The organism is Streptomyces sp. NPDC096339 (assembly GCF_044762985.1).
In the GTDB taxonomy this organism is placed as follows: domain Bacteria; phylum Actinomycetota; class Actinomycetes; order Streptomycetales; family Streptomycetaceae; genus Streptomyces.
Genome location: NZ_JBIWFI010000034.1, coordinates 54365 through 100741, shown reverse-complemented (window position 1 = coordinate 100741; position 46377 = coordinate 54365). Strand labels below are relative to the sequence as shown.

Genomic DNA, 46377 nt, shown 5'->3' with positions numbered 1-46377 from the left:
ATCCACACCGAGCCAGAAGGCCCTCACCCATTTCAAGATCCCTCAGTCGAGACCTGCATCACCCGTCCACAACCTCCCGGGACAGAACAACTAGGCATCCCGGCGACCGCTGGATGACCGCCACCTCGGGTGCGCGTCACGGCGATGCGGCCCGAGCACACCGAGCGGGTCCCGGTCCGGGCCATCGGGGCCCGCGAGCCCCTCGCCCTTCCGCGGGGCGGCGGCGGTGACCTGGTGCCGAGTTGATCGTTTCCGGGGTGGGAACGGTGCCCGCCGCTCCTTCGGCTTCGCGCAGGAACGAGGGTCTCGGTGGACACCATCACCGCCAAGCGGCACATCTTCTCGATGCTGGACGTCGACGGCGACGGGGTCATCTCCCGTCAGGAGTACCTGGCCCGGCCCGAACGCGCGGCCGAGGCACTGGGCCGGACCGGCGACGACCCGCTCCTGATCGTGGCGCGCGCCGCACACGACCAGGTGTTCGCCTCGATGGACGCCGACCAGGACGGGCGGGTGACCTTCCCGGAGTACGAGGCGTGGGCGGGCGAGGAGGCCTTCGACGAGGTGTGCAGGCCGGCTCTGGGATCGCTGTTCGACCTGGCCGACGGCGACGGCGACGGACACCTCGACCGGGCGGAGTTCACCCGGCTGCGCCATGCCCTCGGCAACCCCGCAGACAACGCCGGTGCGGCCTTCGACGCGCTGGACGAGGACGGCGACGGCCGTGTCGACCGGGACGCCTATCTGGCGGAGATCCGTTCCTTCGTGACCGACGGGTCCTCTGCGATGGCCCGCGCTCTGCACGCGCGGGCCCACGGCTGAGCGGGCAGCACACGCGGAGAGGGCCGTGTCAGCGCGGGTGTTCGTCGGAGAAGGTGCCCGACCAGACGGGCACGAACGGCTCGGATTCGCGTTGCCGAAGGAGTGCCAAGGCCTCCTTGACCCGGCCGAGTTCGATGAGGTGACCCCCCAGAGCGTCACGGTTGACCGGGGCGTGCGGTTCCAGGACGGCGACGGCCTCTTCGGTCCGACCGGCCTCGGCGAGGAGCTCGGAGATGGTCCAGGCCACGTACGGGCCGTCGCCCTCGGGGTGCAGCCGCGCTTGCCCGATCGCTTCGTCGAGCAGGCCGCAGCCGGCCATGAGCCGCAGTCGCACCCTGAACAAGTCCCACTCGTCCCCGCCGTCGCGGCGTGCCCCGCGGCTGTCGAGGTAGGCCAGTGCGTCCCGGGCGCGCCCCTGATCGGCGTACAAGGTGCACAGCATGTCCACGATCCAGTCCTGGCCGGCGCCCTGTGCGTCCGCGAGCGTGCGCATCACCTCGATCGCCTCCTCGCCCCGGCCCTGCCGGGCCAGGAGCTGCGCCAGCTCGACCGCGGCACGGCACGGATCGGCCGCCGAGTCGCCCGGCTCCCGGTACACGGCGATCGCGGCTTCCACCTCGCCGCGCCGCTCCAGCAACTCGGCCAGGCGGCGCGCCGCGTGCCCGTGGTGCTCGGACGCCGCGTACGCACGCAGCTCCTCGATCCGGTCGTGACGTGCCAGCAGGTCGGCCAGCTGGTCGTGGTTGTTCACGGAGGTGATGTGCCGGGTGTGCAGCAGGGCGATCGCTTCGTCGACGCGGCCCTGGCGTTCGCGGATCGCGGCCAGCAGACCGATGGCCGTGTCGGGGTCGAGACCGCGGCAGCACCACGGACCTTCGCATCGGTGCCCGGCCGGGATCCGAGCGGCCAACAGCGCGGCGATCTCCTCGTCCCGGCCCGCCCCCTCGGCAACCTCGACCAGAGCAGTGGCAAGGAGCCAGTCCTCGATTCCGGCACTCAGCCGCACGATCGCCTCGTCCTGGCGGTCGTGCCGGGCCAGCAGGCGCGCGTAGAACTCCAGCGCGGGCCCACCGACCTTGGCGTACGACCCGACCAGCGCGATCGCCTCCTCGGCCCGCCCCCAGCCCTCGAGCAGTTCGGCCTGGGCCCGGGCGGCCGGCCACCAGCCGGTGGCGACGTACGGAGCGAGCACCTCCAACGCCTCTGCCTGCCGTCCTCGGGCGCCCAGCAGCCGCGTCCACTCGCGTGCGCAGAACCAGTCACCCCGGCCGGCCTGGAACTCCACCTCTTTCTCGTAGCCGAGTTCGAGAAGCCGGGAGACCAGGGGCGGAGGAATACAGCCGGACGAGGTCCGGGCCTGGCGGTCGAGATCAGCAGCGTCCATGACTTCGCACCCTAACCACCACCGGTCGGTTCGGGTTCGGGGAGGGGAGCCCGTCGGCGCCGGTCGACAGCTCCTCGTGCCGTTGCTCCGTCGGACGACCGGATGAGCCCTGACGGCACGGAGCCCGGCAGCCGGTGCGCGACCTGAGGTCAGGGTGCGGCGGACCGGAGGCGGACCCGGAACAGGGCTCCGGCACCCGGTGCGGTCTCCAGTTCCAGTTCTCCCCCGTGGGCCTGGACGAGCGCGGAGGCGATCGCCAGGCCCAGGCCCGCTCCGCCGCCCGTCTGCCGGCTCCGTGAGGCGTCCACCCGGTAGAACCTCTCGAAGACCCGGGCCGCCTGCTCCGGGGTCAGGCCCGGCCCGCAGTCGGCGACCTCGATCACCCCGCGGCCGTCGGTGCTGCCCACCCCGATCCGCACCGCGGAACCCGCGGGCGTGTGGGCGACGGCGTTGCCGACCAGGTTGGCGACCACCTGGCGCAGCCGCGCCTCGTCGCCGTTGACCGGCGCCGGCCCGGGCAGGCCCACGCCTCCCGGGCCGGTCAGCGCCACCTCGCGCGTCGGGTCCAGGGCCCGGGTGTCGTGCAGGGCGTCCACCGCGAGGGTGCGCAGGTCCATCGGTTCGAGTTCCAGCGGGCGCTGCTCGTCCATGCGGACCAGGGTCAGCAGGTCCTCCACCAGGGCGCCGAGCCGCACCGCCTCGCTCTCGATGCGGGCCATGGTGCGCCGTACGTCGGCCTCGTCGGGCAGGGCTCCCATCCGGTACAGCTCGGCGAAGCCGCGGATGCCGGCCAGCGGCGTCCGCAGTTCGTGGCCGGCGTCGGCGACGAAGCGCCGCATCCGGTCTTCCGACGCGCCACGGGCCGCGAACGCCGACTCGATCTGCGCGAGCATTCCGTTGAGCGCGCTGCTCAGCCGCCCGGTCTCGGTACGCGGCGAGGCGTCCGGCATGCGGTGCGACAGCGGCTGCCCGGCGGAGATCTCCGCCGCGGTCTCCTCGATCCGCCGCAGCGGACGCAGTCCCGCCCGTACGGCGAACCAGCCGGCCACGGCGAGCAGCAGCGACACCGCGACGCCGATGAGTTCGAAAGCGGTGGCCAGGTGGTCGAGGGTGGACGACACCTCGACCAGCGGAGCCGCGACCAGGACTGCCGCGGGCAGTTGCGGGTCGTCGCTGCCCACCGGCACGATCCGCACCCGCCAGGTGCCGCCGCCGTGGTCGCCGGCCACCTCGAACGGCCGCCCGAACCCGGTCCGCAGTCGCGCGCCGTCCATCGCAGGCCACAGCGGGCCCGGATCCCCGGCGGCGACGGGCTGCCGGAACTGGTCCGACACCCGCCCGTCGGCGTCGGCGAACGCCACCACGTACTGGCTCGGCAGCCAGGACCGGCCGCTGCCCGTCCGCCCGAGGTGCGACGGCTGCGGGGTGCCCTCGGCCCGGACCCGGTACGCCACCGAGTCCCCGAACCGTTCGAGTTGCCGGTCGACCCGCCCCACCAACTGGGCGCGCACCGATCCGAGGACGACCGTGTCACTGACGGTCAGCCCGAGGGCGACCAGCGCCATCGAGAGCAGCACGAGCCGCGAGCGCAGGGACAGACCCGCGATCCGGTGCGCGACCCGGCGTGCGCGTCGCTTCGTCCGTCCGACCATGTCAGGTCTGCGGGCGGCGCAGGACGTACCCGATCCCGCGCACGGTGTGGATGAGCTTGGCGGCGCCGTCCGCGCCCGAGTCCACCTTGCGGCGCACGTAGGAGATGTACGACTCGACGATGCTGAGATCGCCGCCGAAGTCGTACGCCCACACGTGCTCGAGGATCTGCGCCTTGGAGACGACGCGGTCGGCGTGGGCCATCAGGTACGCCAGCAGTTTGAACTCGGTGGGGGACAGCGACACGGGCCGGCCGCCGCGCAGCACCTGGTGACCCACCGGATCCAGTTCGAGGTCGCCCGCGATCAGGCGGCCCTCGCCCGTCGGGGCGCCGGTGCGGCGCAGGATCGCGCGGATCCGGGCGATCAGTTCCTCCAGGCTGAACGGCTTGGTGACGTAGTCGTCGCCGCCGGCCGTGAGCCCGCTGATCTTGTCGTCGACGCCGTCCTTCGCGGTGAGGAACAGGACCGGCAGGTGATCGGCCCCGGACCCGCCGCCGGCCGCCTCGCGCAGGCGGCGCACGACGGCGAACCCGCTGAGGTCGGGCAGCATCACGTCGAGCACCACCAGGTCGGGCCGCTCCTCGGCGACCGCCGCCAGCGCGTCGGCGCCGTTCGCCGCGGAGGTGACCCGGAAGCCGACGAACCGCAGCGAGGCGGACAGCAGCTCCCTGATGTTCGGCTCGTCGTCGACGACGAGCAGGCTCGCCTCGGGCGCGACCGTGTCCCTGTCCAAGGGGGGTTTCCTCCCTCTCGCGTTCAGCCCCGGCCGCCGCCGCTGAACCCTCCCGCGCCGCCCTGGGCGACGGTCGTCGCGGCGACGTCACCGGAAGGGGTCTGGCTGCCGCGCACGGTCACGGTCTGACCCGGCTGGAGGTCGGACACCTTGCCGCTCTTGGCCTCGGTGATCTGGGTGTTGGTGTCGGTGGTGACTTTGACGACGTTGCCCTGGGCGTCGGTGACGTAGAGGGTGGTGCCGTCGACGAGTTTCACCGTACCGGTGGTCACGCCGGCCCCGGCGCCCGGGCTGCCGCTCGCACCTCCGAAGCCCTGGCGTTGGCCGTTCTGCCCGGCCCCGGAACGGCCCTGCCCGGTGCTGCTCTGGCCGTTGCCCTGGCCGTTGCCCTGGCCGTTGCGCTGGCCGTTGCTCTGGCCGTTGCCCGTGCGTCCTTGCCCGGCGCCGGCTCCGGCGGCGAAGCTGCGGCCCGTCGTCGAGCCGCCGGCTGCGGACCCGGCTCCGGCCGGGCCCTGGAGATGGCTCTTCTCGACCAGGACGCCCCCGGTGAACGCGAGACCGGCCACCACCCCACCCGAGAGCAGCAACGTCAGCCAGGGCAGCCGCGGCCGGGGTGGGGCCGCGAGTTCGGCCGATATGTCCCGGGTGTCCGGGGGTTCGGAAAGGATCCTCTCGGGGTCGGACACGGGATCCGCCGCGGGCCCTTCCTCCAGGAGGCCCGGGCCGGTGGAGTCCGCGGCGAGGTCCTCGGTGGGGTCCTCCGCGAGGTCCTCGGTGGGGTCCTCGGCGGCCGAAGCGGTGAACACCTCGGCGAACGGCGTGAACCGGTCTCCGCCCGCCTCGGGCCGCTTCTCCGGTTCGGTGCGGCGTCGTGCCATGTCAGCTTCTCCCTGTTCCCGCGTGTGCCGGCTCATTCGTGCCGCAGCGCTTCGATGGGCCGCAGGCTCGCGGCCCGGTTGGCCGGGTAGCCGCCGAAGAACAGCCCGATCGCCACGGCGATGGCGAAGGCGCCGACGACCGACTCCGGTATGACGACCGGCTTGATGCCGACGATGGTGAAGTGCGAACCGATCAGCCCGGCCGCGACGCCGAGCCCGCCGCCGATCAGCGAGAGCAGCGTCGACTCGGCGAGGAACTGGCCGAGGATGGCGCCCCGCGGCGCCCCGATCGCCTTGCGGATGCCGATCTCACGGGTCCGCTCGGTAACGGTGACCAGCATGATGTTGGTGATCCCGATCCCTCCGACCAGCAGGGAGATCGCGGCGACGGCGCCCAGCAGCACGGTGAACGTCTTGTTCGTCGAGGCCTGCGCGGTCAGCAGGGACGCCTGGCCGGCCACCCTGAAGTCGAGGGCGGCCGGGTCCTTGATCCCGTGCCGGGCCATCAGCACCGTGGTGATCTCGCTCTGCGCCCCGGCCGTCGCGTCCGCGGACTTGGCCTCCACCAGGATCTGGCTGACCGAGCCGAAGCCGGTGAACGCGTTCTGCACGGTGGGCAGCGGTGCGACCACCACGTCGTCCGGGTCCTGGAAGCCGGTGCCGCCCTTCGTGGCGAGCACGCCGACCACGGTGAACGGCGTACCGCCGAGGACCATCTTGCGGCCTACGGGGTCGGCCGTGCCGAACAGGTCGGCGGCGGTGGTGGAGCCGATGACGGCGACCTTCCGGGAGGCCAGCACGTCGTCACCGCTGAAGTAGTCGCCCTTGTCCACCTTGCTGTTGGAGGCCTTGAAGTACGCCGGGTACGTGCCGACGACCTGGCCGACGCTGTGCGAGGCGCCCTCGTACAACGCGGTCTGCGAGGTGGTGACCTCCGGCGCCACCGATTCGACGTGCGGCGCCGCCGAGGGGTCGGCGAGCGCCCGCGCGTCCTCGACCGTCAGCGGCTTCGTACCGGTGGCGGAGCCGGAGCGCCCGCCGCCGAAACCACTGCCGGAGGAAACGGTCAGGGCGTTGGTGCCGAGCTTCTCGATGGAGTCCTTCACCGCCTGGGAGGATCCGTTGCCGACGGCGAGCAGCAGGATCACCGCCGCGACGCCGATCAGTACGCCCAGCATGGTCAGCGCGGAGCGCACCTTGTTCGCCGCGAGGCCGCCGAAGGCGAAGCGCAGCGTCTGGAACGGATTCACCGAACGCCCCCGGCCGTGACGCGGGTCCGGGCCCCGGGGTGCGTACCGGCCGAGGCCGGCGGGGGGCCGGTGACGGGCGCCTGCCGTACGTCCTCGACGATCTGCCCGTCGACCAGGCGCAGGACCCGTTTGGCGTGCCGGGCCACCTCGTCCTCGTGGGTGATCAGGACGACGGTGCGCCCGGTGGCGTTGAGCCGGTCCACGAGGGCCAGGACCTCCTCCGTGCTGTGGCTGTCCAGGTTTCCGGTCGGTTCGTCGGCGAGGAGCATCGCGGGCGCGGTGACGAGCGCGCGGGCCACCGCGACGCGCTGCTGCTGACCGCCGGAGAGTTCGTTCGGCCGGTGGTCCAGGCGTTCGGCCAGGCCGACCAGGGTGAGTGCGGCCACCGCGCGCCGGCGCCGCTCGGCGGCCTTCACGCCCGCGTACGCCAGCGGCAGCTCGACCTGGGCCACGGCGGTGGTGCGGGGCACCAGGTTGAACGACTGGAAGACGAAGCCGATCTTGCGGTTGCGGACCAGCGAGAGCTGGTGCTCGTCCAGGCCTCCCACGTCGATCCCGTCGAGCAGGTAGCGGCCCGAGGTGGGGACGTCCAGACAGCCGAGGATGTTCATCAGGGTCGACTTTCCCGAGCCCGAACTGCCCATGACCGCGACGAAGTCGCCCTGTTCCACGAGCAGTTCGACACCGGGGCGACGGCCCGTGACCGGATCGGGCGGCCCGCCGAGCGCGCGGACGGCGGCGTCGCCGTGCCCGTACGTCTTGAGCAGCGAGCGGACCTCGATCACCGGCGGGGGCTCCGGCAGCGCGCCGGCCGGCATGTCGGGAAGCGCCCGGCGCGGCCACAGCGGCGGAGTCATCCGCGGCCACCCCCGCCCCCGCCGGTACGGAAGCCGGAGCCCCCGCCGCGGTTGCGGGTGCCGGAGGCCCCGCCGGCCCCCGCGCCGCCGGGGAAGGCGCCACCGGGGAAGCCTCCGTTGCCGGCCGAGGAGACCGCGGCCACCTGCACCTGCTCGCCCTCGGTCAGCCCGCTGACGATCTGGTCGGTGCCGTCGCCTTCGAGGCCGACCGTGACCGGCGTCCGTACGGTGGTGCCGTCCGGCTTGACGACGGTGACGGTACGGTTCGCGCCGGTCCCGGACACGGCGGCGGTCGGCACCGAGAGGGCACCGGACGCTTCGCCCACGACGACCTGGATGGCGGCGCTGAGACCGCTGCGCAGGTCGTCGGTGGGGCTTGTGATGGTGAGGGCGGCCGCGTACTGCACGGCGCTCCCACCCCCCGAGTTGCCGCCTCCGGAGGACGAGCCGCTGCTGACGGGCAACGAACCGACCGACAGAACCTGCGCGTTGAGGACCTTGCCTGACATGGCGTTCAGCGTGACCGTGGCGGCTTGTCCGGGCTTCAGCCTGAGCGCGTCGGCCTCCGAGAAGTTCGCCGTCACCTGCATGCCGGACGGGTTCGTGAGCACCACGAAGCCCGACAGGGCAGCCGAGGAACCGGCATTGGACGAGCCGGAGTTTCCATTCGAACCGCCACTGCCGCCCCCCGCGCCTCCGTTGCCGCCGCCGGTACCGGTGCCGCTCGCGCCGGACACGGTGTCGCCCACCTTCGCCGAGACGGAGGCGACCGTCCCGGCGGCCGGGGCCTTCAGCACGGTTCCGTCGACGGCGCGCTGCGCGGCGTCGACGGCGTTCTGGGCCTGCGTGAGCTGGGAACGGGCCTGTGCCACCTGCGCCGGGTCCACGGTCGGCGTGGGCGCCGGCGCGGGAGCGGCCGCGGAACCGCCCCTCGACGAGGAGGAGGACGAGGATCCGGTGTTGGCCGCCGAACTCACCTGTCCGGCCTCGGCCTTGGTGACGTTGGCCTGGGCCGCGGTCAGCGCGGCGCGGGCCTGGGTGAGCGTCTCCGTCGCGGCGGTCGGGTCGATCTTCCCGAGCAACTGCCCCTTGGTCACCTTGTCCCCCGGCTTGACGGCGACTTCGGTGAGCCGGCCGCCGGTGGTGAAGTTCACCCCGGCGTCGCTCGGCGAGCTCAGTGACCCAGAGCCGGACACCGTCGCGAGGACGGTGCCCTTGGTGACGGCCACGGTCCGCGCGCCACCGCGCGCCGGCCCGTCGTCGCCACCGGTCACCGCCGCGTACGCACCGCCGGCGCCCGCGAGGACCGCCACTCCGAGCACCGAGTTGATCAGGACGGCCCTGCGCCGCCGTGGGAGCACCTTCATGGAGCGTGATCCTGGCCGCCCGCACTTTGGAGCTCCTGGGAGGTTCCTGGGAGTTCCCTGGGAGCGCCCCTCCACCGCGAAACGGGCACGGCAGGCGGAACGGAGCATATCGCTCGGCGTTCCGGGTGCGGGGGCACGTCTGGGCACGCCCACTGTCAGGGAACTCCCAGCCGATGCCCCGGTCGCCCCCATGTCGGTGGGGTTCGGTCTTCGTCACCGACGCGCACGCCGCCGGCGGCTCGACGCACGACACCCGACGCCTACACGCCTGACGCCCGAGGAGACAACGGACATGCCCTGGACCACGACCCGGCAGGCCACCCCGCGCGCTGACACCGCGTCCTGGGCGGCCGTGTGCGCCCTGGTGATCGCGGCCTGCGGGCTGGTGCTCGCGGGCTGTTCCCCCGGCGCCGGCGGTTCCGGTGGCTCCGGCCACTCCGGCGCGGCGTCGGCCTCGCCGGATGCCGGGACGATGGATGCGTACCGCCAGTGCCTGGCCCGGCACGGCATCACGATGGCGCCGCGCCCGAGCGGCAGCGGCCGCCCGTCCGACGGCAAGCGGGTGCCCGGCGGCGCCGGGGGCGGCCCCGGCGGCTGGGGCGGTGGGGCGTCGGCCGACCCGCAGCGCAGGGAGGCCGCGCAGGCGTGCGCGGATCTGCGCCCGCAGTTCAACGGCCGCGGCGGCGGCCCCGGCGGCGAAGGCGGCGCAATGAAGGCGTTCACCAGCTGTCTCAAGGATCACGGCGTGGTACTCCCGACAGCCTCCCCGAACGCACCCGGCCCGCGGGGGATCCCCACCCCGGATGCGCGGTCCGCGCAGGCCTTCGAGACCTGCAAGGCCCTGATGCCGCAGCGCGGCGGTGGAAGCAGCCCGCAGCCGAGCGCGAGCCCGACCGCCTGAGCCCAGACGCGGGACCCGTCCCGATTCGACGAACGAGAGGAATCGTCGGACAAACGCCATGCATATCTTCGCGGGTTGTTTTGCCTAAACGAGACATTCCCCTGCCGTGTCTGACACCTGCAAGCGCCGACCCTTCGGGCAAAAATGGGCGGTCGTCGGGAGCCATTACGCAGTCACCGAGAACAGCCACCATCAAGGCCCTGTTCCTGTATCTGAATGCGGAGGTATCGCGATTGCCCAAAATAAAACAGAGCCGCGAGAAGCACTTCTGTCCCGCGCTGATCCTCGCGATCACCGTGACCGTCTTGTTCGTACCCACCGGCCAGGCCCAGGCCGCTTCTCCTTACGGCATAAAGGCCGTCGCGATCGCGGCCTCCAAGAAAGGCGCCCCTTACGTCTACGGCGCCACCGGGCCCAGTGAATTCGACTGTTCGGGCCTCACTCTCTACGCCTTCGGGAAGGCCGGCCGACCCCTTCCCCGTACGGCCGACGCGCAGTTCGACGACACGCTCCACATCTCGCGCGCCCAGCGCGTCCCCGGCGACCTGGTCTTCTTTCCCAAGGGAGGCACCATGGGCCACGTCGGCATCTATGCGGGACACGACAAGATCTGGCACGCTCCGAAACCCGGAACGCGCGTGCGGCTCGAACGCATCTGGACCCGCGCGGTTCACTACTCCCGCGCCAATTGAGCGACCGACTCGATCACACTCCCGGCGCACTTCGTCCGCTCCCCCTCTCGACTCGCGCGAGGAAGCGGGGCTCGGGACCAGGATAAAGAAGGGAGCTTGTTCATCGACCTCCGAAGAATCATGTTTGCACGACCCGAGATCAGGGCGGCCGGCACCGGCGTACCCCCACCCGGGCGGCCCTCCTTCGGGCCACCACTGAATTCTCCGGGACCCCGGGGATGGACGGATATACGCCGCAGGCAATTGCGTCACCTCCGCCGCTTTCGGGCACCGCGCCTGCGCGGAGCGCGGACGCCGGTTCACCGAAGGGTCCCCACAGCTCCCGGGCCCCGTGATCTGTGACTCCGGCCACCCTCCCTTGACCCGGAAAAGAAGGGTTGCCTAACTTCGATGACATGGCCCCCCACCACCCCACCCCTTCCCCGGACGAGCCCGACGCCTCCGGCGCGTCCCCGCTGGTCGACTTCGCGGTGGACCTCACCTCGCAGGAGGTCCTCCGCCGCGCCCAGGTGATGGAGGCCCTCGGCCCGGACTGGGACCCGGTCGAGGTGCTGCTCGGCGAGGAAGCCGCGTACGACCTGCTGTACTCCGGACTCGACCCGCAGCAGCAGCGGCTCTACGACGAGCTCGTCGCGGCCGGTGTGCTGCCCGCGAGGGGCGACGGCCGTGCTGCCGCTTGATCCGCAGGCCGATCCCGGGCGCCGCGCCTGGGTGACCTGCCCGAAGTGCGATGACGCCCAGGGCTGTGCGCCCTGCGAGCAGCGGCGGACCTGCTCCGCGCACTGGCGCTACCTGCTCACCAACACGGGGAGCCTGCTCCACCTCCAGTGCCCCGCGTGTACCCACGTCTGGGTGCACGAGAGCGGTTTCGGCGCCACCCGCTCCGTGTGGGACCGTCTCGTCGGCGCTCTGCCCCGCTTCTCGGCGTAGCCCGCGGCGGGGCGGGCCACACCCCGGACGGGACCCGGGCCCCGGAACGCCGGTCGACGCCCCCGCCCGCTACCCCGGCGTCCGCCGTGTGGATGAGCGCGCCCGCCGCCGCAGTGCGGTGTGGGCGAGCCATCCCGCTGCCGCGCCGACCCCGTACCAGAACAGGTCGGGAGCGTTGAACGTGCTCCCGAGCACGAGTCGGGCGACGGCGCTGTCCCGGGAGAGCTCCGCCGGTACCCCGGTGAGCTGGAGGAACTCCACCGCCCAGCTGAAGGCCAGCGCGCTCGCTGCGGCTCTCGGGGGCGTCACCCTCGGTGCGATCAGCAGTACGAGGGTCATGATCAGTACGGTGTAGAGCGCGTCCCCGCCGTACTTGGCCGTGCTCCCCGTGGTCACGGCCCTGAGCCCCAGCCCCATCCCGACGGTCACGGCGGCGGCCGCGGCGGCCGCCGTACGGGTCGGCATCCGGTCGTCGGCGGTTCGGTCACGCGTTCCGGGTATGGGCATCACAGGAACATACTCCGCCGGGACGGTGTCGGACCCGGCGTCACGCCGAGATGCCTTCGGGGGTCGCCTCGCGGCCCGCCGCGAATGCGGCCGCGAACACCGACTCGCCCAGGACGCTGCGGGCGAGGCCGGCCGCGCGGTCGGTGTCCGTACGCTCCCCCAGGGGCAGTGGGGAGCCGACCGAGTCGCGCAGGGCGGCGGCCGTGCCGAGCAGGGACGCTGCCCGTTCGGCCCGGCCGGCCAGTACATGGGCGCCCGCCAGGCCCTCCAGCGCGAGCGCGAGGGCCCGCGGGTCACCGGTCCGGCGGGCGGCGGCCAGGCCCTCGCCGTGCAGGGCCAGGGCCCGCTCCGCATCGCCGCGCTGCTCGGCGGCGTACCCGAGCTGCGCCAGGACCAGCGCGGCGCCGGAATCGACGCCGAGGCGCAGGTTCCACTCCAGCCAGGGCAGCAGCAATGCCTCCGCGGCCTCCAGCTCGCCGCGCCGCCGGGCCCCCAGGGCCAGGCCGATCTCGGCGAACTGCCGCGCGGGTCCGTGCCCCTGCTCGACCGCCAGCTTCCGGGCCCGCTCGTGGAACTCGGTGGCCCGCGCGTCGTCACCGGTCAGCAGCGCGATACGACCCAACCGGGCCAGCCCGAAGGAGGCATTGGTCCAGAGCCGGAGCTCCTCCGCGTCCCGTACGCCGTCCCGGTGCAGCCGGTGCGCCGCCTCGTAGTCCCCGGCGATCTCGGCGAGGACGCCGAGCTGTTCGGCGGCCTGCAGACCGCCCCAGCGGTCCCCGAGTCCGGCGAACAGGGTCGCACTGCTCTCGGCGTACCGGCGCAGGGCCGGCAGGTCCCCCTGGTACATGGCGCGGGTGGCCCGGGCCCCGAGGGTGGCGGCTTCCCCCCAGCGGTCGCCGAGCGCCCTGAACTCCGCTCCCAGCGCCGTCAGTTCCGCGGCGTCGGCCTCCCGCTCGGGCGGCCCGCCGAAGCCGCAGCGGGCGAAGAGGAGCAGCCAGCGGGCGTACGGGTCCGCGGCGGAGAGGTCCTGGGGCGGTACGTCCTGCCCGGCGAGCAACGCGCAGGCCGCGCGGCGGGCCAGGGCGGAGGCGTGGTCCGGTGACGGATCGGGGCTGCTCGCACTGTCCGCGCCGGCCGGGTCGCGCCGGGCCAGGGCCAGGTCCAGCGACCGGACCGCCTCGCCGATCCGGCCGCGCAGATGCCAGTACCAGGTGAGGGAGTTGACCAGGCGCAGCCCGTACGGTCCGGTGTCCAGGGCGGCCCTCAGGTTCAGGGATTCGGTGTCGAGGCGGTGCAGCCAGTGCCGTTGCTCGGGGCCGCGCAACAAGGGATCGGCCTGCTCGGCCAGTTCGGTGAAGTGCAGGGCGTGCCGGTGGCGGATGTCGGCGGCCGTGCCCGTCTCTTCGAGCCGTTCCCGGCTGTAGGCGAGTACGGACTCCAGCATGCGGTAGCGGGTGGCGTCGTCGGCCGGGCCGGCTGCGGAGACGGGCGCGACCGGTATGACCGGTACCACCAGGGAGCGGTCGACCAACCGGCCGAGCAGGTCGAGCACCTCGTCGGCGGATATACCGGCGGATGTACCAGAGGATGTACCGGCCCCCGCGCACACGGATTCCGCCGACTCCAGCGTGAAACCGCCCGCGAACACGGAGAGCCTCCCGAGCAGGGTGCGCTCGGGCGGAGTCAGCAGCTCCCAACTCCAGTCGATCACCGCGCGCAGGGTGCGCTGCCGGGCCGGGGCGTCCCGGCGTACCTGGTTGAGGAGCCGGAAGCGGTCGTGCAGCCGGTCGGCCAAGGCGTGCACGCCCAGTGCCCGGATCCGGGTGGCGGCGAGTTCGAGGGCGAGCGGAATGCCGTCGAGGCGGCGGCAGATCAGGGCGACGGCCTCGGTGTTGCCCGGCCCCAGGGAGAATCCCGGGGCTCCGGCGGCGGCCCGCTCGGCGAAGAGTTCCATGGCCTCGGACTGGGCGAGCGGCTCCACCGCCTCCAGGACCTCGCCCGACAGGGCCAGGGGTTCCTGGCTGGTGGCGAGGACGTGCAGCCCGGCAGCCCGGCTCAGCAGGCGGCCGATCAGCGCGGCGAGCGGTTCGACGAGCTGCTCGCAGTTGTCGAGGAGAAGGAGCGTCCGGCGGGCCGACAACGCCCCGGCCAGCCGCTCCTCGACCGTGCGCCCGGCGGGCCCTGCGTGACCTCCCGGGCCGCCGTCGACCGTGCCGTCCGTTCCCGCTCTGCCATCGGTGCCGTCCGAGCCGTCGTCGCGGATGCCGAAGGTGGCCGCGACGGCCTCCACCGCCTCGGCATCGGTTCGTATTCCGGCGAGTTCGACGAGCCACACGCCGTCGGGGAAGGCCTGCGGGCCGGGTTCGGCGAACCTCGATGCCGCCGCCAGCGCGATCCGGGTCTTGCCGACCCCTCCGGGTCCGGTGAGGGTGACGAGTCGGCCCGCCCGGACCAGCCCGTACACCCGGCCGACCGCGTCCTGGCGCCCGATCAGCGAACTGACGGGCGCGGGCAGGTTGGTTCGGGTCCGCTGCTCCGCGGTGGAGGACGGTACGGCCGAGGGAGCGGCGGACACCGCGGGCGGGGCGAGCGACGGGTCCTGGCGGAGGATCGCCTCGTACAGCGCGGCGATTTCCGGACCGGGGTCGAGGCCGAGCTCGTCCGCGAACCGCTCCCGCAGTTCCAGGTACACGGTGAGTGCCTCGCTCTGCCGGCCGGACCGGTAGAGCGCCCTCATGAGGGCCGCCGACAGCCGCTGCCGCAGCGGATTGCTCCCCACCAGGACCGCCAGCTCATCGGCCAGCAAGGCGTGTTCACCGATCTCCAGGCGCAGCTCCGCGTACTCCTCCCACACCGTGAGCCGCTGCTCCGCCAGCCCGGCGATGGCCGCCTGTGCGAAGCCGGCATCGCGTTGATCGGCGTACGCCTCCTCCGCACGCCACAGCCCCAGGGCCTGCGACAGCAGCGAAACCCGCGACGCCGGGTCGGGCTGCCGCCGAGCGCGGGCCGTGAGCGCCGCGAACCTGCCCGCGTCCACCGCCTCCTCGTCCACCCGCAGCGCGTAGCCGGCCGGTCCGAACTCCACCAGGGCGCGGGCCGCCGGGTCCGCCTTGGCGAGGGCCCGGCGCAGTTGGGAGACCTTGGTCTGGAGGGTGTTGGCGGGATTGCCGGGTACGGAGTCCCCCCACAGGTCGTCGATCAGCCGGTCCACCGGCACCGGTCGGCCGCGGTGCACCAGCAGATCGGCGAGCAGGGCCCGGACCTTGGCCTCGGGCACGGGCACGGGAGTTCCGTCGTCCGCACGGACGGTGACCGGTCCCAGCACCTCGAAACGCATGTGATCACGCTATCCGACCGTCGCACGGGCGTGCCGGGCGGTCGTGCCGGGCCGCCGTGCGCGGACCGTCAGCGGTTCGTGCGCGGTCCCCCGCATCGTGATCTCCGTGGCCACGACCGGTCACGACGACAGAGCGCGGTCCGCGGACCGCCGACCCCGACCCGGAGGCCAACCCCATGTCCGTCAAGTCGCGTGAGATCCGGCTCGCCGCCCGCCCCTCGGGTGAACCGGGCCCGCAGCACTTCTCGTTGGTGAGCACCGAGCTCCCCGAGCCCGCCGAGGGCCGGATCCTCGTCCGGAACACCTGGATGTCCGTCGACCCCTACATGCGCGGCCGGATGGACGACGCCCCCTCCTACCTCCCGCCCTTCGCACTGGGCGCCGCCCTGGAAGGCAGCGCGGTCGGCGAGGTGATCGCCTCCCGCGCCGCCTCCGTGCCCGTCGGGTCGACCGTCTCGCACTTCCTCGGCTGGCGCGAGTACGCCCTCCTGGACGCGGCCACGGTCACCGTCGTCGATCCGGCGCTCGCCCCACCCGCTGCCTGGCTGGGCGCCCTCGGCGCCACGGGCCTGACCGCCTACGTCGCGCTCACCCGCACAGCGCCGGTCCGGGAGGGCGATGTCGTCTTCGTCTCCGCGGCCGCCGGAGCGGTCGGCAGCGTGGCCGGGCAGCTGGCCCGGAAGCTGGGCGCGTCCCGGGTGATCGGGTCGGCCGGCGGCCCGGCGAAGACCAAGAAGCTGCTCGACGGGTTCGGCTACGACGCCGCCATCGACTACCGGGCCGGCGGCCTCGACGAGCAGCTCGGGCAGGCCGCACCCGATGGCATCGACGTCTACCTCGACGCGGTCGGCGGCGACCACCTGCGGGCGGCGATCGGCGCGATCCGGCCCGGCGGGCGGATCGCCATGGTCGGGGCGATCAGCGGCTACAGCGGCACCGCGCCGGCGCCCGGGCCGGACAACCTCCTGAGGGCCGCCGCCCAGGAGGCGACCCTCCGGGGCGTGCTCGTCAGCAACCACTTCGACCTCTTCCCGGAGTGGATCGGCAAGGCGGCGGGCTGGCTCGCGGACGGCAGCCTGCGCACCGAGCAGACCGTCGTCGAGGGCATCGAGCGGGCGCCCGAGGCGTTCCTCGGGCTGCTGCGCGGTGCCAACACCGGCAAGATGCTGGTCCGGCTGGGTGACCGCTGATGCCGCGTCAGGAGCAGCCCACCAAGCCCACCAAAACGGCCGACGCGGCCGACGCGGCCGAGACACCGGAACAGATCCGTTCCCGGGCCCTGCTGGTGGTGGCCCATCCCCGCACCGATTCACTGACCGCCCAACTCGCCGCCCGGACCCGGGACAGGCTCGTGCGCGAAGGCTTCGAGGTGGACGTCCTCGACCTGTACGAGGAGGGCTTCGACCCCCGTATGACCCCCGAGGACGAGCCGGACTGGGCCGACCCCGAGAAGTCGTACTCTCCCGAAGTCCGGGCACACATGCGGCGGATCGAGGAGGCCGACGCGCTGGTCGTGGTCTTCCCGCTCTGGTGGTTCGGCCCACCGGCCATCCTGAAGGGCTGGATCGACCGGGTGTGGAACCACGGGTTCGCGTACGGACGAAGCCGGCCGAGGCCGGCCGGCAAGCGGATGGTGTGGATCAGCCTGGTCAGTTACACGGAGGAGCAGTTCACCGAGCTGGGCTGGGACCGGGTCGTCGCCCGCACCCTGCGGGAGGGGATCTCCGGTTTCTGCGGCATCGAGGACGCGTCGGTCCACTTCGTGTACGACTCCCTCCGGGCGGGTGAACAGGCCCTGGCCGCGGCCGCCAGCCCGGCCCTCGACGGCCTCGTTCCGGCCCGGGGAGCCTCTCCGGGGCCTCTCGGCGGCCCGCGGCGCTGATCCGACGGCCCGCGTTCGGGTCCGCCGGGAACCCCGAGGCCCGGTGGAGTTCCTACGGGGTGGTGCGGGCCGGGAAGGTCATGGTGTAGCCCCGCGCGGTGAGCCAGGGCAGGTACTGCTTGAGCGCGGCGACGGTCTCGCTGCGGTCTCCGCCCCCGTCGTGGAAGAGGACGGTCGGCTGCTGGGGCAGCGCGTCCTCCACGGCGCGGACGATGGCCGGCAGTCCCGGCCGGCTCCAGTCCTTGGGGTCCACGCTCCATCCCAGGGGCCGCATACCGTTCGCGGCGGCTATCGCCCGGCTTTCGGGGGTGAAGGCACCGCCCGGCGCACGGTAGTAGTTGACGGCGACGCCCGGCACGGCCTTCTCGATCATGGCCTTGCCGTCGAGTATCTGCTGCTCCTGGTACGCGACCGGCTTGTGGTCCATGGTCACGTCGTGGTCGACGGAGTGGTCGCACAGCTGGTGTCCGTCGGCGGCGACCGCGCGCACCAGGTCCGGGTACTTCTGCGCCTTGGTGCCGATCATGCAGAAGGTGGCCTTGACGTGGTTCTCCCGCAGCACCCGCAGGACCTGGGGGGTCCAGCGGGGGTCCGGGCCGTCGTCGATGGTGATGGCGATGTCATGGCCCGGTCCCTGTGCCAGCCGGGAGATGCCGAGGGGGACCCGTGAGGTGCGCTTCTCCGCGGGTCCGGAGGGGTTGGTGGCCGAGGACCGGCCCGTCGAGCCGTCCGTGGCGGCGAGGGCCGGCGCGGCGGATGCCGCGACGAGGCCGAGGACGGCCGCCGCCATGGCGGATCGCGTCCGCCGACGACGGGCGGAACGGCTGGTGATGACCATGGACGCGTGCTTCCTTTGCGCTCGGCCCCCCGGCGTGCGTTGCCGGTACAGGCTAGGTCAAACGTCCACGAAAGCTCATCCCCCGATCGGCCCCCATCGGACGGTCCCCACCGGATGACCGGGCGGGCACTGCCCTCGCGGGCGCGTCGTGTTACGGATGCCACACCGGGGTCCCGGCCCGCGCCTCCGATCAGCACGCGAGAGGGCCCCGCGCGGGGCGCCGGTCCGCGGGGCCGGGAGGGCGCCGGGAGGACTACGGCGCCGTCGAGGCCACGGCCGGGCCGTCGCGCAGTGCCGCGGCGGTTTCCGAGGGCCGGGCCAGGAGGGCGAAGGTGGAGTCCAGGCAGGCCTCGGCGCTCGCCGGGTCGGGGTCGACCTTGCGCATGATCTGCAGGCCCTGGACCAGGTTGAGCAGGAGCAGCGCGCCCTGCCGCGGGGTGACGGTCGGAGCGAGTTCCCCGTCCCGTGCGGCCCTCTCCAACTGCGCCGTGAACGCCTCCTCGGCGTACCGGAGGTTGCGCCGGGCCAGTTTCGCGACCTCCTCGTCGTGCGGCAGCAGCTCGGCGATGCTGTTGACGCTGAAGCACCCGGCACTGCCCGCTGCCGCGTCGGCGGCCAGGAGCCGACCCAGCACGTCCCGCAGCCCGGGGAGCGCCGGCCCCTCGTCGTCGAGCGCGGTGCCGAGCAGCCGGGTCTGGTGGTCGAGGTAGCGGCCGAGGGCCCGGACGAACAGCTGGTGCTTGTCCCCGAACGCCGCGTAGATCGATCCGCGGCCCAGCCCCAGCTCCGCCACGAGGTCGCTCATCGCGGTCGCCTCGTAGCCCTTGCGCCAGAACAGGATCATCGCCCGGTCCAGGATCGCTTCTTCGTCGAACGTGCGTGGTCTCGCCATGCACCCACCGTAGCGAAGGCCGGCGTCCGGGGCAGCACGTAATTGACCGCTCGTTCCAGAATCGGCTAGGTTATGGAACGAGCGGTCCGGAACCAGCGGAAGCGGATCCGGGCCCACCTGTGAGGAAGACCCGTCAGGAGCGAGCGTCGTGAAGGTCGAGATCTATTCGGACCTGGTGTGTCCGTGGTGCTACATCGGCAAGCGCCGCTTCGAGAAGGCCTTGGCCGCCTTCCCGGAGGCGGCGGAGGTCGAGGTCGTCTACCGGCCGTTCCAGCTCAACCCGGCGGCCCCCGAGACGGCGGAGCCCTCCGCGCACGTCTACGAGCGCAAGTTCGGTCGCCCGGCCGCGACCATCTTCGGCCCGCTGACCAAGGCCGCGGCCGCGGAGGGCGTCACGTTCCGGATGGACGAGGCACTGGCCACCAACACCTTCCAGGCGCACCGCCTGCTCTGGTTCGCCCGGCGGCACGGACGCCAGGCGGAGGTGAAGGAACGGCTGCTGGCGCACTACTTCACCGACGGCGGGCACCTCGGCGACCGCGAGGCGCTCGCGGGGGTCGCCGAGGCGGCCGGACTCGACCGCGCCGCGGCGCTGGCCTTCCTCGGCTCGACCGAGGGGGCCGAGGAAGTCCGCGCCGAACTCTCCGAAGCCGCCGCTCTCGGGGTCACCGCGGTTCCCACCTTCGTCATCGACGGCACCTTGGTGCTCCAGGGCGCCCAGAGCCCCGAGGTCCTGCTCGAAGCCCTGGAGAGCGCGGCGGCCGGCCGCACCCCCGCCACCACCGCCTGACCCGGTCCCACCCACACCGGCACACCGGTACTCCGGTGTGCGCCCCCCACCCCCCACTCACGCCCGGCCGCATGGCGGCCCGGCCCAGGCTTGATCAAGGAGCTCCCCGTGAAGGCAGCAGTCATCGACCAGTACGGCCAGGTCCGCGACGTCGTGCGCGTCACCGATGTGCCCGTCCCCGCCGTCGGCCCCCGCGACGTGCTCATCGAGGTCCGCGCGGCCGGGGTCAATCCGGTGGACCACCTGATCGTCAAGGGCTTCCTGAGCGCGGGGGAGCCGACCCGGCCGCTGGTCATGGGCAACGAGCTCGCCGGTGTGGTGACCGAGGTCGGTGGCGAGGTCACCCGTTTCGCGGTGGGCGACGAGGTCTTCTCCCGTGTCGACCCGCGCGCGGGCGGCGCCTTCGCCGAGTACGCGGCCGTCAACGAGTCGCTCGTCGCCGCCAAGCCGTCCGGTCTGACGTTCGAGGAGGCCGCCTCGCTGCCCCTGGTCGCGCTGACCGCCCTGCAGGCCCTGACCGAGCAGGCCGACGTACGGGCCGGGACCCGCGTGCTCGTCCACGGTGCCGCGGGAGGCGTGGGCTCCGCCGCCGTACAGATCGCCAAGCAGCTCGGCGCCGAGGTCGTGGCCACGGCCGGTGGCGGCAGCGTGGCACTGGTGCGGGAGCTCGGTGCCGACCGAGTGATCGACTACCGGGCCGAGAAGTTCGACGAGGTCGTCTCCGACGTCGACGTCGTCCTCGACACCATCGGCGGCGAGACCCAGGAACGGTCGTTCGCCGTACTCAGGACCGGCGGCACGCTGGTCTCGATCGTCCCCATCGCGGACGCCGAGGCCAGGAAGGCCCGTTGGAACGTCGAGGCCCGCAGCTTCTTCATGCGCCCGCACGGCGAGCAGCTGGCCCACCTCGCCGGCCTGGTGGAGTCGGGGCGGCTCCGGCCGATCGTCGAGACGGTCTTCCCGCTCGACGAGGCCTCCGAGGCCCTGCAGAAGGTGGAGCGGGGAGGCGCCCGAGGCAAGACCGTCATCAGCGTCCGCGCCTGACCGGCCCGGGCTCGCGGAGGCAGGCGGCGCCGGCGACGACCCGCGATCCAGCGCCCCCCGCCACCCGCCGCCGCCCGCCGGCCGGTGAGGACGCTCCCGCCGTGGCACGGAGCGGGCCCGTGCCCGCCGGGGCGGGGGCCGGCCGGCGGGCGGGGGGCTGGGTGAGCAGGCCCCTCAGGGGGCCGGACCGGCCCGGTGGTGGCTCCGGCCGCGAACAGCGGCGCACCCCCGGCCCTGCGGCCGGCGGCGAGTGCCGCGCGGCCCACGGCGCGTGCGGTCGGCTCCCGGTCGCCCACCGCCCGGGCGGCGCTCTCATCGGCCGCACGTTCGGCGGTCGGCGACACGGTCCTGGCGCGTCGTCCCGGTCCGGTTCGCGGTGCATGCGGCGCGCGGTCGGTCCGTGCGATTCATCGACCGGAGTGGACGAAGCCGCGTCCGCCTCAGCGTGACCGGCGTCGAGGTGGCATCCGGGTGTCGACCGGCCCCGGGGACACCCGGCGTGACCCTGGCGGCCGCGCGGGGCCAACGGAAAATCGCAGGACCGCGCGGAGTCCCCGGCCCTACCCTCGGCTCACCCGACTGACAGGGGAAGCGCCTCATGGTCGACCAGCAGATCACCGACTTCTACAACGAGTTCGCCGAGGCAGACCGTCTCCACCTCAGCGCCTCCGGCCGGCTCGAACTCCTTCGGACACAACAGCTGATCCGCCCCATGCTGCCCGCCGCACCCGCCCGGATCCTCGATGTCGGCGGCGGCCCCGGCGCCCACGCCCGTTGGCTCGCCGAAGACGGCCACGCGGTCCACCTGATCGACCCCGTACCCAAGCACCTCGACCAGGCCGCGGCGTACGCGCGCTGCACCACGGAGCTGGGCGACGCCCGCACCCTCACCGCCGCGGACGACTCGTACGACGTCGTGCTGCTCCTCGGCCCGCTGTACCACCTCACCAGCCGGGCCGACCGGGTCAAGGCACTCGCCGAGGCCGTCCGCGTCGCCCGTCCGGGTGGCCTGATCGCGGCCGCCGCGATCAGCCGGTACAGCCTGCTCCAGAACTACACCGTCCACGCCGAACTCACCCCCGAGCTGCTGCACGGCGAAGTCGCCGGTGTCCTCGACCACGGCTCGTACGACGGCAGCCGCGGTTTCACCGTCGCTCACTTCCACACCGGCGACGAACTCCTCGACGAAGCGCATGCCGCCGGCCTCGCCCGGGTCGAGGTCCACGGCGTCGAAGGCCCGGGGTGGGCCTACCTCCAGGCCGCCGAACGCACCGCCGGCGCACCGCTGCACGACTCGCCGCTCCTCGCCGGGGCCATCGAGACCGCTCGCCTCGCCGATCGCCACCCCGCGGTCAGGGACGCCTCCGCGCACCTGCTCGTCACCGGCCGCGCCGGCTAGTGCCGGACGGGGAGTCGGACCGGCCCGTGCGCGACTCCGCCTCGTCCGCCCCGACGGCGGCAGGACGGTATGGGTGCGGGGCCACCGCCTGTTCTGAGGCGGCGTCCCCGGAGTCGTGCCCGCCCTTCAGGACGATGACGTCGGCACGCTCCACACGGGACGGCCGTTCCTGAGGATGACAGCGTCCCCCGACGGACGGACGAGGAGGCGGGCGCCCGGCGCGCCGCCGGTGCGGGAGGACCAGAGCGGCTTGCCGGTGGCATCGCGCACGCCGAGTTCGCCGTTCGCGGCGAACAGGGCGTCGACGCCGGCCCCCGCCGTCCCCGCGCTCCACAGGGCGTGCCCGTCCTCCGCCTGGAGCGCCAGTTCACCGCTGGTCTCGAAGCACAGGCGTACCGAACCGGCGTCGAGGCTGTCGCCGGGGCGCAGGACCGTACCCGGATGGACCTCGATGGCGTTGTCGAGCGAGCCCTCGGCGAGGGCGCGGAGCGTGGGGATCGACGGCGTGAAGGCGTACAGGGCTCCCTCCGTCCGCACGAAGTTCTGGAAATCGAGGGTCGTGGCGCGGCTGCCGCTGGGGGCGGCGGACTCGAAGCAGACCGGGGAGGGGGGTCCGATGACCGTGTCGGCGCCCGGCCGGGGGTGGCGTGCGGGCGGGAAGTCGGTGTTGTTGCACCACTTGCTCGCGATGAACTCGAACTGCTCGACGAGGTCGGCCTGGTAGCTGACGAAGACCAGCCCGCGGTCGGCGGGCCCGGAGTCCTCGCGGTGCGCCGGGCCGTAGGGGATGCCGCGCCGGATGATGCGCCGGTTGTCGAGCGCCGACGCGGGCAGGGGCGGTCGTCCGGGGGTCGTGACCAGCCCGCCGCGCGGACTGGCCTTGCGGATGTGCGCGAACAGGGGTGTGGTCCACCCCTGGGGGTCGTCGTGGAAGTCGAAGTCGTTCCCCGCGTCCGCCCCGGGCGGTACGGCCTTCTCCGCCATCGGGCAGGTGGCGACGGGGGCTCCTCCCGGCCAGCGCCCCACGAAGCGGGCGGCGAGCCACCGGGGCGTCGCGTCGGCCGGGGCGGCCCCCGACTTCTTCAGCTCCTTCAGCAGGACGCGGGCCTGCTCCCACCATCCCGGAACGTCCTGCGCGAGGCGCCGCACGACCTGGAAGGACCCGCCGGTGGCCCAGACGGGCAGTCCGGCGGGGCGCTGTCCCACGCGTTCCTGCCCGACGATGAACTCACCGGCGGGGATCAGGCGGGTGCCGGGTTTGCCCTGCACGCCCGTGCCGGTCGCGTCCGCGCTGTGGAAGCCGCGTACGCCGGGCTGGCTGATGGCGTCGAGGAACCCGAAGTGCTCGTGGCCGTGCAAGGCCCCGGGCAGCGTGGCACCGTCCTGCCGGAAGACGATTTCGGCACCGGCTCGCCGGAGCGAGTCCCGGTGGCGGGCGCTGACCTCCTCCAACTGCTCGGGCCTGTCGGAGGCGAGGGTGAGCACGGCGTGGACGCTGTCCGCCGCCGCCCCGAACAGCCAGGAATCGGGGGCGCTGGGGCCGGTGTCGCCGAGCTGCCGGGCCCGCGCTCCCGGGCCGTCGCAAAACGCCTCCGCGGTGCCCCCGGGCGGGACGGCAGGGAACGGGTCCCGCTGCGCGAGGTGTCCCAGCCCCGCGTGGGTGAGGCTGATGCCGGTCCAGAGCGCGGCCATGGTGGTGGGGTCCGCGCCGTTGCGCAGCTGACGGGCGCGGCGGAACCGCTCGTTGAACCGGGCCACCTGCTCGGTGGTGGACAGCTCGGGCAGCAGATCGCCCAGCCAACGGCGCGCCTTCGTGAACTCCCCGAACCGGATGAGGAAGAGGCACACGTGGTCCTTGCGGAAGCCGGCCAGGACGTCGCCCTGCGTGGTGGTGTCCGACCGCAGGGGCAGTGCCTCGCCCGTGGCCCCGGGCCGGGGAGCGTCCGAGGCGCCCACGGCAGGGATCGCGGGGCCGTTGCCGACCGCCAGCGCGGCAGCGGCGCAGCCTCCGGCTTGGACGACGGTCCGGCGGGTGAACAGCATCGATCCTCCGAGACGGAAAGGGTGCAGGAGCCAACGATCCCTGACCCTTGACGAGGCCCACTTCGAGGACGTGGCACCGCACCGGTGGACAGCCTCAGAATCACCCGCCCGCGACATCCGAGGACGCCACTCGGGTGGGCGGTCACAGTCATCGGCCCGCGCTCGCGGCAGTCGCGCTTCCCGGTGACGCGCCGCCACGCGTCACCGGGCCGCCGTCAGTACGAGTGGCCGACCGTGACGTCGGCCGACAGCCTCAGCGCCGCTTCGGCCGGCGCTCCGCGCAGCCCCAGCAGGGTGAGGGCGAGGGCGTCGATCACCGTGAGGTGGGCCAGTCGGCTGGCGACGGTTTCGAGCCCGAACACCAGGTCCTGGCCTCCCGCGACCAAAGTGCAGTCACTGGTTTCGCTCAGCGGCGAGCGGGCGTAGCTCGTCAGGGCGATGACCCGGGCCCCTGCCTGCCGCGCGCTCCTGGCGGTGTCCACCGTGCTGCGCGTGGCGCCCGTGTGGCTGATGGCCAGGCAGGCGCCGGCGGAAGTCAGCTGCGAGGCGGCCAGCTGCGCGGTGAGCGGGTCGGCCGGCGCGTCGACCGCGCAGCCCAGCGCGCGCATCCGGTAGGCGGTGTCGAGCGCGACCGCGCCGGACAGTCCGGCACCGACCACCAGTACCCGGTCGGCCGCGTCGATGAGTTCGGCGGCCGTGCGCAGTCGCTCCGGGGTGACGGTGGCCGCCACCCCGTCCAGCGCCTCCCGGGCGGCGCGGACGGTGTCGGCCAGGGCGCGGGCGGCAGGGTCCCGGTCCCGGGAGGGCTCCTGTGCGGGTGCCTGGCGGGCCGCGGCGATCTTCAGCTCCTGGTACCCGCGGAATCCCAGCCGCTGACAGGCCCGTACGACGGTGGACGACGCGGTGCCGGCCAGCGCCGCGACATCGCTGACGCTGAGGTGCACCAGCTCCGCGCCCTTGTCGAGGACGACCTGCGCCACCCGTGCTTCGGTGTCGCGCAGCTCAGACAGGTGGGCCCGGATGTGGGCGGCGAGGCCACCCTGCGGTGCGGAATGAATTTCCATCTGGCTATCCTATCGGGGAATTCCATTCCACAACCGGCCCGTGGGGAGCGAACGTGCCCGCAAACCTGCCGTCCGTAACGAGCGCGGCCGCCGTGCCCGTCGTCGTCCTCGCCTCGGCGGCGTTGCACGCCGTCTGGAACGGCCTCACCCACGGCCTGCGCGACAAACTCGCCGGCTTCACCCTCATCAGCCTCGCCTCCGCCGGCTGCGGAGCCGTCCTCGTGTGCCTCGCCCCGCTGCCCGCCCCGGCGGCCTGGCCGTACATAGCCGCCTCCGCCGCCCTCCAGGTCGCGTACCAGCTCCTGCTCCTGCGCGCCTACCAGCTCGGCGACTTCGGCCAGATGTACCCCACCGCCCGGGGCACCTCACCCGTCGTGGTGGCCCTGGTCTCGACCACCTTCCTCGGCCACTCCCTGCCGGCCGGCCAGGCCCTCGGCATCGCGGTCGTCTCCTGCGGCCTGGCCGGTCTCGCCCTCGCCGACGGGATCCCGGGCCGCGCCCAACTGCCCGCGCTGGCCGCCGCGGTCGGCACCGGCGTGATGATCGCCTCGTACACCCTCGTCGACGGAACCGGCGTGCGCGCCTCCGGCAGCGTCTTCGGCTACATCGCCTGGCTCTTCCTCTGCCAGGGGCTGGTCCTCCCGCTCATCGCCCTGGCCCGCCGGGGACCGGCCCTGTTCACCGCGCTGCGCCCGCTGTGCGGCCGCGGCCTGGCCGGCGGGGTGCTCTCCCTGCTGGCGTACGGGATGGTCGTATGGGCCCAGTCCCGCGGTGACCTCTCCACCATCGCCGCCCTGCGGGAGACCAGCATCGTCTTCGGCGCCCTGATCGGCTCGGTCGTCTTCCGCGAGCGTCTCGGCCACCGGCGCATCACCGCGAGCGTCACCGTCCTGGCGGGCATAGCGGTGCTCCAGCTCACCGGCGGCCCCTGACCCGCTCCCCCGCGCCCGCGCCGTCATCGCGGGGCCGCCCGCCCCGGGGCTTCAGGGCGCCAGGAAGGACCTCAGCGCGGCGGCGACGGCCGACGGATCCTCCAGCTGCGGATAGTGCCCGACGGCGGGAGGCCCGGCGAGCTCGACGACCGAGGCCCGCGGCATCCTCGTACGGATCCGCGCCAGCACATGGGCGCCGCTGATCGGGTCGGCCGGCCCCCATACGAAGAGCACGGGGCCGGGGTACTCCTCCAGTGCCGCGGTCCACCGCTCGGCGTGCCGGCGGCGTTCGTCGATGTAACGCAGCAGCCGCGGCGCGCGCCGGTGGCCGCCCGCCCGGGAGGCCGCCGCCCACAACTCCCCCACGTCCGCGTCGCAGAGCTCCCGCCCCAGCACACCGCGCAGGGCCGAGGCGAACCGGCGGCGGGTGGTCAGGGGGGCGAGCAGTGGACCGAGCGGGCCGTGCAGCAGCCGCTGGGTCGCCACCGGGCGGTGCAGGTCGGGGTAGAGCCCGCCGTTGAGCCAGGCCATGCGGGTGATCCGCGACGGGTCCCGGGCCAGCAGCTCCTGTCCCACGCTGACCCCGTAGTCGTGGGCCACCAGGGCGGTGCGCCCGGTACCGGTCCGCCGCCACACCTCCTCGACCAGCGCGGCCTGGTCGAGGAGGGAGTACGCGTGCCGGCGCGGCTTGTCGCTCTCCCCGAAGCCGAGGAAGTCCAGGGTGGTGACGCGCAGTCCGGCCGCCGTGAGGGTGGGGAGGACCGGCGCCCAGTCGTGGGAGGAGGTGGGGAAGCCGTGGAGCAAGGTCACGGGCGCCCCGCCCGTCGGCCCGTCCTGGCGTACGAAAAACTCGTGGCCGCCGACCGGGATGCGGGTGCCGCCGCGGGTCCACTGGTGCAGCGGCGGCAGGACCGGGGTGCCGTTCACGATCCGGCCTCCTCGGCGTGCAGGTGACCCAGCCCCGACAGGAGCACGCGCAGCCCGAACGCGAATTCCTCGTTCCCGTCCGGGGAGTTGAGCAGGTCGGCGTGGCGGCGGACCACCGGGTGGGTCTGCGGGGACAGGCCGGCGAAGAGTTCCGCCATCGCCGCGCGCTGCGGGCCGGTCCGGGCCGCCCCGCCGGTGTCGAGTACGGCGGAGCCGATCACGAAGTGGGTGACCGTGAGGTAGACGTGCACGGCCGTGCGCGGGGCCCACCCCTGGGCGAGGAGCTGCCCGAGGGCGTGCTCGCGGGCGCGCAGGGCGTTGGGCCCGAGCAGTTGGCCGCCGGTCAGGGCGGGCACGAGGGCCGGGTGGGCGAGGAGGACGCGGCGGAACTCCCCCGCCCCCTGCTCCAGACCGGCCCGCCAGTCCCCGTCGAGGGAAGGCAGCCGGATCTCGCCCAGCATGTGGTCCACGGTCTCGATCAGGAGTTCTTCCCGGCTCGCCACATGCCGGTACAGGGAGGTGTGGCGCACCTGGAGGTGCTCCCCGAGGCTGCGCATCGTGAGGGAGTCCAGCCCATCGCGGTCGGCCAGTTCGAGCGCGCCGGCGGTGATCCGGTGGAGGGTCAGCCCGCCCGCGCGGGGCCGACGCCGGTCGCGCTCGGCGTAGCGCGCCTGCCACCACGAGGCGGAACCGGGGTCCGCGGGCGCCGGGACGGGGCCGGAGGACGGGTCGGGGTCCGCGGACCGGTCGGGGGCGGCGGACGGGTCGGGGGACGGGTCGGGGTCGGGGGACGGGTCGGGGTCGGGGGCGGATGCCATGTCGGGGCCTACTCGAAGAGGTCGGGGTCGGTACGGACGATCTCGTCCCACAGGGGCTGGAAGGAGAACCAGCCGGCGAGCGCGAAGCCGGTCTGGTCGCGGGTGTGACGGGCCGCCTCGGGGTCGATCAGACGGGGAGTGCCGGCGGCCTGCGCCAGCAGCTGCGCCTGAGCACTGCGCTCCATGGAGATGAACCACCAGGCCGCCTCGTCGACGGACTCGCCGACGGTGAAGATGCCGTGGTTCTGGTGGATGACCGCCTTGTGCGGCCCCAGCCCGGCGGCGAGCTGCCGACCCGCCTCCTCCTCGACCACCACGGCGCCGGCGCCGTCCCGGTGGACGGTGTGCTGTTCGTACAGGGCGCAGGCGTCCTGGGTGATCGGATCCAGGGGGCGGCCGAGACTCGAGAAGGCCTTGCCGTGCACGGCGTGCGCGTGCGCGGCGGCGACCACGTCGGGACGGGCCGCGTGGATGGCGGAATGGATCACGAAGCCGGCCCGGTTGACCGGGCGCCGACCGTGGCGGACCTGGCCCTCGTGGTCGACCAGGATCAGGTCGGAGACCCTGATGTGCCGGAAGGACATGCCGAACGGGTTGACCCAGAACATGTCCGGATACTCCGGGTCGCGCACCGTGATGTGCCCCGCGACGCCCTCGGAGAATCCGAACCGGCCGAACACGCGGCAGGCTCCGGCGAGGCGCTGCTTGCGGTGCTCTCGCTCCCGGTCCGGGTCGTCGAACACCGGGGGCAGTGACAGTTCCAGGCCCTCCTGGCGCGGGACGAATGCGCCGGCGCGCAGGGCGCCCGCCGCACCGGCCCCTGTCGCACCGGCCCCTGCCGTGTCGCTCCCTGCCGGGTGTTCGGCCGTTCGTTCCTCCACGTCGTCCCCTTCCCCTTACGCGTCCATTGGACGCACATCATGCGTCCAATGGACGCATAGCGCAAGACCCCGGGGCCCCGGGGCGGTCCGCGCGGGCCGCCGTGAAGAAGTTGAGGATTGTTCACTTTCCATTGACAGGGCGGGCCCGGCGACCCGAAAGTGCCATGGACAACCCGTCCAACGGCGCTCTCCCAGGGCGTTGTTCGGCAATCCGCGCTCCCCCGACCGAACGAAGCGAGTCCGCATGACAGCGCCCGTACCAGAGTTCCCGGCCGACTTCCTCTGGGGAGTCTCCGCCTCCGCCTTCCAGATCGAGGGATCGCTCACGGCCGACGGCCGGGGTCCTTCCTCCTGGGACGCCTTCACCGGGGAGCAGGGACGCGTCAAGGACGGATCGCACGCGGAGGTCGCGACCGACCACTACCGGCGCTACCGCGAAGACGTGGCGCTGATGGCCGAACTCGGCGTCGGCGCCTACCGGTTCTCCGTCTCGTGGTCCCGCGTGCTGCCCGAGGGGCACGGCCCGGTCAACCGCAAGGGGCTGGACTTCTACGACCGGCTCGTCGACGAGCTGTGCGCCTCGGGGATCGACCCGGTGCCCACGCTCTTCCACTGGGACACCCCGCTCGCCCTGGAGGAACGGGGCGGCTGGCTCGACCGCGACACCGCGGAACGGTTCGCCGCGTACGCCTCGGTGGTCGCGGAGCGTCTCGCCGACCGGGTACCCATGTGGATCACCATCAACGAACCCGCCGAGGTCACCCTCCTCGGATACGGCCTGGGCGAACACGCCCCGGGCAAGCGTCTCGTCTTCGACGCCCTGCCCGCCGCCCACCATCAGCTCCTGGCCCACGGGCTCGGCGTTCAGGCCCTGCGCGCCGCGGGCGCCCGCCGGATCGGCATCGCCGCCTCGCACAGTCCCGTCTGGACGGCCGGCGACGGCGAAGCCGATCGGGCCGCCGCCGAGTTGTACGACCTGCTCACCAACCGCCTCTTCGCCGACCCCGTCCTGACCGGCGCCTACCCGGACGAGGGCCTGGCCTCGCTGCTCCCCGGGCCGGTCGCGGAAGACCTGAAGGCGATCTCGGCCCCGCTGGACTGGTACGGCATCAACTACTACAACCCGATGCTCGTCGGCGCCCCGCGGCCCGCCGCCGCCTCCGACTTCGGCGGCATCGAGATACCGTCGGACCTCCCCTTCGCCATCCGGCAGATCGAGGGGCGCGAACTCACCGACTTCGGCTGGCCGGTGGTACCGGACGGACTGCGCGAGCTGCTCGCCACCATGCGCGAGCGCTACGGCGACCGGCTGCCGCCCGTGTACATCACCGAGAACGGCTGCTCGTACGGCGACGGACCGGACCCCGTCACCGGACGGATCGACGACGCCCGCCGGATCGCCTATCACGACGGCCACGTGCGCGCCCTGCACCAGGCGATGGCGGAGGGGGCCGACGTCCGCGGCTACTTCATCTGGTCGATCCTCGACAACTTCGAGTGGGCCGAGGGGTACCGGCAGCGGTTCGGGCTCGTCCACGTCGACTACGAAACGCTGGCGCGAACGCCCAAGGAGTCGTACGCCTGGTACCGCGACCTGATCAAGAGCGTCAGATGACCGCCGAGGGGAAGGCCCCGGAGGCCGAGCAGTCGGCGCAGTCCGCGGATCCGGTCGGCGGGCGGTGGGTGAGCGCGCTGGCCCTCGCCAACATCGGGGTGTGGGTGGGCTGGTTCGGCCCCCTCCAACTGCTCCTGGCGCGCCAGGCCGAACACCTCACCCCGGACCACAAGACCTCCACGCTCGCCCTGGTCACGGGGGTGGGGGCCGCCTTCTCGATGGTCGCCAACCCCGTCTTCGGGGCCCTCTCCGACCGGACGACGGCCGCCGTGGGCCGCCGGATCCCCTGGGTGGTCGCCGGGGTCGCGGGTGGCGCCGCCGGGCTGGTCGTCCTCTCCCTGGCGCAGAGCGTGGCGGTGGTGATCGCGGGCTGGTGCCTGGTCCAACTCGCCCTCAACGCGGCCTTCGCCGCCCTCACCGCGGCCGTCCCCGACCAGGTACCGCCCCGCCGGCGCGGGCTGGTCGGCGGCTGGCTGGGCGTCTCCCAGGTCGTCGGCATCCTGGCGGGCACCGGGCTGGCGACGGTCGCGGGCGGGGTGGCCGCCGGGTACCTCGCGTGTGCGGTCTTCTCGGTGCTCGCGGCCGTTCCGTACGTGCTGATGCGGCGCGACAGCGCCCTCTCCCCCGGCGACCGGCCGGCCTTCCGGTGGCGGACGTTCCTCACCGGCTTCTGGATCGACCCGCGCCGCCATCCCGACTTCGGGTGGGCCTGGCTGACCCGTTTCCTGATGAACCTGTCGTACTCCATCAGCACGATGTACCTGCTTTACTACCTGACCGACGCCGTGCACTACGGCGGCGACGCGGACACGGGCGTACTGGTCCTCACGGCGCTCAACGCGCTCACGCTGCTCGCCACGGTGGTGATCAGCGGCATCCGGTCGGACCGCAGTGGCCGGCGGAAGTCGTACGTCATCCGGTCCGGACTGGTCATCTCCGCGGCCACCCTGCTGCTCGCCGTCTGGCAGACCTGGACCGGCGCGGTCGTCGCCTCCCTCGTCCTCGGCCTCGGTTACGGCGTGTACACGTCCGTTGACTTCGCCCTGCTCACGGACGTGCTGCCGACGGAGGCGGACCGGGGCAAGGACCTGGGCGTCATCAACATCGCCAATGCCCTGCCCCAGGTACTGGCCCCGGTGATCGCCGCCCCGGTCGTCACCCACTTCGGCGGGTACACGGCCTTGTACGCGCTCGCGGGCGCGCTGGCCGTGGCGGGGTCGGTGCTGGTCCGCCGGATCCGCTCGGTCCTTTGAGGCGGCGTCGGGAGGGCCCTGGTGCCCTTAGGATTCGCGTGGTCGGGGCCGTAGCGCAGAGGTCGACGCGCGCGGTCTCCAAAACCGCGAGGACGCTGGTTCGAATCCAGTCGGCCCCGACACCCCCGGACGGCCTCGGCGGACACACCCCGATGATCATGACCGGCGTGCATCGAGGAGAATGCACAGGACACGAGCGTGCGCGAGCAGGCGACGGCCGGTGACAGGAAGAGGGGGCGTGCCCGTTGAGCACGGACACGGAGAAGCGTGAACGCGTACGACCGTTCATGGACATGGGGGAGCAGCTCATCGCGGTGTGTTCCTACGAACTGGGTCCGGGCGTGCCGACCCCTCCCGAGTCGCTGCTGGCCCCGCCCCAGCCCTCCGAACTCCACCGGCGCATCGAGGAGAAGCTGCCCCGACCGCTGCGCAAGCTGACCCGGTCCCGGCTGCTCGATCCCCTCCGGTCCCGGCCCGCGGCGGCCGCGAACGCGGTCGACCGGCTGCCGGACGCGGTGGACGACCTCGGCACGCGCCTGATGCACGGCAAGAACATGGAGGGTGGCTGGCAGAGCTTCGCCGGACACTTCGTGATCAGCCTTGCCAACGCCCGCGGCTCGGCCACGGGCGGCCTGCTCGCCGTCACCGACCGGAGCTGGCTCGCCCTGGCCGACGTGACACCGCTGTGGCAGTCCACCCCCGTGGTGCGCCAGGCGTGGCAGGCGCCCCGGCAGGCCGTGGCCACCGTGCGCGCCAATCCCACGGGCGTGCTCCAGAAGCGGCGGATGGACCTCGAGTTCACGGACGGCTCGTGGGTCGCCCTGCTCGCCTCGGCCTCCACCGACGCCTCCGCCTTCGCCGCGGAAGCGGCCCGCTACCGCTGACGCCGCGGCCGTCCCCGTACGGGACCGGGTCACGGGCCGGATTCACCGCCGGGTGAACAGCGCCCGCAGCCGGCCGCCGCGGCGCTCGCTGCGGCGCTCGTCGCGGCGCTCCTGCGCGAGCGGCCAGGGCCCGTGGGATTCGAGCTCGTCGGCGAGCCGGGCCAGGAAGGCGCGGAACTCGGCTTCGCCGAAGGGCTCTTGGCCCTCGTACGGGTCGAACGTGCTCGCCAGTGGTGTGTCCGTGGCCAACACGGCCCGCAGCCCCGCCACTTGCTCGGCCATCGGCCGGTCGGAGAGCGGTTCGACCTGCATGGCCTTCGCGTACCGCCGCACCAGCTCCTCGTCGAGCACCGCACCGCCCTCCCGGTACATCGCCTGGTACAGGATGCAGTTGACCAGCCCGAACGCCCATGCCTCCACCGCAGCCATCGCTGAGCCCTCCCCCTCCGACGAACAACAGACCCGACCGTCGTCCATCAAACCAGCCATCACGCGGCGTCCGAACAGCGATGGGGTGTCGCTGTCGGTGGGACCGTCTAACCTGCGGTCCATGATCGAGGGGGAATACGCCGTACCGCCACCCGGTGCGCTCGCCGACGAGGTCGCGGCCGTGCTGGCCGACCGCCGCGACCCGGGCGTGGACACGTTCGAACGGCTGCTGAACGCCGTGGTGGTGCACGCCTACCGGGACCGGGAGGCGCTGACCGCCGCGCTGGGGTCGGTCCCCCGTGAGTTCGCGGTACGGCCGCACGCACAGGTGGCGTGCCTCGCGGGCATCGTCGAAGCCGCGGTGGAACCCGTGCGGGCCGGGGAGAGCTGGGAGAACGCCGGGACGGGATGGCTCGAACTGTGCCAACACGTGGCGCTGGACTACGTCGCGGGGGCCCGCGTGGGCGAACTCCGCGCACGGCTGCGGGCCGGCGCCCCCGTCCCGTTCCCGCTGTCGGCGCCGAGCGGGCCGACCGGCGCGGTGGAGCCGCGCCACCTGGTCGAGCGGCTCGGGGAGTACGCGCGCCTCGGTGTCCGGCCCGGCCCGGCAGACCTGGGGCAGGCTCTGCTCCGGTGCGGCGGCCCCGTCGACGGCGAAGCCGTGCGCGCCGCCGAGAAGTCGGACCTCCCGGAGGGGCCCCGGGTGGCCGACTGGCTGCGGCAGGGCGGACTTCCCCAGCCGACGGGGTGGCGGGAACCCGAGTCCGGTGCGCCCGAACGTCCCGGCAGGCGGCGGGGGGCGCGCGTCGGCCGCCGGGTCCTGGTGGGGCACGAGGCGATCGAGGGCCGGGGGGCGTTCCCGCGGCAGTTCTGGTCGGTGTTCCGGAAGTTCGAGCCCGGCATCGGCTGCCCGCACCTGTCCCTCGCGGACTTCCGGGACGCCCACACGGTCGCGACCCTGCCCTGGCATCCGGAGATCGCCGCGGCCCGGCTGCTGACGGGCGTCGCGTCGGCGGCCGACCAGGACGGCGGTCGCGGCGCGCCCGCCTTCCTTGAGGCGCTCGCCGCCACCGACGGCCCGGCCGGACCGGCCGTCCACCTCGCCGTCGCCTACGGGCTCGCCTCGGCGCCTCAGGAGGACCGGGAGGCAGCCGTACGGGCGCTGCTCCTGCTGGCCGAGCGGGGCAGGCTCGACGGGGAACTGCTGGGCCGGGAGCTCGTCGAACTCGTGGGACTGGGCACGCTGAAGGTCGCCCTGGTGACCGAGTCGCTCGCGGTGGCGGCCGCCGCCCCGCGGGGCGCCGCACCCGTCTGGGCGGTGCTGGCCGCCGCGCTCCCGGGCCTCCTGGCCCGCACCAGGCCGCAGGCGCACGGTGCGCTGCTGGCCGTCGCGGCGGACTCCGCGCGGCTGTCGGGCGCGCGGGGTGAGTTGCCCGAGGTGACCGCTCTGGCCCGGCGCCCGGGGTCGTCCCGCCTGCTCAAGGAGGCTCGGCGGCTGCGCGACGCGCTGGCGGGGCACTGAGTCACGGGCCGTCAGGGGGTCTTGCGGTCGGCCGCGTCGAAGCGGGCGAGTGCGAGCGCACCGGCGTGCAGCGCGCGCTCCAGGGCCGCGGCGGAGTCGTCGTCGAGGCCTCCGAGGGCCTCGGCGGCCTCCTCCACGGCGTCCCGGGCGATCTCGGCGGCGACCTCCTCGACCGGGGTACGCGGCCCCAGCTTGCCGACGGCCGCCGCCGCCCGGGTCGGGGTGAGCAGCACGGCGGCCTGCCCGAGGAGCCATCCGGGTACGCCGGCCGCCCCTTCGGTGGGCGCGCGGTACGGGCGCGAGCCGTCGAAGCGGTCGTCCTCGGCGAAGGCGGGGTGCTTGAACTTGGCCACCGGGCGCGCGGCCGGGCCTGTGTCGTCGGGGGTCCCCCACTCCCCGGCCGGCTTGATCACAAGGCCCTCCGCGAGGTTGCCGGGCAGTTCGGGCAGGCCCAGCAGGGCCGGCACGCGGGTCGGGAACACCGGCGTCCGCTCCTGCACCCGGGCGAGCGTCCCGCGCGCGATCAGCGGGGCGCAGTGCAGGCCCGCGGCGCCGGCGGCCTCCCTCAGCGCCCGGTCGGCGACCCAGCGGGTGGCGCCCCCGGCCGTCTCGACCGTGGCGTCGAACGGCAGCCAGAGCAGCCCCGGCGCGTACCAGACGCCGGTCTGCACGGGCTCCGTACCCGGCGAGGCCGGCACGTCCGGGTGCGGGTAGCGCCCGCCGGCCAGCTCGCCGTAGACCGTGACAGGCGCCGAGGGACCGGTGCCGTAGGTGCGGCGCAGGGCGGCGGCGCAGCGTTCCGCGGCGACGGCCAGGGCCGGCCAGATCCGTCCCACGCCGAAGAAGTCGTCGAGCCCGCTCTCACCGAGCAGTTCACGGCGCTTGGCCGGGCGTGCTCCGGCGCCGTCGCACACGACGGCGAAGTTCGCGCCGTGGACCTTCTCCGACGCGACCCACTCCCGGGCCGTCCCCGCCTCGCCCAGCCGGACCCGGGAGGGGATCTTGGGGTACGGCGACCAGCCGCTGTCAGCCACCATGCCGACCGCGCCCGTGCTGGTGCTGTTCGGGCAGCCGGCTGTCGGGGTGAGCCCACAGCAGCACGTTGTCGGGGCGCGTGTCCGCGAAGAAGTCGAGGACGTCCCGGTCGGAGTGGCGCAGGCTGAAGTGGGTGAGGACGAAGAGGGTGTCCGGGTGGGCCTCGACGACGGGGCGCAGCCGACTCCACACGGTGTGCCCGACCCGGTCGGCCCGGTCCAGCTCGGCGTCGTCGAGATAGGTGCACTCGGTGATGATCACCGGGTAGGCGAAGAGCCACGGGTTGTCCGCGAAGACGCTCACGTGGGTGTCGCCGAGGAACGCGAACAGCGGCCGCAGCACCTCGTGTTCCACCGCGGCGCCCTCCTTGCGGCGCTGCGCGAGGACGCGCCCGAACTCGGCGCCGCCCCGGCCCCGTGCGGCGAGGGAGCGCCGCAGCTCCTCGTATTCGGGGAGCAGTTCCCTGCGGCGCTCGGAGAACGCGTAGCCCACGCACGGCACCTTGTGCGCGCACTCCACCACCCGTACGTGGTGCCCGCGGCGGCCGAAGGTGAACTCGTCGCCGCCGCGCACGCCGTGCAGGCGGCAGTTCGCGGCGAGGGCCGGGTCGTAGGCCGTGCCGTGGTTGAGTTCGGCGGAGGCCCGCAGGAAGCGCTCCACGTACGGGACGGCGGGGGCGGGCAGGTGGATGTCGACGCCGTCGGGCCTGGCGGCGAGGTGGTCGAGGTCCTTGGAATGGTCGTGGTGGGTGTGGGTGAGGAAGACCGTCTCCGGCCGGCGGCCCTCCGCGAGGCCGGCGTCGAGCGCGCAGCGCAGTTCCGGAATGTGGAAGAAGGTCTTGTCGTTGGCCCGTGAGTACCCGGTGAGGGTCAGCTCGGTGCCGGGTATGCGCCAGGTCTTCCACTGGCGGAACGGGTGTCCCCGATCGAGCCGTTCGGGGTGGGCGGGGATCCGCTCGGGGGACTGCGCCATCGGTGCCGGTGCCTCCGTCGAGCCGCCGCGATCAAGGTGAGGGCCCGATCGTAGCGGGCCGTTTCGCCGGACGGCCCGTGGTTTTCCGGGCGAGCGGCCTGGACCGGATCCGGGGCGCGTGTGTGCCCGTACGGGCGCGTGATCCTTCGGCGGTGCCGCACCAGGGCGATTGTGACGGTCGGGCGCTCCCCCGCTCACAGCCAGCCGCGGCGCTGGGCCTGGAGGCCCATCTGGAAGCGGTTCTCGGCGCCCAGGCGGGCCATCAGGATCTGGAGCCGGCGGAAGAAGGTGCGCCGGCTGACTCCCATTTCGCGGGCGATGACCTCGTCGCTCGCGCCTCCGGCGAGCAGGCGGAGCAGCCTGCGGTCGGCCGGTGGCAGGCCGGCCGGGCGGGTGGCGCGGCCTTGCAGGGGCAGGGCCGCCTGCCAGGTCTGCTCGAACAGGGCGAGCAGCGCGGACAGCAGACCGCACGGCTGCACCACCAGCATCGTGTTGTGCACGTCCGCCTCCCTGATCGACAGGGACACCAGCGCGTACGCCTCGTCGATGATCACCAGCTTGACCGGCACCGACGGCGCCACCTTGGCCTGCTCGCCGGCCTCGATGCACGGTTCGATGGCCTTCTCCAGCTGCCCGGGCACCTCCAGCGACGCCCTCGAGTAGACCACCCGCTGCGTGACGCCGCGGGCGAGTGTCGCCAGTGCGTCGTCGGTGGCGCCGGCCAGCGGGAAGTACGGCGGTGAGTCCAGCTGCCGGATCTGCTCGCGGGCGCTGGCCCACGCGTGGCGCATCCTGGGGCCGATGGCCTCACCCGTCACCACCTCGACGAGGTTGTCGTTGTACGCCGCGAGGCGCTGGCGGCGGAACGACTCGAACGCGCCGCCCACGGTGATGCGCGACTCCTCCAGCTCCGCCGCCCGGTGCCGGGCGAGGATCTCCAGGCCGGCGGCGGGCGGCACCGGCGCCACCACGTCCGCGCCCTCCTCGGCAGCGCTGGCCAGTCCGGCGTCGACCAGCTCGCCGTAGGCCGCGGCGAGCTCGGCGCTGTCCAGTCCGGCCGCCTCCCCGATGGCGCCGAGCGGAGCGGGGGCCATTTCCAGGAGCGCCAGGTACACGCGGCCCGCCACGGGATCGATTCCCAGCAGCGTCAAGGCCTCGCCCAGTTTCGTGTTCGCCATGCACCGCATTATCGACGCCCTCGCGGCGGGAGTGGCCGATCAGTGCCACTGGCACGACCGGTCCTCCCCCGCGCGCCGTGCCGCAGTACCGTCCGTGGGTCGCCGAGGCCTCGTGCGGCAGTCGAACCCATGCGGAAGAAGGTGCACGACGTGGCGAAGGGTCGGAAGAACGGCCTCTACACGGGGATCTCCGAAGAACTGTCCGCCCTGATGAAGACGGGCTGGGCGGACACCGAACGGCTCGAAGTCCCGCTCGACGAGCAGGCTCCCCACGCGGCGCGCCGTCGCGCGGCGCTCTCCGCGCGCTTCCCCGGCGAGCGGCTGGTGATCCCGTCCGGAAACCTCAAGGCCCGCTCGAACGACGACACCTACCCGTTCCGCCCGTACTCCGGCTACGTCCACATGACCGGGGACCAGGCCCGCGACGGCGCGCTCGTCCTCGAACCCCGCCCGGACGGCGGCCACGACGCGTACTGCTACCAGCTGCCGCGGGACGGCCGCGACACGGACGAGTTCTGGCTCGGCTACACCGCCGAGCTGTGGATGGGCCGGCGTTCCTCCCTCGCCGAGTCCGAGCGCCGGCTCGGGCTGGCCTGCCGCGACGTCCGTACGGCGGCGAGCGAACTGGCCGCCGCCCCGCACGCGCCCACCCGCATCGTCCGCGGCGTCGATCCCGCGCTGGAGGCCGCCGTCACCACCGACGCGGAGCGCGACGCCGCACTGGAGGAGGCCCTGAGCGATCTGCGCCTCGTCAAGGACGCGTGGGAGATCGGCGAGATGCGGGGGGCGGTGGACTCCACCGTGCGCGGTTTCACCGACTGCGTGGGCGAGCTCTCCCGGGCGGTCGCCTCCTCGGAGCGGTGGATCGAGGGCACCTTCTTCCGCCGCGCGCGGCTGGAGGGCAACTCCGTCGGCTACGGCTCGATCTGCGCCGCGGGCGACCACGCCACGATCATGCACTGGACGGACAACGACGGGCCGGTGCGCCCCGGCGACCTGCTCCTGCTCGACGCCGGTGTGGAGACGCACACCCTCTACACCGCCGACGTCACCCGCACCCTGCCGATCAGCGGCACGTTCACGCCCGTGCAGCGCAAGGTGTACGACGCGGTGTACGAGGCCCAGGAGGCGGGCATCGCCACCGTGAAGCCGGGGGCCGCGTACCGGGAGTTCCACATGGCGGCCCAGCGGTACCTGGCGGAGAAGCTGGTCGAGTGGGGCTTCATCGAGGGCCCGGCGGACCGCGCGTACGCACTCGGTCTGCAGCGTCGCTTCACCATGGCCGGCACCGGCCACATGCTCGGTCTCGATGTCCACGACTGCGCCGAGGCCCGCAACGAGGAGTACGTCGACGGCGTTCTGGAGCCGGGCATGGTGCTCACGGTGGAGCCGGGCCTGTACTTCCAGCCGGACGACCTCACGGTGCCGCAGGAGTGGCGCGGCATCGGTGTCCGGATCGAGGACGACCTGCTGGTGACGGCCGACGGGCACGAGAACCTGTCGGCGGGCCTGCCGCGCTCGTCGGACGAGGTCGAGGCGTGGATGGCCCGCTTCGCGGGCTGACGGGCGGACCCGGAGCTCCGGGCGGACGGCTCACGGTGGTGGGAGCCGTCCGCCCGGAGACCGGGGATCCGGTCAGGGGGCCATTTCGTAGGCCCCGGCCAGGGATTCCACGCGGGCCCATACGCGGGCCGTGCGCTCGCTGTCGGTGACCGGACGGCGCACCGCGGCCAGGGCCCAGGCCTGCTGGGCCTCCGTGGCGGACTCCTTGCCGTGGAGTTCGACCGCGTGCGCGGAGAAGTCGCGTACCAGAACGCCGAACAGCTCGTCGAGCACGTCCTCGTCCAGGCCGGTGAGGCGGGCCTGCTCCAGGATCAGCTGGCCGTGGACGACGAGGGCGAACAGCTGGCCCACCGCCAGGAGGAGGTCGAGGTCGCGGCTCTGCTCCTCGTCGGGGGCGGCGGTCTCGACGAACTCGCACAGGGCGTCGGCCTGTTCGCGGAAGCGTTCGACGTTGGGCACGGCCGCGTACGCGTCGTAGGCGGTGCGCCAGTCGTGGAAGCGTACGGAGCCCAGGCCGCGGGCCGGACCCTGCCGGAAGAGGAAGGCGTCGTCGGCCGCGTCGAGGCGGGTCGGCACGGGCGCGTACTCGACCGGGGCCAGGAGGTGGTTGCGCATGAACTTGAGGATCAGCGCGAGGTTGACGTGGACCGTGCCCTCCAGCTTCGGCAGGCCGCGGATCTCGACGGCGGCGTTGGCGAAGTAGGTGTCCTTCTCGAAGCCCTTGGCGGCGATGACGTCCCACATCAGGTCGATGACCTTCTCGCCCTCCGTGGTCACCTTCATCTTCGTCATGGGGTTGAAGAGGAGGTAACGGCGGTCGTCCGGGCCTGCCGAGCGGAAGTAGTCCACGGCCCGGTCGCTGAACAGCTTCATCCCGACGAGCCGGACGTACGCGTCGGTCAGCTCCCGGCGCACGTGCGGGAAGGCGGTGACGGGGCGGCCGTAGAGGATGCGGTTCTGCGCGTGGGTGACGGCCTCGTACATCGCGTGCTCGCAGATGCCGATCGACGCGGTGCAGAGGTTGAACTTGCCCACGTTGACCGTGTTGAGGGCCGCGTCGAAGGCGGCGCGGCCGGTGTGCAGGACGTCTTCGGCTCGGACCGGGTAGTCCGCGAGGCGGAACTCGCTGACGTACTTGGAGGAGTCGACCACGTTCTGCACGAGGTGGTACGCGGGGTGCCGGCTGTCGGCCGCGAAGAAGACGTAGCCGTCGGGGCCTTCGACGTCGGTACGGCGGCCGAAGACGGAGACCATCCCGGCGGCGTTGCCGTTGCCGATGTAGTACTTGGAACCGGTGGCCCGGAAGCCGCCGGAACCGTCGGTGGACGGCTCCAGCAGCATGTCGGTGGAGTAGATGTCGGCACCGTGGGTCTTCTCGGAGAGACCGAAGGCGAACACCTCACCGTCGGAGAGGAGTTCCGCGGCACGGCTGCGGGCGGCGGCGTTGTCGCTCTGCCAGACCGGGCCGAGCCCGAGGATGGTGACCTGCCACGCGTACCAGTAGTCCAGGCCGTAGAAGCCGAAGATCTCGTTGAGGGCGGCGATCCGCGCGGTGTCCCAGCGCTTGTCCGGCTCCCCCTCGCCGGCGGCGGGCGCCGGCGTCAGGAAGGTGCTGAAGAGCCCTTCCTTGGCGGAGAAGGCGATGAAGTCCGCCAGCCAGGCGCGGGTGCGGTAGTCCTCGATCAGCTTTCGCTTGCCGCGGGCCTCGAACCAGTCGACGGTGGCGCGCAGCAGCCGGCGGGTCTCGGGGTCGAAGTGCGCCGGGTCGTAGGTGCGCGGGTTGAACAGCAGCGGATCGCTCATGGGGTTCGCCTTTCAGCCGAGGGATGAGGGGTGAGGAAAGGAAGAAGCGAGAGGGGAGAGGGGCGGGGCGGGGCGGTCAGGAAGCCGCCAGCCGGTGGAGCGTGGCGAGTACGTCCTCCAGCCAGGCGAGCTGCATCCGCTCGTAGGCGATGCCGCCGCGCAGCACGACGTGCTGGAGCTCCTGCCCGGCGTCGCGCGGCGCGGGTGCCTCCGGGCCCGTGAAGTCCCGCAGTTCGCCCGCGAGGTAGTGCGTGAGCCTGTCGCGGTGCGCCTGCCGGTGCCGCTCGACCTCGCGGATCAGCGTGACCGGGTCGTCGAAGGCCGCTCCGCGGATCTTCACGGCGAGCTCGTGCCGGACGCTGTCGGGCTGGATCGGTTCGTGGAGCCAGGCGGAGAGGGCGATCCGGCCGGCATCGGCGACGGAGTAGACCTTCTTGTCCGGCCTGGCCTGCTGTGGCACATCGAGGACATCGAGCCAGCCGTCGCCCTCCATGCGCTTGAGCACGCGGTAGATCTGCTGGTGGGTCGCGGTCCAGAAGTAGCCGATGGACCTGTCGAACCGGCGGGCGAGCTCGTAACCCGAGCCCGGCTTCTCCAGCAGGGAGACGAGGATCGCGTGCTCAAGTGCCATGCCCTCGATCTTTCTATGCAACTCGTTGCATAGACAAGTGCCGCCGCCGCTGTGAGACGCGGCTCACCCGGTACGACGGGGACGCGGCGGGTCCAAGGACGATGTCGGTCGTACGCCCCGGTCCGGCGGTCGGAAGGGTGACGTACTGTCGGAGTCCTCTGGACCTCGTACGAACGGCTTGTACCTGTGACTGCACCCATCAGCGCCGACCCGGTCGGAAGCCTGCCGATACCCCGGCAGGCTGCCGACCGGGTCCACGGCCCGTGTTCGAGCCGTCTCATATCCCCGCGCGGAGTGCTCGATCTACGCGGAGCCGCCGGTCGGGATGTGTGGCTGTCGTACCCGTTCGATGCGGCGGTCGTGGTCTGTGGGCTCCCCGGGAGCGGGAAGAGCACACTGCTGCGCGCGTGGTCCGGTTCCGCCTCCGTGGTCGATCCCCGCGTAACTCGCGCTTCGTTCGAGGCGCGGATGCCGGCGTGGCTCCCCTACGCGCTCTACCGGCCGTGGGCACGGCTGAGGCACATGTACTGGTTGCGCGGCGAGCTGCGCCGCGGTGGTCCGCTGCTGATTCACGACTGCGGAAGCAGGAGCTGGATGCGTGGGTGGCTGGCCCGCACCGCTCGCGGGGCCGGGCGCCCCCTGCACATGGTGGTGTTGGACGTCGGTCCTCAAGAGGCGCTGTCGGGTCAGCGTGCTCGTCGGCGGCTGGCGTCGCGCCGGGTGTTCGCCCGTCACCAGCGGGGACTGGCGAGGCTCTTGCGGCAGGTCGACCGTGGTGGGTCGGCCGGGGTTCCGGGGTTCGACTCCGTGGTGGCGCTCGATCGCGGGCAACGGGAGCGCGTCACGGCGGTCCGTTTCGGACCCTCTACGACCTGAACCGGCAGTGCCCCCTCAGACCAGGACGGGGAGCGAGGCCAAGCCGCGGACGAGACGGGTGCGCCGCCACTCCAGTCGGTCGGGCGGTACGGCGAGGCGGATCCCGGGGAATCGGGTGAGCACCGCTCGCAGGGCGATCTCCATCTCGGCCATGGCCAAGGGGGCACCGACACAGCGGTGGATGCCGTGACCGAACGCGAGATGGGCGGCCGCGTCCCGATCCAGGTCGAGGTGGTCCGGCGCCGGGAAGCGGGCCGGGTCCCGGTTGGCCTCCCCGAGTGCGATCAGGACCGGGACACCGGCCGGGATCGAGGTGCCGCCGAGCGTGACGGCTTCCGTGGTGAACCGGAAGGTGGCCGTGCTCACCGCCGAGTCGAAGCGGAGCAGTTCGTTCAGTGCGGCAGGGACCTCGCCCGGATCCTTCCGGAGGCGATCCAGCGCGGCCGGGTGCCGGAGCAGCGCCAAGAGGGCGTTGCCGAGGGCGTTGGTGGTGGTCTCGTGTCCGGCCACGAGCAGCAGTACGGCCAGGGAGAGCAGTTCGTCCTCGTTCAGCCGGTCCTCTCCGTCCCGGGCCGAGATGAGCCGGTCCAGCAGCGAGCTGCCGGGGTTCTCGCGCTTGGCGGCGATGAGGTCCGTCATGTAACCGGCCAGCGCGTGTGAGGCCGCGTCGATGACCTCCGGCTCCCCCGCCGCGAACAGCTCTCCGGACCAGCGTCGGACCGCCGGCAGGTCGGCCTGCGGCACTCCGAGCAGCCGGCAGATCACGATGACGGGCAGCGGCACCGCCAGGCGGGCCACGAAGTCGAGCGGTTCGCCCACGGGCCACTGGTCCAGCAGCTCGTCGGTGACCCGGGCGATGAAGGGACGCAGTTCGTCGACGGCCCCGGTCGTGAACGCCTTCGTCACCAGCTTCCGCAGCCGGGTGTGCCCGGGCGGGTCGCCGGCCAGCATGGTGCGGGCCAGCGCCGGATGCAGGCGGCGCCGCGACTCCCTGCCCGCGAAGAAGGCGCCCGTGTCCTTCGACAGGCGGGCGTCGGCGAGGGCCTCCCGGGCCTCCGCGTAGCCGGTGACCAGGTAGTCGACCCGCCCGCCGGAACCGGCGGGCACGGCCCGCACCCCGGTGTACTCCGTACGCGGCACCCGCCCCTCGTGGGACGGGCTCACGATTCCTCGGCCACGGTGCCGGCCGAGGGCAGGGCCGCCCTTCTTCTGCGGTAGACCGCCACCCCGCACACCGCGAGGAGGAGGGCGGCCACGGCGGACACCCCGAGGGCCGTCCGCTCGGCGAAGAGCCTTCCCAGGACTTCGAGCACGCCCAGCCCCGCGGTCGCGTAGATCAGCGCCCAGGCCGCTCCGCCCACGAACAGGGCGGGGAGGTAGCGCGGCAAGGGCAGGCGCATGCTGCCCGCGAGGAAATTGGCGGCGGTCTGGAAACCGACGGTCAGGAAGGAGACGGCCACCACCGGAGCGCCCCACCGCTGGATCGCCCGCTCGGCACGCTGGAACTTCGCCGACCCGATCCGCCCGGCGAACCTGCTGCGGCGGGCACCGGCACCGGCGAGCCACCCGACGGCGAACGTCCCTCCGGCGCGGAGCAGGACGATGGCGTACAGGGCCCCGGCCGTGAGCGCGATCCTATCCACGACACCTCATCCCGAACTCCGGGCCGGAACCCGGGAGGCCCGTCCGGCCGCACGGGTGTCCCGCCTCGGCGGGCGCGCGGCGCGCACAAGCCCGGTCACCGTCTCTCACCTGCATCCCGCCTCTGCCCGTCTCGTCTCATGGGTTGCCGCCTGCGGCACAGGAGCCCCGAACCTGCACGCCAGCATGTCAGGCAAGGCAAGCCTAACCGAACGCGCATACGGGGTACAGGGCGCCTGGCTGCCTGAGGCTTCGGCGGGGGTGCGAGAGCGCCGTCCCGGTTCCCCAGGGCCCGCTCGCCCTCGAGGAACACCGGTCCGAAGTCGGGGAACGGAACGTGCCGTACGGCCCTCTTCATCAGCACAGGGGGTTTCGGAGAGGAATCACATGTTCCCTCGGACAGTTCGAACCGTGACCGTGGCCGGGCTCGCGCTGCTTCCCGTGCTCGGCTGCGTGCCGGGTGCGACGGCCGTCGCTGCCGGTGCCGACACAGGTGTCAGGGGGCACGGCCTCCTCGCCCCGGGCGTGAACGAGCCGTCCGGCGACGCGCGGCTGGTGTTCTTCGACGAGGGGCGGCAGCCCATCGAGCCGGGGGGCGGGTTCCAGCTCGGCATCCTTGGCATGCCTTCCGGCTGGGACACGGTGTCCGTCACCTCCCCCGCGCTCGCGGAGCCGGTACGACTGACTCCCAGCGCCCAGGGCGCCACGGACTCCGACCGCGACACGTACGAGGCCTGGGCCTCCGTCGCGACGGACGTGGCGCCGGGCACGTACGCGCTCACCGCCACCAGCCACGGCCGGACCGTGGCCACCGCACAGCTCACGGTGGCGCCGTTCGGACCTGCCATGATCAGGCGGTTCGGCATACTGCGCCCCGACAAGGTGCTCGGCGACCCGGCCCGTCCGGGGAGCACCGTCACCGTCCTCCTCGGCGACGACCACGCCATGCCCGGCGAGGACTCGCTCGTCGCCAAGTCCCCCGCCTTCACCAAGGACGTACGCATCCGGACGCACGGACCGGACGACCCCGGGTGCAAGTGCGACGACGGCTCCACGCTCTACACCGGGCACACGACCCTGCGCGACGACCTCCCCCCGGGGACCTACCCGCTCACCGTGGTCAGCCACCACGGTCGCGAGACCCACACCGCGCACATCGTCCTCGCGGGCGAACCCGTTGCCGCCGGCCTGTCCCGGACGGTCTGGGGCGGCACGGCGGCGGCCGCACTCGCCGCACTGGCCGGCGCGGGCGCGCTCATGCGGCGCCGCCGCCCACCGGCCACCGACGGGTAGACGCACCCCTCGCCGAGCAGCTCCGCACAACCGCCCCCACAGCAAAACCCGTTGCCCGCCGTCGAGCCGCGTGAGAAGATCAAGATGATCCGGTCCGTCCCCTTTCGCTCGCGCCGCGCAGCGCGCATGAAAGAGTGCGGACCGTTGCCATGTCCACGGTTCGGGGCAGTCCACCGAGATCTGCGAAGTGCGGGTGCCGTTTGATGTACACGAGAAAGTCGGCTGAAGCACGCATCGAGGATGCGAGCAACGTCTTGGTCGCGCCTTCGACGTTGCGAGACCATGACTTGATCAGGGACTTCTTCGGGACCACGATCACGCCGGAGGAGCTCGCTTCCGGTTCGTCCGACCTCGCGCGGAAGACCGTCTATCTGTGCGGCGACCTGTCCGTGATCAGCGCCCGCCAACTGCTTGCGGCTGCCAGGGTGTTCGTCGTCCGGGAGCTGTCACACGGTTACCACGAGGACGTCGACGAGGCCTGGACCCCCGTCGACCTCGGCCGAGTTCCCGTCGGCGTAGGCGGGGTCGGCGTGTACTACCGCCGCTTCTTCGGGCTCGACGCCGATCATTTCGGACGGATCCGGGCGGAGCACGCGTTCCAGTCCCTGACGGAGTCCACCAAGCCCGGAACGGCCCACCGCAGCGGAATCTACCTGACGCCCGTGACGCGAAACGGTGACGAACTGCATTTCCGCCTGCTGCGGTGCTCCACGAATCTCTCAGGGCCGACCGAGGGCTTTCGCCCGACCGACACGGAAATCGTCGAGGCCCTGAACCGCGAGGCCGCCACCTTCTTTCGGAACCACGCACCGCTCAATCACGTCCTCGCCCAGACTTACCACAACACCCCTGCCACGGCGGA

43 protein-coding genes and 1 tRNA gene (1 of these 44 running past the window's edge) are annotated in these 46377 nt (G+C 73.1%); 20 read left to right on the top strand and 24 right to left on the bottom strand.

All coding sequences use genetic code 11. The features are described from left to right. Positions 1-309 precede the first annotated feature (309 nt). Positions 310-822: an EF-hand domain-containing protein gene (locus ACIQ5Y_RS31795; RefSeq protein ID WP_403888208.1), complete on the top strand. Its 513-nt coding sequence runs from the start codon at positions 310-312 to the stop codon at positions 820-822. A gap of 28 nt (positions 823-850) precedes the next feature. Here ACIQ5Y_RS31795 and ACIQ5Y_RS31790 read toward each other — a convergent pair whose 3' ends face one another. The 7 genes from ACIQ5Y_RS31790 to ACIQ5Y_RS31760 all read right to left on the bottom strand — a co-directional run bounded on the left by ACIQ5Y_RS31790 (position 851) and on the right by ACIQ5Y_RS31760 (position 8943). Beyond that, complete coding sequence (locus tag ACIQ5Y_RS31790; RefSeq protein WP_403888205.1) at positions 851-2206, bottom strand: tetratricopeptide repeat protein; 1356 nt, start codon at positions 2204-2206, stop codon at positions 851-853. 149 nt (positions 2207-2355) lie between these two features. Next, entirely contained in the window at positions 2356-3858 is a 1503-nt protein-coding gene (locus tag ACIQ5Y_RS31785; RefSeq protein ID WP_403888202.1) for a sensor histidine kinase, read from the bottom strand. A 1-nt stretch (position 3859) separates the two neighbouring features. Further along, positions 3860-4591, bottom strand: coding sequence for a response regulator transcription factor (locus ACIQ5Y_RS31780; RefSeq protein ID WP_403888199.1), 732 nt, complete (start codon positions 4589-4591; stop codon positions 3860-3862). Positions 4592-4614: 23 nt separating this feature from the next. Beyond that, positions 4615-5469, bottom strand: a complete 855-nt coding sequence (locus ACIQ5Y_RS31775; RefSeq protein ID WP_403888194.1) for a DUF5666 domain-containing protein — start codon at positions 5467-5469, stop codon at positions 4615-4617. Between the two features lie 32 nt (positions 5470-5501). Then, positions 5502-6719 carry an ABC transporter permease gene (locus tag ACIQ5Y_RS31770; RefSeq protein WP_403888191.1) on the bottom strand — a complete coding sequence of 406 codons (1218 nt, stop codon included), beginning with the start codon at positions 6717-6719 and terminating at the stop codon, positions 5502-5504. Next, the gene (locus ACIQ5Y_RS31765) at positions 6716-7576 is read right to left on the bottom strand and encodes an ABC transporter ATP-binding protein (RefSeq protein ID WP_403888188.1); all 861 of its coding nucleotides are present in this window, start codon (positions 7574-7576) and stop codon (positions 6716-6718) included. Before ACIQ5Y_RS31765 ends, ACIQ5Y_RS31770 begins: the two co-directional genes overlap by 4 nt. Continuing rightward, positions 7573-8943, bottom strand: a complete 1371-nt coding sequence (locus tag ACIQ5Y_RS31760; RefSeq protein ID WP_403888185.1) for an efflux RND transporter periplasmic adaptor subunit — start codon at positions 8941-8943, stop codon at positions 7573-7575. The genes ACIQ5Y_RS31765 and ACIQ5Y_RS31760 overlap by 4 nt, the downstream gene beginning before the upstream one ends. 292 nt (positions 8944-9235) lie before the next feature. Here ACIQ5Y_RS31760 and ACIQ5Y_RS31755 point away from each other — a divergent pair, with 292 nt between their 5' ends. The 4 genes from ACIQ5Y_RS31755 to ACIQ5Y_RS31740 all read left to right on the top strand — a co-directional run bounded on the left by ACIQ5Y_RS31755 (position 9236) and on the right by ACIQ5Y_RS31740 (position 11466). Continuing rightward, positions 9236-9844, top strand: coding sequence for a hypothetical protein (locus tag ACIQ5Y_RS31755; RefSeq protein WP_403888182.1), 609 nt, complete (start codon positions 9236-9238; stop codon positions 9842-9844). Positions 9845-10077: 233 nt separating this feature from the next. Beyond that, positions 10078-10536 carry a C40 family peptidase gene (locus tag ACIQ5Y_RS31750; RefSeq protein WP_403888180.1) on the top strand — a complete coding sequence of 153 codons (459 nt, stop codon included), beginning with the start codon at positions 10078-10080 and terminating at the stop codon, positions 10534-10536. Between the two features lie 395 nt (positions 10537-10931). Beyond that, positions 10932-11216 carry a DUF6400 family protein gene (locus tag ACIQ5Y_RS31745; RefSeq protein WP_403888178.1) on the top strand — a complete coding sequence of 95 codons (285 nt, stop codon included), beginning with the start codon at positions 10932-10934 and terminating at the stop codon, positions 11214-11216. Beyond that, positions 11203-11466, top strand: a complete 264-nt coding sequence (locus tag ACIQ5Y_RS31740) for a hypothetical protein (RefSeq protein WP_403888175.1) — start codon at positions 11203-11205, stop codon at positions 11464-11466. The genes ACIQ5Y_RS31745 and ACIQ5Y_RS31740 overlap by 14 nt, the downstream gene beginning before the upstream one ends. Before the next feature lie 69 nt (positions 11467-11535). On the opposite strand, the gene ACIQ5Y_RS31735 is transcribed toward ACIQ5Y_RS31740, so the two are convergent. Together ACIQ5Y_RS31735 and ACIQ5Y_RS31730 are read right to left on the bottom strand one after the other, a co-directional pair. Beyond that, positions 11536-11973 (bottom strand): DUF2809 domain-containing protein, encoded by a 438-nt coding sequence (locus ACIQ5Y_RS31735; RefSeq protein WP_403888172.1) that lies wholly within the window; start codon positions 11971-11973, stop codon positions 11536-11538. Between the two features lie 40 nt (positions 11974-12013). Further along, complete coding sequence (locus ACIQ5Y_RS31730) at positions 12014-15310, bottom strand: BTAD domain-containing putative transcriptional regulator (RefSeq protein WP_403888170.1); 3297 nt, start codon at positions 15308-15310, stop codon at positions 12014-12016. A 176-nt stretch (positions 15311-15486) separates the two neighbouring features. Between ACIQ5Y_RS31730 and ACIQ5Y_RS31725 the strand changes: the two genes are divergently transcribed. Both ACIQ5Y_RS31725 and ACIQ5Y_RS31720 read left to right on the top strand, forming a co-directional pair. Further along, positions 15487-16500, top strand: a complete 1014-nt coding sequence (locus ACIQ5Y_RS31725; protein WP_403888167.1) for an NADP-dependent oxidoreductase — start codon at positions 15487-15489, stop codon at positions 16498-16500. Further along, entirely contained in the window at positions 16500-17192 is a 693-nt protein-coding gene (locus tag ACIQ5Y_RS31720) for an NAD(P)H oxidoreductase (protein WP_403888165.1), read from the top strand. The genes ACIQ5Y_RS31725 and ACIQ5Y_RS31720 overlap by 1 nt, the downstream gene beginning before the upstream one ends. A gap of 52 nt (positions 17193-17244) precedes the next feature. Here ACIQ5Y_RS31720 and ACIQ5Y_RS31715 read toward each other — a convergent pair whose 3' ends face one another. Beyond that, on the bottom strand, positions 17245-18030 hold the full coding sequence (locus ACIQ5Y_RS31715; RefSeq protein ID WP_403888163.1) for a polysaccharide deacetylase family protein: 786 nt from the start codon (positions 18028-18030) through the stop codon (positions 17245-17247). Between the two features lie 253 nt (positions 18031-18283). Next, complete coding sequence (locus tag ACIQ5Y_RS31710; protein WP_403888160.1) at positions 18284-18922, bottom strand: TetR/AcrR family transcriptional regulator; 639 nt, start codon at positions 18920-18922, stop codon at positions 18284-18286. 148 nt (positions 18923-19070) lie between these two features. On the opposite strand from ACIQ5Y_RS31710, the gene ACIQ5Y_RS31705 reads away from it, so the two are divergent. From ACIQ5Y_RS31705 to ACIQ5Y_RS31695, 3 genes are all read left to right on the top strand, one after another. Continuing rightward, positions 19071-19712 (top strand): DsbA family oxidoreductase, encoded by a 642-nt coding sequence (locus ACIQ5Y_RS31705; protein WP_403888157.1) that lies wholly within the window; start codon positions 19071-19073, stop codon positions 19710-19712. A 108-nt stretch (positions 19713-19820) separates the two neighbouring features. Then, positions 19821-20756, top strand: a complete 936-nt coding sequence (locus ACIQ5Y_RS31700) for an NADP-dependent oxidoreductase (RefSeq protein WP_403888154.1) — start codon at positions 19821-19823, stop codon at positions 20754-20756. A gap of 598 nt (positions 20757-21354) precedes the next feature. Further along, a complete protein-coding gene (locus ACIQ5Y_RS31695) occupies positions 21355-22155 on the top strand; it encodes a class I SAM-dependent methyltransferase (RefSeq protein ID WP_403888151.1) in 801 nt (266 codons plus the stop codon). Positions 22156-22281: 126 nt separating this feature from the next. On the opposite strand, the gene ACIQ5Y_RS31690 is transcribed toward ACIQ5Y_RS31695, so the two are convergent. After that, positions 22282-24198: a Dyp-type peroxidase gene (locus ACIQ5Y_RS31690; RefSeq protein ID WP_403888148.1), complete on the bottom strand. Its 1917-nt coding sequence runs from the start codon at positions 24196-24198 to the stop codon at positions 22282-22284. 215 nt (positions 24199-24413) lie between these two features. After that, entirely contained in the window at positions 24414-25262 is an 849-nt protein-coding gene (locus ACIQ5Y_RS31685; protein ID WP_403888145.1) for a MurR/RpiR family transcriptional regulator, read from the bottom strand. A 53-nt stretch (positions 25263-25315) separates the two neighbouring features. On the opposite strand from ACIQ5Y_RS31685, the gene ACIQ5Y_RS31680 reads away from it, so the two are divergent. Then, complete coding sequence (locus tag ACIQ5Y_RS31680) at positions 25316-26194, top strand: EamA family transporter (RefSeq protein WP_403888142.1); 879 nt, start codon at positions 25316-25318, stop codon at positions 26192-26194. Positions 26195-26245: 51 nt separating this feature from the next. Here ACIQ5Y_RS31680 and ACIQ5Y_RS31675 read toward each other — a convergent pair whose 3' ends face one another. The 3 genes from ACIQ5Y_RS31675 to ACIQ5Y_RS31665 are packed head-to-tail and all read right to left on the bottom strand — an operon-like array spanning position 26246 to position 28739. Then, on the bottom strand, positions 26246-27121 hold the full coding sequence (locus ACIQ5Y_RS31675) for an alpha/beta fold hydrolase (RefSeq protein WP_403888140.1): 876 nt from the start codon (positions 27119-27121) through the stop codon (positions 26246-26248). Further along, positions 27118-27939: a TetR/AcrR family transcriptional regulator C-terminal domain-containing protein gene (locus ACIQ5Y_RS31670; RefSeq protein ID WP_403888137.1), complete on the bottom strand. Its 822-nt coding sequence runs from the start codon at positions 27937-27939 to the stop codon at positions 27118-27120. The genes ACIQ5Y_RS31675 and ACIQ5Y_RS31670 overlap by 4 nt, the downstream gene beginning before the upstream one ends. Before the next feature lie 8 nt (positions 27940-27947). Beyond that, positions 27948-28739 carry a class II aldolase/adducin family protein gene (locus ACIQ5Y_RS31665; protein ID WP_403888223.1) on the bottom strand — a complete coding sequence of 264 codons (792 nt, stop codon included), beginning with the start codon at positions 28737-28739 and terminating at the stop codon, positions 27948-27950. Between the two features lie 325 nt (positions 28740-29064). Between ACIQ5Y_RS31665 and ACIQ5Y_RS31660 the strand changes: the two genes are divergently transcribed. The 4 genes from ACIQ5Y_RS31660 (at position 29065) to ACIQ5Y_RS31645 (ending at position 32572) form a co-directional block, all read left to right on the top strand. After that, the gene (locus tag ACIQ5Y_RS31660) at positions 29065-30435 is read left to right on the top strand and encodes a GH1 family beta-glucosidase (RefSeq protein ID WP_403888135.1); all 1371 of its coding nucleotides are present in this window, start codon (positions 29065-29067) and stop codon (positions 30433-30435) included. Continuing rightward, the gene (locus ACIQ5Y_RS31655) at positions 30432-31688 is read left to right on the top strand and encodes an MFS transporter (RefSeq protein WP_403888132.1); all 1257 of its coding nucleotides are present in this window, start codon (positions 30432-30434) and stop codon (positions 31686-31688) included. Before ACIQ5Y_RS31660 ends, ACIQ5Y_RS31655 begins: the two co-directional genes overlap by 4 nt. Positions 31689-31732: 44 nt before the next feature. After that, positions 31733-31807: transfer RNA gene (locus ACIQ5Y_RS31650), tRNA-Trp, on the top strand. Positions 31808-31933: 126 nt separating this feature from the next. After that, positions 31934-32572 carry a hypothetical protein gene (locus ACIQ5Y_RS31645; protein WP_403888129.1) on the top strand — a complete coding sequence of 213 codons (639 nt, stop codon included), beginning with the start codon at positions 31934-31936 and terminating at the stop codon, positions 32570-32572. Between the two features lie 42 nt (positions 32573-32614). Here the strand turns inward: ACIQ5Y_RS31645 and ACIQ5Y_RS31640 are convergent, their stop codons facing one another. Next, positions 32615-33001, bottom strand: a complete 387-nt coding sequence (locus ACIQ5Y_RS31640; RefSeq protein ID WP_403888126.1) for a hypothetical protein — start codon at positions 32999-33001, stop codon at positions 32615-32617. Positions 33002-33122: 121 nt separating this feature from the next. Here ACIQ5Y_RS31640 and ACIQ5Y_RS31635 point away from each other — a divergent pair, with 121 nt between their 5' ends. Next, complete coding sequence (locus ACIQ5Y_RS31635; protein ID WP_403888123.1) at positions 33123-34523, top strand: hypothetical protein; 1401 nt, start codon at positions 33123-33125, stop codon at positions 34521-34523. 11 nt (positions 34524-34534) lie between these two features. On the opposite strand, the gene ACIQ5Y_RS31630 is transcribed toward ACIQ5Y_RS31635, so the two are convergent. The 3 genes from ACIQ5Y_RS31630 to ACIQ5Y_RS31620 all read right to left on the bottom strand — a co-directional run bounded on the left by ACIQ5Y_RS31630 (position 34535) and on the right by ACIQ5Y_RS31620 (position 37708). Continuing rightward, on the bottom strand, positions 34535-35560 hold the full coding sequence (locus tag ACIQ5Y_RS31630; RefSeq protein WP_403888120.1) for an RNA ligase family protein: 1026 nt from the start codon (positions 35558-35560) through the stop codon (positions 34535-34537). Next, positions 35550-36530 carry an MBL fold metallo-hydrolase gene (locus ACIQ5Y_RS31625; RefSeq protein ID WP_403888117.1) on the bottom strand — a complete coding sequence of 327 codons (981 nt, stop codon included), beginning with the start codon at positions 36528-36530 and terminating at the stop codon, positions 35550-35552. Before ACIQ5Y_RS31625 ends, ACIQ5Y_RS31630 begins: the two co-directional genes overlap by 11 nt. A 194-nt stretch (positions 36531-36724) precedes the next feature. Next, positions 36725-37708, bottom strand: a complete 984-nt coding sequence (locus ACIQ5Y_RS31620) for a LuxR family transcriptional regulator (protein ID WP_403888114.1) — start codon at positions 37706-37708, stop codon at positions 36725-36727. 150 nt (positions 37709-37858) lie between these two features. Between ACIQ5Y_RS31620 and ACIQ5Y_RS31615 the strand changes: the two genes are divergently transcribed. Further along, positions 37859-39271 (top strand): aminopeptidase P family protein, encoded by a 1413-nt coding sequence (locus ACIQ5Y_RS31615; RefSeq protein WP_403888111.1) that lies wholly within the window; start codon positions 37859-37861, stop codon positions 39269-39271. A 72-nt stretch (positions 39272-39343) separates the two neighbouring features. Here the strand turns inward: ACIQ5Y_RS31615 and ACIQ5Y_RS31610 are convergent, their stop codons facing one another. Both ACIQ5Y_RS31610 and ACIQ5Y_RS31605 read right to left on the bottom strand, forming a co-directional pair. Next, positions 39344-41074 carry an acyl-CoA dehydrogenase family protein gene (locus tag ACIQ5Y_RS31610; RefSeq protein ID WP_403888108.1) on the bottom strand — a complete coding sequence of 577 codons (1731 nt, stop codon included), beginning with the start codon at positions 41072-41074 and terminating at the stop codon, positions 39344-39346. 76 nt (positions 41075-41150) lie between these two features. Continuing rightward, entirely contained in the window at positions 41151-41705 is a 555-nt protein-coding gene (locus ACIQ5Y_RS31605) for a PadR family transcriptional regulator (protein ID WP_403888105.1), read from the bottom strand. 186 nt (positions 41706-41891) lie between these two features. Between ACIQ5Y_RS31605 and ACIQ5Y_RS31600 the strand changes: the two genes are divergently transcribed. Beyond that, entirely contained in the window at positions 41892-42581 is a 690-nt protein-coding gene (locus ACIQ5Y_RS31600) for an AAA family ATPase (protein ID WP_403888102.1), read from the top strand. A 15-nt stretch (positions 42582-42596) separates the two neighbouring features. Here the strand turns inward: ACIQ5Y_RS31600 and ACIQ5Y_RS31595 are convergent, their stop codons facing one another. Continuing rightward, positions 42597-43745, bottom strand: coding sequence for a cytochrome P450 (locus tag ACIQ5Y_RS31595; protein ID WP_403888099.1), 1149 nt, complete (start codon positions 43743-43745; stop codon positions 42597-42599). After that, a complete protein-coding gene (locus tag ACIQ5Y_RS31590) occupies positions 43742-44224 on the bottom strand; it encodes a DedA family protein (protein WP_403888096.1) in 483 nt (160 codons plus the stop codon). The genes ACIQ5Y_RS31595 and ACIQ5Y_RS31590 overlap by 4 nt, the downstream gene beginning before the upstream one ends. A gap of 409 nt (positions 44225-44633) precedes the next feature. Between ACIQ5Y_RS31590 and ACIQ5Y_RS31585 the strand changes: the two genes are divergently transcribed. Next, the gene (locus tag ACIQ5Y_RS31585) at positions 44634-45515 is read left to right on the top strand and encodes a hypothetical protein (protein WP_403888094.1); all 882 of its coding nucleotides are present in this window, start codon (positions 44634-44636) and stop codon (positions 45513-45515) included. Positions 45516-45718: 203 nt separating this feature from the next. Further along, on the top strand, positions 45719-46377 hold the 5' portion of the coding sequence (locus tag ACIQ5Y_RS31580) for a hypothetical protein (RefSeq protein ID WP_403888221.1). It continues 571 nt past the right edge of the window; the window shows 659 of its 1230 coding nt (coding positions 1-659); it begins with the start codon at positions 45719-45721; the stop codon falls past the right edge of the window.

Bases quoted from the DNA above. Each gene is read 5' to 3' on its own strand.
- ACIQ5Y_RS31755 (WP_403888182.1), top strand. From the start codon at position 9,236: ATGCCCTGGACCACGACCCGGCAGGCCACCCCGCGCGCTGACACCGCG.
- ACIQ5Y_RS31715 (WP_403888163.1), bottom strand. From the start codon at position 18,030: ATGGTCATCACCAGCCGTTCCGCCCGTCGTCGGCGGACGCGATCCGCC.
- ACIQ5Y_RS31785 (WP_403888202.1), bottom strand. From the start codon at position 3,858: ATGGTCGGACGGACGAAGCGACGCGCACGCCGGGTCGCGCACCGGATC.
- ACIQ5Y_RS31655 (WP_403888132.1), top strand. From the start codon at position 30,432: ATGACCGCCGAGGGGAAGGCCCCGGAGGCCGAGCAGTCGGCGCAGTCC.
- ACIQ5Y_RS31690 (WP_403888148.1), bottom strand. From the start codon at position 24,198: ATGCTGTTCACCCGCCGGACCGTCGTCCAAGCCGGAGGCTGCGCCGCT.
- ACIQ5Y_RS31760 (WP_403888185.1), bottom strand. From the start codon at position 8,943: ATGAAGGTGCTCCCACGGCGGCGCAGGGCCGTCCTGATCAACTCGGTG.
- ACIQ5Y_RS31630 (WP_403888120.1), bottom strand. From the start codon at position 35,560: ATGGTGGCTGACAGCGGCTGGTCGCCGTACCCCAAGATCCCCTCCCGG.
- ACIQ5Y_RS31745 (WP_403888178.1), top strand. From the start codon at position 10,932: ATGGCCCCCCACCACCCCACCCCTTCCCCGGACGAGCCCGACGCCTCC.
- ACIQ5Y_RS31605 (WP_403888105.1), bottom strand. From the start codon at position 41,705: ATGGCACTTGAGCACGCGATCCTCGTCTCCCTGCTGGAGAAGCCGGGC.
- ACIQ5Y_RS31765 (WP_403888188.1), bottom strand. From the start codon at position 7,576: ATGACTCCGCCGCTGTGGCCGCGCCGGGCGCTTCCCGACATGCCGGCC.
- ACIQ5Y_RS31610 (WP_403888108.1), bottom strand. From the start codon at position 41,074: ATGAGCGATCCGCTGCTGTTCAACCCGCGCACCTACGACCCGGCGCAC.
- ACIQ5Y_RS31660 (WP_403888135.1), top strand. From the start codon at position 29,065: ATGACAGCGCCCGTACCAGAGTTCCCGGCCGACTTCCTCTGGGGAGTC.
- ACIQ5Y_RS31635 (WP_403888123.1), top strand. From the start codon at position 33,123: ATGATCGAGGGGGAATACGCCGTACCGCCACCCGGTGCGCTCGCCGAC.
- ACIQ5Y_RS31710 (WP_403888160.1), bottom strand. From the start codon at position 18,922: ATGGCGAGACCACGCACGTTCGACGAAGAAGCGATCCTGGACCGGGCG.
- ACIQ5Y_RS31670 (WP_403888137.1), bottom strand. From the start codon at position 27,939: ATGGCATCCGCCCCCGACCCCGACCCGTCCCCCGACCCCGACCCGTCC.
- ACIQ5Y_RS31640 (WP_403888126.1), bottom strand. From the start codon at position 33,001: ATGGCTGCGGTGGAGGCATGGGCGTTCGGGCTGGTCAACTGCATCCTG.
- ACIQ5Y_RS31720 (WP_403888165.1), top strand. From the start codon at position 16,500: ATGCCGCGTCAGGAGCAGCCCACCAAGCCCACCAAAACGGCCGACGCG.
- ACIQ5Y_RS31775 (WP_403888194.1), bottom strand. From the start codon at position 5,469: ATGGCACGACGCCGCACCGAACCGGAGAAGCGGCCCGAGGCGGGCGGA.
- ACIQ5Y_RS31735 (WP_403888172.1), bottom strand. From the start codon at position 11,973: ATGCCCATACCCGGAACGCGTGACCGAACCGCCGACGACCGGATGCCG.
- ACIQ5Y_RS31725 (WP_403888167.1), top strand. From the start codon at position 15,487: ATGTCCGTCAAGTCGCGTGAGATCCGGCTCGCCGCCCGCCCCTCGGGT.
- ACIQ5Y_RS31730 (WP_403888170.1), bottom strand. From the start codon at position 15,310: ATGCGTTTCGAGGTGCTGGGACCGGTCACCGTCCGTGCGGACGACGGA.
- ACIQ5Y_RS31685 (WP_403888145.1), bottom strand. From the start codon at position 25,262: ATGGAAATTCATTCCGCACCGCAGGGTGGCCTCGCCGCCCACATCCGG.
- ACIQ5Y_RS31625 (WP_403888117.1), bottom strand. From the start codon at position 36,530: ATGGCGCAGTCCCCCGAGCGGATCCCCGCCCACCCCGAACGGCTCGAT.
- ACIQ5Y_RS31620 (WP_403888114.1), bottom strand. From the start codon at position 37,708: ATGGCGAACACGAAACTGGGCGAGGCCTTGACGCTGCTGGGAATCGAT.
- ACIQ5Y_RS31695 (WP_403888151.1), top strand. From the start codon at position 21,355: ATGGTCGACCAGCAGATCACCGACTTCTACAACGAGTTCGCCGAGGCA.
- ACIQ5Y_RS31790 (WP_403888205.1), bottom strand. From the start codon at position 2,206: ATGGACGCTGCTGATCTCGACCGCCAGGCCCGGACCTCGTCCGGCTGT.